Consider the following 55,849-nt stretch of genomic DNA (forward strand, 5'->3'; position numbering starts at 1 on the left):
TCTGCGGCTGCACATTGAGGTAACAGGATGAGTATCATGAACTTAAGCAGCTCCCGCATGATCCAGCATTCGCTGCCGCGCCGCCTGCTGCATAACCACTCCGGCGTGGTCAGCATCGCGCTCTTTTTCGTCTTCTGCTGCGTGGTGTTTTCGCTGATCACCAGCAACTTTCTCACCGGTACCAACTGGCTCAACATCATCCGTCAGAGCGCCCCGCTGCTGATTGTCGCGACGGCGATGACCCTGGTCATTACCACCGGCGGTATCGATCTGTCGGTGGGCTCCACCCTCGCGCTGGTCGGCGCGCTTTCCGCTATCGCCCTGAATAACTGGGGGCTGCCGTGGCCGGTGGTACTGCTCGGCGGCCTGCTGCTCGGCGGATTGGTGGGCGCCATTAACGGCTTCTTTATCGCCTATGAAGGCATTCCGGCGTTTATCGTCACGCTCGCCACCCTGGCCGTGGTTCGCGGCATCGCGCTGCTGGTCACCCAGGGCTACTCGATTCCGGTTCCGGCTGACAGCCTGTTTACTTTTATAGGACGCGCGTGGGTAGTCGGTATCCCCATGCCCGCGCTGATCGGCATTATGATTCTGGTTATCGGGCATATTGTTCTCAATCATATGCGCTTTGGCCGCTACGTGACCGCTATCGGCGCTAACGCCGAAGGCGCGCGACGCAGCGGCATTAATACCAAAGCGGTCACCATGAAGGTCTATATCATCAGCGGGATGGCCGCCGCGCTGGCGGGGATGATCATTACCGCGCGCCTCGGCAGCGGCTCCTCCAACCAGGGCGAAGGCTTTGAACTGCAGGTTATTGCTGCCGTTGTGCTTGGCAGTACCAGCCTGTTTGGCGGCTTCGGTACCATTATCGGTACGCTGCTGGGCGCGCTGTCGATTGCGGTCATTCAGAACGGCCTGATCCTGTCGCATATTTCGCCGTTTTACACCCAGATAGCCACCGGCACCATTATCCTGCTGGCGATCTGGCTGAACACCCGCATTCTCAACCCCACGCGCTCCGCGGCAAAAGGATAGCTGATGAAAGGATCAATTTTTCGCCACCCCACTCCGCTGCCGCTTGGCGTCAGCAGCGGTTACGTGATGACGGTGCTTGGCCCGCTGCCGATTAGCGAAATGGGGGTTACCCTGATGCATGAGCATATTCTGCTGGATGCCTCCGGCAAATGGGTACCGCCCTGCTGCTGTAGCGATCGCCATCTTGCCGAAATGCCGGTGAAAATGGAAAACCTCGGCGAACTGTCGCTGAATCCGCTGATGAGCCGCGATAACTGCCAGCTGTTTGACGTCGACGTCGCGATTGAAGAGCTGACGAAATATCGCGCCCTTGGCGGAGAAACGGTGGTCGACCCGACCAATATCGGTATCGGCCGCGATCCCAACGCGCTGGCGCGCATCGCCCGTCTGACCGGTCTGAACATTATTATGGGCACCGGCCTCTATCTGGAACCTTCGCACCCCGAGTGGGTAAGAACCAGCAGCGTCGAACAGCTGACCGAACGGCTGATTTACGATCTGGGCGGCGCAGAGGAGAAACCGGAGGTGCTCGCCGGGCTCATCGGCGAAATCGGGATCTCGAGCCGCTTTACGCCGGATGAGGAGAAATCGCTGCGCGCTGCGGGCCGGGCCAGCGCCGCGACCGGCGTGCCGATCGAGGTCCATCTGCCCGGCTGGGAGCGGCTGGGTCATCGGGTGCTGGATATTCTCGAACAGGAAGGCGCCGATTTACGCCATACCGTCCTGTGCCATATGAATCCCAGCTTTGCCGATAAGCGCTACCAGCGGGAGCTGGCGCAGCGCGGGGCGTTTCTCGAATACGACATGATCGGCATGAGCTATTACTACGCCGACGAGTCGGCGCAGTCGCCCTCCGACGAGGAGAACGCCCGCGCGATTCGCGAGCTGATTGACGACGGCTATATCCAGCAAATACTGCTGTCGCAGGACGTCTTCCTGAAAACCATGCTCACCCGCTACGGCGGCCACGGTTACGGCTACATACTCAAGCATTTTGTTCCCCGCCTGCGGCGCCACGGCGTCAGCGGCGAACAGCTTGAAACCTTGATGATTGGAAATCCCCAACGGGTTTTTGGCGGATAAAAGGAAAGTCATAATGCAGAAAAAAATCTTACTGGTCGGTGAATCCTGGACCAGCACCTCAACGCACGTTAAAGGCTTCGACCAGTTTGCCACCGCCACCTGGCACACCGGCGCAACGGATTTTCTGGCCGCGCTCGCGGACAGTGCCTACGCCATTACCTATATGCCCGCCCACGCGGCGGCGACAGACTTTCCGCTGACGCTGGAAGCGCTGCAGCAGTGGGATGCGATTATTCTTTCGGATATTGGCGCCAATACGCTGCTGCTGCATCCGGACACCTGGCTGAAAAGCCGCCGAACCGCCAACCGTCTGACGCTGCTGCATGACTACGTGGCCGGCGGCGGCTCGCTGATGATGATTGGCGGCTATTACAGCTTCCAGGGGATTAACGGCGGCGCGCGCTATCGCCATACCGCGGTGGAGAAAGTTCTGCCGGTCCGCTGTCTGGCGTGGGACGATCGCATTGAAACCCCGGAGGGCTGCTATGCCGAAGTGACGGAATCCCACGCCCTGTTCAACGATATTCCGGGCGAATGGCCGTGGCTGCTGGGCTATAACGAAGTAGAAATGCATCCGGAAGGCAAACTGCTGGCGACCGTGGCCGGTACCGGTCATCCGCTGCTGGCTATTCGCGAATATCAGCAGGGTCGCTCGCTGGTGTGGACCAGCGATATGTCGGCACACTGGCTGCCGGAAGAGTTTGCTCAATGGCCCGGCTATCGCCAGCTGTGGATTAACTGCCTTGACTGGCTGACGGAACGTCGCTGATGGCCGCCACCCTTGAGCTCGCCCGGCAGCTGCTGGGCTTTAACACCATCAACCCGCCGGGCAGCGAAGCAGACTGCATGCGGTTCTTCGCCGACTGGCTCAACGATCGCGGTTTTGCGGTTTCGCTGTCGTCGTTTGGCGAGGGACGCTGCAATCTTATCGCCAGGCTGCCCGGGGCGAAGACCGGTAAACCGCTAGCCTTTACCGGTCATCTGGATACCGTGCCGCTGGGAAATGCCCTGTGGCAGTACGATCCTTTCGGCTCGCAGATAGAAGACGGGCGTCTTTATGGCCGCGGGTCCAGCGATATGAAAGCGGCGATAGCGGCGTTTGCCGTCGCCTGCGTTCATCAGCGGGAAACGATCCTCGCCGGACGCGGCGCGGTATTGCTGATTACCGGCGGAGAAGAGACCGGCTGCGACGGCGCACGGGCGCTGATCGCCTCCGCGACGTTGCCGGACGTGGGCGCGCTGATCGTCGGTGAGCCCACCGCCAACTATCCGGCGATCGGCCATAAAGGCGCGCTCTGGCTACGCTGCGAAACGCGGGGAAAAACCGCCCACGGCGCGATGCCGGAGCTGGGGATAAATGCTATCTATCTTGCGGCGGATGCGCTGGGTAAGATTCAGCATTTTTCCCCTGGCGCGGCGCACCCGCTGATGAAGCAGCCCACCCTCAACGTCGGACGCATCGAAGGCGGACTCAATATTAATTCCGTGCCGGACCGCACGCTTTTTGATGTCGATATCCGCAGCGCGCCCAATTTACAGCACGCCACTATCCGGCAGCGCTTGACCACGCTGCTTGGCGAAAGCGTCACGGTATCCACGCTGGTCGACCTGCCCGCCGTACTGAGCCGGGAGGATCATGCGTGGATTAAGCAGGTTTATCAGCGCTGCCAGCCGCTGCACGCTAAGCCGATTGAACCGCGCGTGGTGCCCTACTTTACCGACGCCTCGCTGCTGCTGCCTGCGTTGGGCGATCCACCCTGTATTATTCTCGGTCCCGGCGAGCCGTCTATGGCCCATCAGACCGACGAGTACTGCCTGCTCAGCCGGCTGGAGGAGGCTGAGCAGCTATACGGAGACATTATCCGCGACTGGATGGCGTAGCCGCCCGCAGCGAAGGCAAAGAATGAGTGACAGTGTCACTTTAAAGCGCATACCAGGCGATCGGCGTTTGAATAATATCGCGGAATAACAGAGGATAACCGTCTCGCGTCAGAAACGCATCATCACCAGCAAGGAGGCATTACCATGTCCGTGAAAATCCGCCCGGTGCTCATTTGCACTCTCTCTTTACTTCTTTCCGCCTGCTCGGGTAGTGCTTCTGCGCCGGATAGCGCCGAAGACGCGAAGGTATCGGCAGAAGTGGATAAGATGTTTCGCGATTATCAAACGGGTTCAGATCAATCACCGCAGGCCAACGTCTCACGCTATCTGACGCAGGTCCAGAGGGCTATCTTCGCGAAAATAGACCAGCCGGCGTCCTGGCAGGGGCAAAAATGCTCGGTGCGCTTAACGCTACAGCGTGACGGGACGGTGCATAATCCAGCGGTCGAGAGCGGCGATCCGGCGTTATGCGCGGCGGTAATGTCCGCGCTGAAAGAAGCCAAAATTCCGCCCGCGCCGGATGAAAAAACCTATCAGACATTCAGTCATGTGGTTCTGGACTTCAGGCCCTGAGAGCTATTTTTGCATGTTATCGCAGGGGCTATTCGGCCCCTGCACGATTTTCAGAACTCCACGCGGCCGCCGAAATTATAGCGTCGCCCTTCCAGCATCGCCTTCTGCCGGTAAGCGGTAGTGTAAACCGGGTTCACATCAAACAGATTGTAGATACCGCTCATCAGCGTGACGTGCTTACTCAGGCGATAACGCACGCCTAGATCTACCAGCGCATAGGCATCCGTTGAGCTGGATTTGCCGATATCCGGCGATCTGCTGCGCCAGCTCGCCTTGGTCCACAGTTCAAGATCGGAAGCGGTGTTCCACGTCAGCGAAACGTTGGCCATACTGCTGGGGAAATCGCTTAGCGCATAACCCTTATACTCACCGCTTTTTTGTTCACTGTGGGTATAGGTATAGTTGGCGTTCGCTTTCAGCGCTGCGGTCACCTGCCAGTCGCCGTTCAGCTCCAGTCCGTAGATCTCCGCATCCCCGACGTTAATGTATTGCGACACGCTATCCGCGGTATAGCCGTTGTATTGGCATTGCCGGGTAGCCGAGGCGGTACAGATGGTATGGTCGCTGATTTTGTCTTTAAATTTGGTATGAAAAAGCGTGGCGTCGAGCGCCAGCGCATCCTGCTGCCAGTACACGCCCAGCTCGGTGTTGATGCTCTGCTCCGGTTTGAGATCGTCGTTGCCGATACCAATCTCAGAATAGGGATAAGCGCCGTAGACGCTGGTAAAGCCGGCGTTGTTCTGGCGCAGGTCCGGTTTTTTATAGCCGGCGGATACGCCACCTTTCAGCGCCCAGCTTTCGTCAATGGTCCAGTTGCCGTAGAGCTTAGGCGTAACGTGATAGCCAAAATAGCTGTCATGATCCAGGCGCGCAGAGGTGGTCAACGTGAAGTCCGGTACAATCATCCACGCGTCTTCAGCAAAAACCGCCCAGCCGTGACGGGTGATTTTACTCACCGGGGTGACCCCGGGCGCCTGCTTGTCCGCAATACCAAAGGTGTCATTCAGCTCATTGCGCGTGAAGTTTACGCCTAGCGTCAGCTTGTGATCGGCCAGTGTAAAGGTGTTTGCGCTATTGGCCTCAAAATTATTCTGCTTGATAAACTGCGAGTCCATGCCGGGCACGCGGTACTCCGTACGGGCCTTTTCGTAGCTGATAAAGTTCTTCACCTCCACCAGGTCATCACCGTACCAGGCATGCTGTGACAGCGAGACCGCATCGCGGTCAAAGCCCCAGTACCACGCTTTATCGTTATGGGTTTTCTCCTGATTGCCTTTGGAGGCGTTCAGATCCCAGAGCTGGGTATCGGTTGGCGAAAGAGAAATTGTGGCGTCCAGATTCCCCGCCTGATGCTTAACAAAACGTTCCTGGGTCGGGCTGTCATCATCGCGACGGTCAAGATAGTCAGCCCCCACGCTGACGCCGAGTTTGCCCGGTACGACGGGCCCCATAAAGAAGGCGTTTGTCTGGTTAGTATTGCCGTATTCGCTTTTCTCCTGCAGGAAGTAATTATCCTCCAGCACCCCCGTCCATTTTTCGAGGTTATACGCCTTTTTGGTGATGACGTTGACCACACCGCCGATAGAGTCAGAGCCGTACAGCGATGACATAGGCCCGCGAATCACCTCCACCCGCTCAATGGCGGCCAGCGGCGGCATAAAAGCGGCTTCAGACCCAATGTGATGCCCATAAGGTCGCGATTCGCGGGTAGACTGCTTGATACCGTTCACCATAAACGAGGTATAGGTCGAATCCATACCGCGCATCTGTACATCGCCGGTCGCCAGGCTGCCGTGGCCGTTGCCCACCAGCACGCCCGGCATCTCGCGCAACGCTTCCGTGACGTTCTGATTGGAACGGGTATTCAGCGCCTTCTCATCGAGCACCGAGATCGTCGCCGGCGCCTCGCGCCTCTCCTGGCTGAATCCCGTGGCGGTCACTACCATCTGTTCTTCATTTATCCCTGCGCCATCAGCGGCGTAGGCTACCGCGGGCAGATTGACGAAGGCGAGCGCCATCGCCACGTCTATGCGTGTCTTCATCGCCACAAAAAGTCCTTAGAATTGAGTGAGATCGATCTTGAGAACGTAGTCAGGCCGATCGCTTTTTTCGTCCTGTTTGACGCTGGCGTAAAGCGTTCCGCCATCCGCAGAAAGGACCAGGCTGTTGGGCATCGCCGCCGTTTTGAGGGTGTGCTTGAGACGATGGGTTCGCGCATCGATGACGCTAATCGAGCGATCGTTGCGATGGGTCACGTAGATTTCTTCACGCTTGGCGTTATAGAGCACAGCGACCGAGTTTGGCGAAGCGATACGATCGACCAGCTTGCCGGAGTCCAGCCGCACCACCAGCACATCGCGGGTGTTGGTATCGGCGATATATCCGACTCCGGCGGCGCTGTTCAGGGCGATATTGAGGAAATAGTGCTCAGCGTCAGCCGGATCGACCTTCACGCGGGAAATTAACGTCGACGTTTTGCCGTCAAGGGTAGCCAACTCCCCGTTGCCGGTGACCGCATAGACTTTTTCGCCCGATGCATCAACGGCAAACCCTACGGGGTCGATGTTCTTCAGCGTGTCAATCAGCTGCTGCTTGCGGGTATCGACCACCCAGAGCAGGCCCTGGCCTTTGCGCCCGATCCCTGACACATACAAACGCTGGTTTAGTTTATCCAGCACCACTTCGCGGACGTGGGCCTGTTTCGCAGGATCTGAATCATCGCTGAGCTGAATAGTGTTAATCACCTTATTGGTCAGCGTATCCAGAAGCGTTAGCGAGCCATCCAGCGCGTTACCCAAATACAGGATGTGATTTTCTTCATCCAGGGAGAGCGCGAAGGCGCGGCGTTCGGTAACGATTTTCTCATCAATCCGCAGAGAATCCGCCGCCAGTCGAAAGACCAGTCCCGCGGTTTTATCTTTATCAAACGAGGGCGCGGAGGCAGCGTAGAGCGTCTTCTGGCCGTTATCATAGGCCAGCTCGTAAACGCCGTGGCCGAGAGCCTGAGCGCGGAAGTCCCGCTCGGTGAAATCCTTAGCCGAGGCGGAGAGAGCATGCAGGGAAAACGAAATGACCAGCGCGAGGCGCGCGGCCTGCTTCAGGGATGCGGTAGACATGTAATTTTTCTTTACAGTAGCTTACGGAATGCAAACACTAATGAAAATAAATATCATTTGCAATTGCATTTATCTCCATCTTCCCTACCAATTTTTGTGTTCTGATATTAACCGCCGTTTTTTGTTCCCGCCGGGAGCTCGCCACGCTTCATTCATCGGAATCATTAAAATCACGCGATAATCGGCTGTAAGATGCTGACTAACTCCGCCAGACTCCCCGCCTGCATCTTTTCCATCACCCTCGCCCGATGGACCTCCACCGTGCGTACGGCAATGTTCATTATCTCCGCAATCTCCCGATTCATGAGCCCTTTCACCACCAGCAGCGCAAGCTCCCGCTCTTTGGGCGTTAGCTGCTGATAGCAGTCCACGTTCTTTTGCCGCGCAAACCGCTCGCCTGAGGCCGCCAGGCCGTGTTCCAGCGCCGTTTGTAGCGGCTTCACCGACACCGGCTTTTGCAGAAAATCCACCGCGCCGCGTTTCATCTGTTCTACCGCCATCGGTACGTCGCCATGTCCGGTCAGAAAAACCACCGCCAGGGTGCTGCCGCGCTGACGCAGCGCCTCATGTACTGCCTGACCGTCCAGCGCCGGCATCCGCATATCCAGCAGGACAACGCCGGTCCGGAAGAGATCGGCCTGCGCGAGGAAGACGTCCCCCTCTGCCCAGCACATCACCTCGTAGCCCAGGCTTTCCAGTAAAAAAGCACATGCCTGGGTCACCGCCAGGTCGTCATCCAGTAGATGAATTATCGCCATTGCCGCTCCGCGCTCCTTGTTGCATGAATGTCAGTACCACGGTGACACCGGGTCGTCCATCGGGCGCCGTTTGATTTGCCAGGCTTATTTCCCCCCGGACATAGCGGACCAGCCGCTGACAGATAACCAGCCCAAGCCCCATCCCCTCTTGTCGACTGGTCACAAACGGCTGGAATGCCTGAGCAAGCTGCGCCCCGGCGATACCACCGCCGTTATCCTGCAGGACGATCTTCACGCCTCCGGCATCGCGAACGGCGTCAATCCACAGCATCTTCGCCCCGGCCTGCGCCGCATTGAGGATCAGATTCGCCAGCACCTGTTCAAGCAGAACCGGCGGTAAGACGAGCGTTAACGGGCGATCGACATCGCTGTTGAGCAATAGCCCGGGAAACTGTTGCGGCATTCGCAGCCACTGCCAGACATGGTCAATAGCCTGACGAACGCTGATATGTTCCCAGGTCTCCGCTCGTCCTGGCTCCCCGTGCGCCTGGCTGACCCAATGGCGCAGATTGCGCAGCGTTTCCGCCCCGCGCTGAGCCTGTTGATCGATGTGGCCCAGCGCGGGCAGTAAGGGATGCTGCGGATCCTGTTTCTGCAAACGGATCGTACAACCCTGCGCATAGTGGCGGATGGCCGACAGCGGCTGATTTAACTCGTGGGCAAAGCCTGAGGTCATCTCACCCAATACGCTCATCTGTCTTGCCGTTTGCAGCGCCAGCTCCTGCTCGCGCAGCCGGATAGCGTTGCGTTCAAGCTGCCTGCCGCGCCGCCGCACCAGCAGCATCACCCAGATATAATTCAGCGTCAGCAACAGCAGCGCCAGCCCGATGCCGCCCATGATTAACCGGTGCTGGATAAGCCAGCTTTTCACCTCCAGCCACAGCCGTCGCTGCTGAGGGTGCTGTTGAACTTCGCTCAGCAACGCTTCCACCTGACGGGTCGAAGCGGGCGCTCCCCAGTGAAAGACGGCGTTATCCGGGGCATTGAGCAAGGCGCGGGTCACGCGATCCGCCAGCGCGTCGCTCACCGCCGGCAGCGCGGCAAACGACCAGTCGGGATACAGCGGGGTACTGGTTAGACAAGGTATCGCCGCCGGCCGCTCGATGACCGCGGTAAAATCGGCTTTATTTACCAGTCCCTCATCAGCCATTTTTTCCAGCAGGCACACCGGAACAATCGCCGCCTGCACTGCCCGTTCACGCAGCAGATAGATCAGCGCATCCGCGGGGAATCCGCTAAAACGCAGATGCAGATCGCGTTCCGGCCGCAGCCCGGCATCACTCAGCGCCTTGTATCCCAATAAATAGCCGCCGAAGGCCTGAGGATCGATGGCCCCTACCGTTTTGCCGATCAGGTCGGCCGGCGACGCAATACCGCTGTCGCGACGAGTCAAAATGACGCTGCCGATAACGTTGCTTGTCCCGAGCGAAGAGCGCAAAGAGGCCAGCCAGCGCAGCGAAGAATGACTATTCAGCTGGACAAACTGCGCCGGATTGGTCACCACAAACTGCACCGAGCCGTTATTGACCGCCTCCTGCATCTGCTGCAGATCGAGGGGCTGAATATGAAACTGCTGATCCGTTAGCTGCTGATTGAGCATCACCTCCAGCGGCTGCCAGTGGCTGCAGGTTAAGACCTCGCCGCGCATGGCCAGAACGCCGATATTCCACGACGCCGCCCACCCGCTGCTGTTCAGCAGGAGCGCCGTCACCAGCAGCGCCAGACGCTGCACCTTTTTCGCTCTCACCCGATTATCCCTGTTCATTATGTTGTTTTAGATCAACAACCCACCGGGTATGTGGTTAACCACAATAGAGCTGACCCCGCCGCGATTTTTACACTGTAAATCATCAATATTGTTTATTCATCACATGCAAAACAATGGCGTGACAAATGTTTCGTTATTGCTGCGCGAGGGAAAAATATGGACAGCAGTAAACGACAGTTTCTGGCGCAGCTGGGCGTTCTCACCGCCGGCGCGTCTCTGGTGCCGCTGGCGGAGGCGAAATTTCCCTTTTCGCCGGCCCGCCGCGAAGGCGCCTCCCGCCACCGCTATGCCATGCTGGTTGACCTGCGACGCTGCATCGGCTGCCAGGCCTGCACCGTCAGTTGCGCAATCGAAAATCAGACGCCGCAGGGGGCGTTTCGTACTCACGTCAATCAGTATCAGGTGCAGTTGGGCGATCGGGTCACCAACGTCCTGCTACCGCGGCTGTGCAACCATTGTGATAACCCGCCCTGCGTGCCGGTCTGCCCGGTGCAGGCCACCTTTCAGCGCCAGGATGGCATTGTGGTGGTGGATAACACCCGCTGCGTCGGCTGCGCCTACTGCGTCCAGGCCTGCCCCTATGACGCGCGTTTTATCAACCATGAGACACAGACCGCCGATAAGTGCACCTTCTGCGTTCATCGCCTGGAAGCCGGGCTGCTCCCCGCCTGCGTCGAGTCCTGCGTCGGCGGCGCGCGGATCGTCGGCGATATCCAGGACCGTCAAAGCCGTATCTCGCAGACGCTCGCCCTGCACCATGACGCCATCAAGGTGCTGAAGCCGGAAAACGGTACCGTCCCCCACGTTTTCTATCTCGGACTGGACGAGGCGTTTGTTACCCCGCTGACGGGACATGCCCAACCCGCGCTCTGGCAGGAGGTTTGAATGAGCCAAACCATGATCATTGAGGAGGTGCTGGCGCGTCCGCAGGAGGTGAGCTGGCTACCGTGGGCGGTGCAGTATTTCTTTTTCATCGGCATTGCCGCCTGCGCGGCGCTGTTTGGCTGCCTGCTTCACTGGCGCAAAAGACACGATGCGAAGCTGGAACGGCTGACGCTGCTGATTGCTCTGACCTGCGCGATTACCGCGCCGCTGGCGCTGACGGCGGACCTGCATCAAACCGCCCGCTTCTGGCACTTTTACGCCTATCCCACACCCTGGTCGTGGATGCCCTGGGGGGCGCTGTTTCTGCCGCTATTCATCCTCTTTCTGGGCCTGTGGTTTGCGGTACGGCAGTCAGGTCTGCTGCGCAACAAAAGTGACAGCGTCACAAAATGGCTGGCGCTGGCCAGCGCGCTTACCGCGACGGGGCTGCTGCTTTACACCGGACGCGAAGTCTCCGTGGTTCAGGCCCGCCCGGTCTGGTTCAGCTACGCCTTTGTGCTGGCGATGTTCTTTAGCGCGCTGCAAACCTTTTTCGCCCTGCTGATTGTCGCGGTACGCAATGATTTTCAATGCCAAAGGCAGTTGGCGATATGGCAGCTCTCAGCGCTTATGCTGCTGGCCGTCGTCGTGGCGATCTGGGTCAGCGGTGATACCCTTTCCGGCTCGGCTATTCGTCAGTGGCTGGTCATTTCGCCTTCAGCCCGTCATTACGCGATCGGCTGGCTGGCATGCTGGCTTATTTCATTGATCTTTTGCGCGCTTGCCCTGCGTTATCCACTGACGCTGCCCGTTCGCGCCCTGCTGGCCGTCAGCGCCATGGCGCTGAGCTGGCTGATGCGCTGGACGCTGCTGATTCAGGGGCAAACCATCCCCAAATTTAATGCCCAGTTTAATCCCTATACCCTGCCGGTCGGTACCGACGGCTGGCTCGCTATCCTTGGCACCTTCGGCCTGTGGATTGCGCTGCTCATTATTGTCCGTGAAACCGTAAACGGACTCGCAAGGAGAAGGCAACATGGCTAATTTAACCCGTCGTCAGTGGCTCAAAGTCGGCCTCGCCGCAGGCGGTCTGGCGTCTTTCGCCCTGAGCTATCGCGAGGTGGCAAAGCGCGCCATTGATGGCCTGCTCAGCGGTACATCCGGTAAAGTGACCCGCGATCGTATTTTCGCTAATGCGCTGATCCCGGAAGCCAATGCAAATACCGGCTGGCTACAAAATCCCCGGCAGGTTATCTCGATGACCCAATGTTTTGGCTGCTGGACGCAGTGCGGCGTTCGGGTGCGGGTGGATAGCGAGAAAGACCGGGTACTGCGCATTGCCGGCAACCCTTATCACCCGCTTTCTCATGAGCACCACCTCGACTCTTCCATTCCTTTTTCAACCGCCATGGCGCAGCTGGCGGGTGAAAGCGGACTTGATGCCCGCGCTACCGCCTGCGCGCGCGGCGCCACGCTGCTCGAGGGACTCTATAGCCCGCTGCGGCTCCTTGAGCCGATGAAGCGCGCGGGTAAACGCGGCGAAGGGAAATGGCAGCGCATCAGCTTTGAACAACTGGTGAAAGAGGTGGTTGAAGGCGGCGATCTGTTTGGCGAGGGGCACGTTGATGGCCTGCGCGCCATTTATGCGCCGACAACGCCCATCGATCCAAAGCATCCGGGATTCGGCCCAAAAACCAACCAGCTACTGGTCACCAACACCAGCGACGACGGGCGTGATACCTTTTTACGCCGTTTTGCGCTGAACAGCTTCGGCAGTAAAAACTTCGGCGCACATGGTTCCTACTGCGGGCTGGCCTATCGCGCGGGCTCCGGCGCCTTAATGGGCGATCTGGATAAAAATCCGCACGTGAAGCCCGACTGGGATAACGTCGAGTTCGCCCTGTTTATGGGAACGTCGCCCGCCCAGTCAGGCAACCCCTTTAAACGCCAGGCCAGGCAGCTCGCCAGCGCCCGCCTGCGCAATGACTTTCAGTATGTGGTGGTCGCGCCGGCGCTGCCGCTCACCACGGTGATGGCAGACGATCGCGGGCACTGGCTGCCGGTGATCCCCGGGAGCGATTCGGCGCTGGCAATGGCGATGATTCGCTGGATTATCGAAAACCGGCGCTACAACGCCGATTACCTGGCGCTACCGGGCGCGCAGGCAATGCGGCAGGCCGCCGAAAAGAGCTGGACCAATGCGACCCACCTGGTCATCACCGATGACCAGGTGGGGCTGGCCGGACAGCATTTAACCCTTGCTCACCTGAATGCGGAGGGCGCCAGCGAACCGGTGGTGGTTAACGAAAGCGGTGACGTTGTCGCCGCCAGCGGCTGCCCGCGCGGCGCGCTCTTTGTAACGCGCCAGCTAACCCTGCCGGACGGGCTCAGCGTGACGGTCAAAAGCGGCTTCCAGCTGCTAAAAGAGTCCGCTGAAAAGCTCACCCTGGCCCAGTACAGCCAGCAGTGCGGCGTCGCGGAAGATAAGATCGCGGCGCTGGCGGATGCCTTTACCCGTCATGGTCGTAAAGCCGCGGTCATTACCCACGGCGGCATGATGGCCGGCAACGGATTTTACAGCGCCTGGGCGGTCATGCTGCTTAATGCGCTAATCGGTAATCTCAGCCTGGAAGGCGGCGTGTTTGTCGGCGGCGGCAAATTCAACGGCGCGACAGACGGCCCGCGTTACAACCTGGGAAGCTTTGCCGGTAAAGTGAAGCCGAAAGGGCTCAGCATCGCGCGCAGCAAAACCGCGTATGAATCCTCCGAAGAGTATCGCAGCAAGGCGGCGGCGGGCGTCTCCCCCTACCCGGCCAGAGCCCCATGGTATCCGTTCGTCGCCGGACAGCTGACCGAGCTGCTGACCTCGGCGCTCGAAGGCTATCCCTATCCGCTGAAAGCGTGGATTTCCAATATGACCAACCCGCTGTACGGCGTGCCCGGGCTACGCGCGGTTGCGGAAGAGAAACTAAAGGATCCGCAGCGGCTGCCGCTGTTTATCGCCATTGACGCCTTTATGAATGAAACCACCGCCCTGGCCGACTATATCGTTCCGGATACGCATAATTTCGAAAGCTGGGGATTCAGCGCGCCGTGGGCCGGCGTCGCCAGTAAGGCCACCACCGCCCGCTGGCCGGTCGTCCCTGCCGCCACCGCAAAAACCGCTGACGGTGAGCCAGCGTCAATGGAAGCATTTTGCATTGCGGTGGCGAAGCGTCTTAATCTGCCAGGATTTGGCGAAAACGCCATTACCGATGCTCAGGGTAACCGCTATCCACTCCACCGGGCTGAGGACTATTACCTGCGCATGGCCGCGAACATTGCATTTATGGGTAACGCGCCGGTTGCCGAAGCCATTAGCGAGGATCTGACGCTGACCGGGGTGCAGCGTATTCTGCCGGTTATCAACCAGACCCTGAAAGCGGACGAAGTGAGCCGGGTAGCCTTTGTCTACTCCCGCGGCGGGCGCTTCGCGCCGGACACAAGCGGTCGAGCGGAGAATCGCGTCGGTCAATTGTGGGAAAAACCGCTGCAGATCTGGAACGCGGAGGTTGCCGCCCACCGCCACGCCATCACCGGCGAGCGCTACAGCGGCTGCCCGGCATGGTATCCGGCCAGATTGTCCGACGGACGCGCTATCGAAGCGCTTTTCCCGCGACAGCAGTGGCCGCTGAAGCTGATCTCGTTTAAATCCAATACCATGGCCAGCGCCTCGACGGTGATCCCGCGCCTGCATCATCTTAAGCCGACCAATCTGGTGGCGCTGAATCCGCTGGACGGCCAGCGCTACGGCCTGGCGCACGGCGACCGCGTACGAATTTCCACGCCCGGCGGCGAGGTTGAAGCCGTCATTAGCCTGTTAAGTGGCGTAATGCCCGGCGTCATCGCGATTGAACACGGCTACGGGCATCGCGAAATGGGCGCGGCGCGGCACACCCTCGACGGTGAGCCCATGCCGTTCGCGGCGCAGATTAAAGCCGGCATTAACCTTAACGATTTGGGATTTGCCGACCCAACCCGCGAGGTCAGCAATACCTGGCTGGACTGGGTCTCCGGCGCGGCGGTGCGTCAGGGGCTGCCGGCAAGGATTGAGCGGGTGTAGACCGCTTCGATACGTGCAGGGTTGTGCTCCTTAGCGTACCGGTATTGAGGCGGCCATGATTAGTTATAAACCACCATCATCATGCCGGTTCCGTTGAAGGCGCCGGTTGAGGTTGGCGTCCCAGATTGCCACGCATGCCGTTGCTGAGCGGGATACAGGTATTGCCTGTCAATAGGTACCCTACTCGCTGCCGTAGTGAACCGTCAGGGTGATATCGCAGGCCAGAGAAAATCGCATACCCCTACAGCAAGAAGTGTTATTTTGCCTGTTCCTTGTTATTCTGCTGAATTGTTGTCCAGGTGATTATCATTCAGCGTGGTGATTCTTCAGACGCTGCCCTGGCGCTTGCCGACTCACACTCCAGACCAAAAACGCGGAGAGCGGCAACCCCATTCACACCTGCCCTGCAGGTGTTTTTTCCACAGGGAGATTAACCGTGAGATTTGCATCAGTACCTTTCAATCAGAACCAGGTGGGCTGGCCGCTCAATGAGATTGATCGACAAATACAGCCGCAGCTATGTGGCGACATTAAAGCCGACTGGGTGATTATCGGCTCCGGCTATGCCGGCGTAAGCTTTGCCCGCAGGCTGGCCAGCCTCAATCCGCAGCTGAACATCGTGCTCATCGACGCCGAATGCGCCGCGACCAGCTCCTCGGCGCGAAATTCCGGCTTTATCATCGGCCTGCCGCACAATATCGGCAGCTCTACCGCCGAGCTGAAAAAAGCGCAGGATTACCGCGCCCTGCTCCAGGAGGGGATCCGCCTGCTCGATGAAACGGTGACCGAGCACCAGATTGCCTGCGAATGGGAAAACGTCGGGAAATACCACTGCCAGATAGATCCGTCCAGCGAAGCCATTATGCAGGAGTATGTGGATAACCTGCAGCTGATGCAGGAGCCTTACAGCCTGCTGGACGGCGAAGCGCTGTACCAGAAGCTGGGAACCCGCCTCTACAGCAAAGGAATTTACACCCCCGGCTGTATTCTGGTGAACCCGGCGAAACTGATTGCGGGCCTCGCGCGTCATCTGCCGGAAAACGTCACGGTTTACCATCAAACCCCGGCGCTGGCTATGCGTCAGGAAAACGGCGGCGTCAGGGTGACGACGCTGCAGGGCACGATCCGCGCCGACCAGGCGATGCTGGCGACCAACGCGCTCTCCCGCGAACTCTCGCCCACCGTGAGCCGCCAGGCGTCAATGGCGACCTACGCCAGCATTACCGCCCCGCTCACGCCTGAACAGCGCCAGCGTCTGCCGGCAATGGAAAGCTGGGGATTAACGCCGGTCAACGCGATCGCCGGCGCCACGCTACGCTATACCCACGATCATCGTTTTCTGGTCCGCCAGCATGTCGATCCGGCATTGCGGGGAGTGATTACCGCCGGACAGACCGCCAGCGCCGCGCGCCAGCATCTGGCGCTGTTCCATACGGCCTATCCGCAGCTGCAGGATGTGCCGCTGGAGCGAACCTGGTCCGGGACCATCAGCGTCACCCGCAACGGCGCGCCGGTCTGGGGGCGTCTTGCGCCGCAGATCTGGACCGCCGGGGGCTGTAACGGCGCTGGCGTATCCAAACAGACTATCGCCGGGACGCTGCTTGCCGATCTGGCGATGGGCCAGGACAACCCGCTGATCGCCGCGATGCAGTCGCTCGGCCAGGCGAACGTTATGCCGCCTTCGCCATTCCTCGATATCGGGGTGGCGGGCGCATTATGGAAAGAGCGTTATGTGGGGCGCAAAGAGATGCCCGCGTAGTCGCTGTCTGACAGGTTTCACTGCCCGGGCGTGAAACCTGTTGTTTGGGCTACTCCGGGATCGCTTCATCTTTACGCAGGGTCAGGACCTCGAATCCATCCGCGGTGACGGCGATGGTGTGCTCCCACTGCGCGGACAGTTTTTTATCGCGGGTGACCACCGTCCAGCCATCTTTTTTGGTTTTAATCCGGCTATCGCCCTGGTTCACCATCGGTTCAATGGTAAACACCATCCCCTCCTTGAGCACGGCGCCGGTGCCGGGTATGCCGTAATGCAGCACCTGGGGATCTTCGTGCATCTCTCTGCCGACGCCGTGGCCGCAGTACTCCCTGACCACGCTGTAGCCGTTACCTTCGACATAAGTCTGGATCGCATGGCCGATATCGCCCAGCGTCGCGCCCGGCCTGACGACCTTGATCCCTTTCCACATCGCTTCGTAGGTTTTCTGCACCAGCCGACGGGCCAGCGGTGAAACCTCGCCAATCAGATACATTTTGCTGGAATCGGCAATCAGCCCCTCTTTTTCCAGCGTAATATCCACATTCACGATCATGCCGGATTTCAGATGCTCGCTCTCCTTTGGCATACCGTGACAAACCACTTCGTTGATCGACGTATTCAGCACGTAGGGGAAATCATACTGCCCTTTGCTGGCCGGGCGCGAATGCAGATCGTTGACGATAAAATCCTCCACCCGGTTGTTGATGGCCATGGTGGAGATACCGGGCTTAATAAAGGTATCCAGCATGTCGAAAACCGAGGCCAACAGCTCACCTGCGCGGCGCTGTCTGGCCAGCTCATCCGCGGTCTTAATGGGAATTGATAGCATTGATCACCTCCAGCAAGCGGTCAGAGCCGGACTTGAGCATCAGCAGCTTAATTTGCTGATGGTTAAGTTCGGGATAGAGCTCGCTCATCATACCCAGACGGATCCAGTATTCCGCCTGCGCGTTGACCGAACGCGACATCGCCTTGCTGGCGTCACGAATATCGTCGTGCAGCAGGTCGGAAATTTTTACAATGCCCATTTATACGTACCGTAACAATTTATATATGTTTCGTATATTACGCCTCCCCGCTCAAGCAGACAACGTTTGTCGTCAGAAAGCAGAAAATGGGGTTGCGGTTTTTGTCGCCCGCGCTACGGCTGGTTAAGGTTCAGAGCCACTATCTGGATGTTACGAGGTTCAACGACGGTGCCTTTCGTCGTCACAAATGCATTGTGGACGACGTCCCCGCTCTCTTTATCCACCAGCGCAATATGCGGTTCATCATGCAGGATATTTTTATGCCCCCACGCCATCAGGGAAAACAGGATCGGCGCCAGGCTGCGGCTTTTTGGCGTAAGGATATACTCATAACGTTCGCGCACGCCTTCTTCCTGATAAGGCGTTTTGCTCAGCAAACCCAGTTCCGTCATTTTCTTTAACCGGTTTGCCAGCGTCTGCTTAGGCATTTTTGTATGCGAGCGGATCGTTTCAAAGCGCGTCACGCCGTAGAAAGCCTCTCTTAAAATCAACAAAACCCACCGATCTCCCAGGATTTCCGCTGCCGCAGAAAGCCCGCAAAGCTCCGGTAATAGGTAGGCAACTGAATTATTTTTTGACATGTCCGCTTTCGCTCTTTAATCTGAGTATGAATTTTAGACCTAGCTTACCAAGGAGAATACAATGCCCTTCGTCAATGTACAAACCATTAAAGGAATAATGAACCCGGAGCAAAAAAAAGAGCTTTTACGCCGCATGACCGATCTGATTGTCGAAATTGAAGGGAAAGGCGATCCCGAGTTCCGCCGTTCAGTCTGGGTTCGCATTGATGAGCATGAGCCGGAACAGTGGAGTCTGGGCGGCATACAGCCCACGGCTGAAGCGATCGCGGCAAAATTTTCGTCTGCTCAATAATCCTGCAAGGTCAGGAGCCTGGCACCGTCGCTGGCGGCAGAACGTTCACGTTTACCCATAAGCTTCCCGTCCGCTCCAGGCCAGAGCGGACGGGAGGCGTGAAGGTTAATCGACTCTGCATACCACGGTGGCATGATCCCACCATGCGTTCTCATTAATATTCACCTCAAGAACCGTAAATTGCTCCGCCCGAATCTCGTCCAGCAGGGCCTGGAGCGGTCGCAACGTACGCCAGGGTTTGCCCTCTTTAAGTAAATGATGGCGGATAGGATCGTACGCGAGAATATCCTCGGGATGACGCGGGGTTCCGCACATGGAGCCGATCACCAGCCGTCCTCCGGGTTTCAGTAATCTTCTGACTTCGGCAAAGCAGAGGTGGCGGGCATCATCAATCAGGCAATGCACACAGCTGCCATCAACAATGAGCTCAAACGTCGCATCCTGACACTGATGAATATGGCAGACATCTCCGACGAAAAAATTTGCCGGGAGACCCGCTTGCTGAAAACGATTTTGTGCCCATCGGATCGCGGTTTCGGACCAATCTATCCCCCACACCGAATAGCCTCGTTCCGCAAAATACTGCGCGGCCATCGCGCCATTCCCGCACCCCAGCTCAAGGACAGGCGCGCCGGGTTGGGGGAAATAGTGCTGTAAATGAAGCCAGCTAAAAACGCGCTCCTGTTGTTCTTTGGCCCGGAAATAACCTTCGCCAGCCCAGGCGATAGCGCCATTTGCCAGCAACTGCCGATACTCTTTTTCATAGCGGTTCATAGTCAAGACGCCTTTGTCAGCAGCAACGCTCGTCACTTTACGCGCGGTAGAGGCAGGTGAAAAACCAACCGTCAGACACGCTCCGTCATCTCAGGCAGCAATAGTTCAATCACGTCGATAATACTTCTTACCCGCGGTGGGATAAAGCGGGCGTCAGGATAGACCGCATAGAGAACGCGATCGGGTAATCGCCAGGCGGGTAATACCGGTACCAGCCTGCCGGACTGCAAAGCGTGGGCCGCAAGGGGTAACTGCATGCCGCCGATACCGATGCCGGACTCTAACGCCTGCAGCAGCGCTTCGCTGGTGTTAGCCCGAAACACGGTATTGACTTTCATATCAACCGTTTTATCACCCGAGACCAGCCGCAGCGGCGCGTCCTGCGCGATGCCGCTGAACCGCACGTGCGGGTGGGTGGCCAGCTCGCTGACGGCATGCACCGTTTTAAAACCGGGGGCGGCAAAGAGCGCGGTTTCAATACGCGCCAGCACGCGCGCCGCACTCCCCGGCGGCGGTTCACTGCTCAACCGCAGCGCGACATCCACTCCTTCAGCAACCAGATCGGCAATGCGGTCATCAAGGGAAAGGGTCAGACGCAGCTCGGGGTGCATTTTCTGCAGCGCCAGCAGATGCGGCAAAAAGAGCTTCCCCAGGCCGCTCGGCAGCTGCACGTGCACCCGGCCTTGCCACTGGCGATCGGTTGGCTGTAAGTGCCTTTCCGCTTCATGCATCGCTTCCAGCAAAAGCTGCATATCGCGCCGGTAAATTTCTCCCTGCTCGGTCAGCGCCATCGCACGCGTGGTTCGGTGCAGCAACACCACCCCAAGCTCCTCCTCAAGCGCCGCGATCTGCTGACTGACGGCGGATTGTTTCATCCCGCACTGGCGGGCTGCCGCGGAAAAGGATCCCGCTTCTACCACGCGCAGGAAAGTGGCAATGGCGTTGAGCTTATTATTCATTTAATGATTCTGCTTATAAGTGCCATCAGTTTTACCGGATATGCGTGAAAAAAATAATATACCACACTGCCTCTGTCACCCACCCTGGAGAAGCAACGTGAATAAGATACCGCAACCCAAAGTCGCCCTGGTCGCCGGCGCCAGCGGCATTATTGGCAGAGAACTGGTGAAAACGCTGTTACGCAATCGCTGGGAGGTTATCGGCCTCAGCCGCCATGCATCGTCCCACCCGGAAAACATTCCCTTCATTCACGTCGATTTACTGGATGCGCAGCACAGCGCGCAAAAACTGCATTCGCTCAACGGCGTCACCCACATTTTTTACAGCGCATGGGCCAACGCCGGGAACTGGGCGGAAATGGTTGAACCGAACGTCACCATGCTGCGCAACCTGGTCAGCAACATCGAGCAAACCGCACCGCTACGGACGGTAAGCCTGATGCAGGGATACAAAGTGTACGGCGCGCATCTTGGTCCGTTCAAAACCCCGGCGCGTGAAAGCGATCCCGGCGTACCCGGGGCCGAATTTAACGCCGCTCAGCTCACCTGGCTCAGCCATTTCCAGCGCGGAAAAACGTGGCGCTGGAACGCGATCAGGCCGGGCGTGGTCGGCAGCACGGTGCCCGGCAACGCCATGAATCTCGCACTCAGCATCGCGATCTATGCTTCGCTATGTAAAGCGCAGGATCTACCGCTGCGTTTCCCCGGTTCGGAAAAAACCTGGCACAGCATCGTCGATCATACGGACGCCGGGTTGCTGGCTGATGCCACGCTGTGGGCTGCAACCTCGCCAACGGCGCAAAACCAGGCGTTCAACGTCAATAACGGCGACATCTGGCGCTGGTGCGAGCTGTGGCCGCGCATCGCGAGCTGGTTTGAACTGGCATCCGCCCCGCCGGTCGGACTGTCATTTCACCAGCTGTTTGTGGATTACCGCGCGTACTGGCGCGAACTGGCCGGGCAGAGTCTGGTGGAAGCGGACATCTTAAGGCTCAGCGACGGTAAATTTGCTGATTTCGTCTTTGGCTGGAACTACGACATGTTTGGCGATGGCAGCAAACTGCGCCGGGCGGGCTACACTGAAATGCAGGCCACCGACGACATGTTTTTCCGCCTGTTCGCACAGCTGAGAGCCGCGCGCATTATCCCCTGAAACAGCATGCTTTAACCGTCAGCCGGCGTCGCGCGAGCAATCCACGATTCAGTTTTTCGCCTCTTCCTCGCGCGCTCTGGTATCTGGGGTAATGATTATTCCAGGACGTAAAAAAGCCGGGTTCTCCCGGCATCATGATTTACCAACCATTTTCTTCGTATAAATACCAAACGTAGTGGATGATACTACTCCAAATTGCAGCATCCTTATGCTTCTGATGATTTCAGAGTACAGAAAGGTATCCGCTTCGATACGCTGGCAAAAATCTGCCAGGCGCTGGAGTGCCAGCCAGGCGATATTCTCGCCTGGGAGGTGGATTAACGCCCTTTCTCGATCGTGCAGGCCCACTGCTGGCTCATGCTGCTCTGGCTGGTGGCGATTTGCAGCGACAGGCTGGCGTCAAGGGTATGCGTGACGCTGTATTCAAGCACCACATCATCCAGATCGCGGGCGACGCGCTCAATGCGAAACAGAGCCTGGCCGGGTTCAATATTGAGCAATCCCGCCGTGCGGCTATCGCAGCACACCGGCGTATAGCGTTCCGTGGCGTTGGCTGGCGAGTAGCCGAACGTTTCCCGCAGCTGCTTATACAGCGATCGGCTGCCGTCCACGTGGCTCAGATCGTTATAGATACGGCCATTAAGCCAGGTCAGCACATGGCCAACCGGCCGGTCGCCCTGCACTAACAGCCGCTCCAGACGCATCAGCTGGCAGCCTAAATCCAGCCCCATTTGCTCCGCCACCTGGCGGTCGGCCATGGTCGAAATCAGCGACAGAACTTCCACGGCTATCTCCCCCGGCGGAGCAAAGGTGGTCAGTACGTCCGGGAGGTCGGTGTAGTATTTCTGCAGCGCATCGCGGTTAATAAACGTCCCTTTACCCTGTTCGCGGTACACCATGCCAATACTGGCCAGCGAATCTATCGCCTGTTTGATGGTACCGCGCGCGACCTTAAACTCCCCGGCGAGCAGCAGTTCGCCCGGGAGTTTATCGTCATAGGTAAAAGAGAGGATCCGCTGCAGGATAACGTCTTTTATCCTTAAATAGAGAGGGAGTCCATCCGACTCAAACATACTTGTGCTCCAACTCAGAGGTAGTGTATCTGGCTCCTGTAAGCGCTAAGTATATCCTGATTTATCTCCTGATTACCGTCTATGTTTGCGCTGGCGAGAATGGGCGGCGTGCGCGCATTTTCCAGCATGATTTCGCAAATACGTAATACCAGGCTGTTGGCGATGGTCGCGCCCATGATGGTGGAGAGCGGCGCGGCTTTCTGCGCCATCCCCGGCAGGCTCACCGCCGCATCGCCATATTCGCAGTGGTTATCAATGGTGATATCGGCCACATCCACCAGCAGCTTGCCGCTGGAGTGGCGCGACGTGACGCGCGCCGCCGTCGCCAGGCTGGTAATCGCGATAACCGTTGCGCCGCACGCTTTCGCCGCCAGCGCGACATCAATGGTAATCGCGTTGCGTCCCGACACCGAATGGATCAGCAGCGTATCTTCAGCCCTTAGCGGCGACTGCTCCACCAGTACCCGACCGAGGTGCTCCACATTTTCCACCGCGCTGGTGAGGGTTAACGGCCTGACGTTAAGCATCAGCGCAGGCGTAAAAAGCGGATTGACGATGGCCAGGCCGCCCGCGCGATAGCTCATCTCCTCCGCCAGAATCCCGGCGTGGCTGGCGCCAAAGACGAAGATGTTGCGCTGCCCCATAATGCTGTGGGACATGATTTCCGCCGCCCGGGTGAGTTCATCGGGGCGCTGCTCAAGAAAAGCCAGCTTCTGGCGGATCTGACTGTAGTACTGTTTCAGGGCCTGACTCATAGACTTCCTCCCGATATCAGAACGCCAGCAGGCGGGTCAAAAGATGAATGACTGGCGCGAGGACAAACATATCGCTGTCGCCTGCCCATAGCGCGGTATCCGGGATCGTATTGTCGATAAAGCCGGTGACGCAGAAATACTGCCCCCAGGCGACCACGGTCGAGGTGATAAACCCCGCCAGCAGAGCGCCTTTATAGCCTCCGGTAATATTGCCGAAGACCCCCGCCGTACCGGCGTGAAAGAAAATCACAATCATGCTGGGAATAAAAACGTAGCCGGTATAGCGGCCGATCAGGGTCAGCCACAGCAGCGAGCCGACAAAAGCGCCGACAAACCCCAGCACCACCGCGTTTGGCGCAAAGTTAAACAGTATCGGGCAGTCCAGCGCCGGTTTTGCGCCGGGCACCAGCCGCGAGCCGATGCCGTTAAACGCCGGCACCATTTCGCCAATAAACATCCGTACGCCGAGCAGCACGACGGCAATGCCGCCGGTAAACATCAGCGATTGTTTGAGGGCATAGATGTAGAAGCTCAGGTCGCCGGATTGCGCCAGGATCTCCGCCGCTTTCGGCGTACCTTTAATCTGCAGAATAAAGGTGCCAATAAAGAACAGCAGCGCCATGGTCAACGCCGTCACCACGTTGGAGTCGCGCAGGAAACCCAGCTTTTTAGGGACTTTGATATCTTCGGAGCTGATTTTGTTGCGGGCGAAAATCTGGCCAAAAATCGCCCCCAGCAGCGCGACGGAGGCGGAAGTATGCCCCAGCGCCACGTTGTCGTTGCCGGTGATTTTACGCACCCAGGGCTGAACCAGCGCGGGCTGTAGGGTCCAGTAGAGCCCCATAATCACCGTTAGCATCAGCGTCAGCTGCACCGCTGAAATAGCGGGCTCGGTGTTCACCATCACCCCGGCAAAGATCATCGTCGTCCAGAACATCATATGTCCTGTCAGGTAGATGTATTTAAAGCGCGTCAGCCGGGCCAGCAGCAAATTGATGGCGAATCCGCCGGCAATGGCGATGGTCACGCTGCTTCCGTAGCGTTCACTGAAGCGCGCCTGGCCGATAATATTGGTCAGGTTCATGGAGCTGAGACCGAAAACTTCGGTCCAGATCGGCTGAAATATCAGCAGCGCGGAGACGATAATCCCGGCCCCCGCGCCGATGATCAGAAAGCCCAGAATGCCTTTCAGGGTGCCGGACACAATGTCCGCCAGCGATTTCTTTTGCAGCACCAGGCCCAGCAGCACGATCAGGCCAATTAAGATCGACGCTTCACCAAATATATTGATGGTGATCCAGCGCAGCACGCCAAGAAACTCGCTCATGACGGCTCTCCTGCGGGCAGAATTTTCGCCTGGGTCAGCGCCGCGGTGATTTCGGCGTTATCGATATAGTTGTTCACCACCACCACCGGACAGGACAGATGCTTAAGGTTGTCCACCAGCTCCGCGTTGGTTATCACCACATCGGCGTTGGCCGAAGCGGCGGAAGAGACATCCATATGTTCCACGGAGGCCTGAATCCCGTGCTGTTTTAACACTGCCTCAACGTTCATTTTTAAAATCAGGCTGGAGCCCATACCTAAACCACAGACTGTCAGAATTTTCATCGCTATTCACTCCGTGTTCATCACGCTACAAACGCTGCGAGCCGCTGGCTAACAGCCGATAAAGTTGTTCTGGATCGTTCGAATGCATCAGGGTATGCAGGTTATTTTCATCGCTGAGTACGGTCACGATATGCTGGATAAGGTGGATATGGGCATCGCTGCTGGTTGCCGAAAGCCCCAGCACCACCTGCACCGGGTCGTTTTCCGCATGACCAAACGCCAGCGGTTCACGCAGCCTGACCGCGCTGATCTGCGCTTTCATCGCCCCCTGCTCCGGGCGGGCATGCGGCAGCGCCAGCCCGGGGGCAATGACAAAATAGGGGCCCAGCTCGCGGTAGCTATCGACCATTGCCTGGACGTATTGCGGGCTACAGGCTCCCGCGCGGCACAGCGCGTTCCCCGCCTCGCGAATGGCCTCCTCAGGTGTAGCGGCCGGGCAGTCAACGCGTATCGCCTGACGCTCAATCATCGGAGGCTCCTTGGGTTAAGTGATGACGGATAGAGGCAAGCGTGGTCGCCAGCGCCCGCTGGACGAACGCGCGCCCTTTCTCTTCGCTGGCGGCAGTTGGATCGCCCAGCACCGCATAGTCAGAAAACTCGGTCCAGGGTATCGGCTGATAGCGAAAATTGTTCGGGAAAGTCGGATAGTGCGCGCGGGCGTTGGTCATGGTGACGAACTCCGGCGCCAGCGCCAGCATCAGCGAGGTTTCGACCTCATCAGCATGCATATAGCCGGGGTAAGCCACCGCGGTGGTTTGCCGTCGTTTTACCTCCTCCTCCATCCCAGCCCAGCTATAGCTAAGCAAGGTAATACCCTGCTCTTTTAGCTGCCGGGAGGCCGCTTTCATCGCATCAAAATTGCCGTAATGCGCGTTAATCACCGCCGTGGTGGTGATACCGTAGCTGGCCATGTTTTCCGCCAGCGACACCAGCAGCGACGTCAGCCGTTCATGACCGATATCAATCGCGCCCGCATGGCCGCGCAGGGACCAGACCTGGCTGTAGGAAACGACCGGCAGGCTCAGGGCGCACTCGCCCAGCTGCTCGTCAAGCAGCGCGCAAAACCGCTCGGCCAGCAGGTTATCGGTATCCAGCGGCAGGTGGTCGCCGTGCGGCTCGACGGCGCCGAGCGGCAATAAGGCGATCCGCGCCTTTTGTAACGCGCGCCGGGCCTCGCTTTCGTTTAAACGATGCAGCTTCATAACATCTCCTCAGGCAAAAGCGAGGTAACGCGCCGGGTTGTCGACGAAGAAATCATGCAGCAGCGCTTCGCCGTCAAACCCGGCTTCCCGGGCCTCGTCAATGAATCTTGGCCGCCAGTCGCTAAGAATAAATTTCAGTCCCAGCCCCCCTTTGCCGTAATGCGCGCTCATGGATTTACGGGCAAAATCGCCGCCGATTAAGATCTGCTTTTGATAACCGCGCTGGCAGAGCGCCAGGATGGCCTGGGTACGGATGTGCTCTGGGTGATATTTTATGCGGCTGATACCGTCGAAAGAGAGAAACGCCCCGGTGTTGGCGATCTGACGGTGCAGCCAGGGATCGGGGTTGCGATCCATATGAGCAAAACATAAGCGGGAGAGATCCAGCCCCCATTTTTTAAAGAGCTGCGCCTGCTCGAGTCCCATCGTCCCCATTTCCGTATGGCTGTGCATCGGCGCCCCGGTGCGCTGCTGGGCGCGAACGATAACCTCCATGGTTTTTTGTTCCAGAGGGGAAATGGCGTTATAGCCGGTACCGCACTTCACCACGCCGGCCCGATGTTCGGTGCCCTCTATCCCCTCAGTGACCTCGCGACAGACATGTTCAACCAGTTCATCAACCTCTGAATGTGCAATCCATTCGGCGAAAGTTTGCGCGGAGCCCGGCCGCTTGCTGCTCCACAGAAAGCCTTTGTTAAAACCCGCAGTGGCGATAATGTGCAGCTGCTGGCGCTGCGCCATGGCGGCGACGGCTGCGGCCTGACGGCCATAATCCGGCGCGGTGGCGTCGTAGATGGCGTTACCACCCGCCCGGCGGAAGTCGCTTAATTCACGCTCTGAAGCCTGCGGATCGTCGAGTAACAGATCGTCATCCTGACGCTCGGCCCAATAGGGCGGAATACAGTAGATATGGTCGTGGCTGTAGGTGACGCCCAGCTGATTAGCGGAAATATCCCCGTTTAACGTTCGAATGATGCCCATTTTTCTTGCTCCCCGGAACGGATAAGAAGGTGCTTTCAACATAGGCGCGCCCCACTTGACCAGTCAAGTGATCAAGTTCGCATCCGTCATATAAAATTTCTATCTGTGAGGTAGGTCGACATTAACATTTATGTGACGTTGTCACATAAATGGATTCGGGATAAAAAAACCGTTACTCATGGAAAAACATACGTATCCCGGGTGAGGTGATTAAATTTATGTTACTTAAATTCAATGGGATACACACTCACTAAGCCAATTCATTCCTGACTAATAATTCATAGCTTTGATTAAAATGTTTAATTGAATGAATCGATAAAGAGAGTATTGTTAAAAACAATGATGAGCGGAGATAAATAAATGTTACGTGATTTTTTGAAGGTAGAAAAAGAGGATCGTCTGGTCGAACAACAGGACGCCAGCAGCGGTAAAGTGAATTCAACGGACGTCACCGAATGGATTATTGTGAATAAAAATGGTGATAAAAAAGGCCGGGTGGCGTTATTCAATCAATTTACCACCCGCCGTTCCTATTGCGTGAATTACCGCATCACCCAGTTTGATAATAGCGGCAAAGTGGTTGTCGACCGGCTGGCGGAATCAATCTGATCCCGGGGAACGTTATCACGCCGGCGTCCCGCGCCTTTAGCCCGGCCCGTCGCTGGCGGCGGCCAGCAGCGGCACAATCACATCGCTTAACGGCGTGGGGATATGGTGAATACGGCCATATCGCTGAACGACCCCGTTGCGAATATCCCACTCCAGCGGCAGCCCGGCCTCGCGATCCGTCAGTATTGAAGTGCTTAAATCCGGAGGCGCTCGGTGGAAACCGGCGAGAATTTCCTGCGGCACGCCGTCGACCAGGCTGGCGCCTGCGGCGCGCGCCACCGTCAGCCCCTCCTGCAAATAGGCTAAAGCAAGCGCCGTGATATCGTCGCGGGCAAACATCCCTGCCCGCCTCCCCGCCAGCACCATCAGACCGGCGACCGCATTCTGCAGCAGTTTACGCCACGCAACGGAGAGAAAATCCGCGCTGATATCCACTTCACAGCGCGTGTCCCGTAGCGCGTGCCGCACCCGCTCGGCCCCCTCAACATCCGGCAGCGTCAGGCGCGGTTTCGCCCGCAGCCAGACTGACGCTTCAGGTTCACGCTGGGCGGGGAACCAGACGACCGATGGCAGCACGGTAGCTTCCGCCACGTACGGCGCGAACAGCGTTTTTTGTTCAACGCCGTTTTGGAGCACGCAGACTACCGTTCGATCGTGACACAGCGCTTGCAGCCACGGTGCAATAGCCGCAATTTGTGTCGCTTTTACCGCCACAAATACCAGGTCGTACGGCGCGGCGACCGATGCTGGTTCCGTCAAGACCGGCCCCGGCACCACAATATTTCCGCCATCAAAACGCAGCGAAAGCTGCGGGTGCGCGCGGCGGCCGCATACCAGAGGCGTACGGCCAACCTCGTGCAGCGCCGCGGCGATGGTGGTACCAATTGCGCCCGGACCGATCAGCGCAACGGTAGGTTCTTCAACTGTCATCTATGCCTCCAGGCCGCTTCCGGCCCCTGAGATTTCATTGGTACGTAACATAAACGCGACTTCGTTCGCATTACCATTTTATTCATATGGGTAATCTGAATGTGTGTGTCAGCGTACACACTTTTCACCATCAACAAGGAAGGTACATGTTTCCAGAATACAGAGAGCTGATTTCTCGATTGAAAACCAGGCACCCGCGCTTTCAGTCGCTATTCGAAAAACATAATGCACTCGATCACGACATTTCGCGCATAGAAGGAGTCGATGGCAAAGGATACAGTCTCGAGCTTGTACAGATGAAGAAAGAAAAACTTATGTTGAAGGACGAAATGCTCAAAATCCTCCAGCATGAAAGCCTGATGTAAACGATAAGGCCGCCGGATGGCGGCCTTCTTATAGCACCAGGCTACGAGCGAATAAACGCCAGCAGATCGGCGTTAATCACATCGGCGTGCGAGGTATGCATACCGTGCGGAAAGCCGGGATAAATTTTTAGCTGGCTGTTCGGCAGCAGCTTATCCTGCAGTATCGCGGCGTTTTGATAAGGCACAACCTGGTCGTCATCGCCCTGCATCACCAGCACCGGCAGCGTAATGGCTTTTAAATCTTCGGTCTGGTCGGTTTCAGAAAACGCCTTAATCCCCTCATAGTGCGCTTTTGCGCTACCGGTCATGCCCTGCCGCCACCAGTTCTGAATCGTGCCCTGGGACACCTCCGCGCCTTCACGGTTAAAGCCGTAGAACGGCCCGGACGCTACGTCGAGATAAAACTGCGAGCGGTTGGCGGCCAGCGCTTTGCGAAAACCATCAAACACCTCGATTGGCGTACCGCCCGGATTACTCTCCGTTTTTACCATCAATGGCGGAACCGCGCTGATCAGCACCGCTTTGGCCACGCGCCCCTGCGGCTGACCATACTGCGCAACGTAGCGCGCAACCTGCCCGCCGCCGGTGGAATGCCCGATATGCACGGCGTTATGCAGATCCAGATGCTCCGCCACCGCAGAGGCATCGGCGGCATAATGATCCATATCGTGACCGTCACTCACCTGATCTGAACGACCATGACCGCGTCGGTCAATCGCAATCACCCGGAACCCTTCTGCCAGGAAAAACAGCATCTGGTTATCCCAATCATCGGCGCTTAAAGGCCAGCCATGATGGAATACGATCGGCTGCGCCTCCTTCGGGCCCCAGTCTTTAAAGAAGATATTGACGCCGTCTTTGGTTGTCACAAATGCCATGTTACAAACTCCTCTCGTGAGAAAACAAGGCTGCGGGCCTGACGCCTGCAGTGGGTCGGGTCTTAGGGCGGGATGCTATGTCCGGACGATAGCGTCTCGTTAGGTGTGAAAATGACCTGGCTGGAAAAGTGTAGATGATTTTTGTCGATACTGAGCGTTCGCTTTGTATCCGATAAATGGGCTGTAAACAGCCCATTTAAGCATGCAGAAAGGAAAATTTAACGCAGCACGAACTTAATAACGCCGGATGGTTACCGTTTCGGCTCCCGCCTGGTCGAGCGCGGCGAGTCCCTCCTCTATCCGCCCGAGGCTTATCAGCCCGGGGGAGTGGCGAAAATCCTCGCGAAAAATGGCCAGATTGCCCCACGGCGCGTAATAGGCGATGTCGCCGCGCCGTGGGGTCATTGAGGCGCCAGAGTCCGCGTGGCGCAGTTTCGTCGGCAGCCAGGCGATTTTTTCCGTGGAACCATAATCCTCGAGCTTCACCGTCATCGGCAGCTGCGCCAGGAACTCATTAGCCGCTGCGCTCTCATCCAGCGAGCCGACAACCGTGGCGCCATTGAACTCAAACTGAATCTTCACCGCGTTCTCCCGCCCGGCGGCAAATGCCGCCCCCGTCGTAGCAATAAAAATCAATAGCGTGGCGCTAAGAGAGTTGAACATCCGCTCACTCTGCCAGGCCACGAGCGCGCAGGACTTCACTCACCACCGCTACCGCTGAAAAGGCATTTGGCCAGCCGGCATAGAAAGCAGCATGCGCAACGATCTCCCCCGCCTCTTGCGCGGTGAGGCCGTTATCCATCGCCCGGTTAAGATGGTAGCCAATTTGCGCGCTTTGCCCGGCGGCAATCAACGCGCTGACCGTGACCAGGCTGCGGTCGCGCGGCTTCAGCCCCGGTCGCTGCCACAGGTCAAGAAACAGCGGTTGAGTCGTAAACTTCACCAGTCCAGGGGAAATCACGCCGAAGTTCTGTTCTACGGTTGTTGAACGCTGGTTCTCCGCCGCCTGATTAAGAGGGAGCAGCTCCGGGGAGGCAGCAGCCAGCTGCTCGCGGCCAATGCCGCGCGCGACAAAAATATCTTTCGTCACCGCAACGGCGGCCATCGCGTTGGGCCAGCCGGAATAAAAAGCCAGATGCGTGACGATCTCTGAGATTTCAGCCGCCGTGACGTCGTTATCCAGAGCAACTTCAACGTTATGTTTTAGCTCCGCCGGCTGATTACGGGCGATAAGAATCGCCACGGTCACGATGCTGCGGTCGCGATGCGAGAGTTCTGTTCTCTGCCAGAGATCCCCTATCAGCACCTCGCTGCCGAAACGGGCAAGCGCCGGCGCGACGGATTGAATATCCTCAGCGGACAATACGGATGGACTACGTGGAGCCATTTTTTCACCTCTTTTTTCTTCTGCCAGGGCTGGCGCGCCCAGCATTAACGACATTGCAGCTACGGCAATAAAAGCTTTCATCCTGAACACCTTTCCGACACGTTAATTCTTCAGCCTTTCCACCAGTTGACGCTGGTATTCAGGCAGTTGATCGCGGCTGGCACGCTGAAAAACCAGCGGAGGCAGCCAGGTCATTCCCGCATGCAGCGCGCTGGCCTTCATTGGCGTAAAGACGTCGGCCAGGCTGACGCCCGTTCGCCCGGTCTCGCCGTATGTCGCGTCACCGCCTGCGGCCGTCGTGACAATCAGCATCTCTTTGCCCTGCCATACTCCCGGCCCTACGCTGCCCCAGGTATCGTTCAGCCAGGCCTTCATCATCGGGGTGATGTTGAACCAGTGGGTCGGGAAGATAAAAACGATGCGCGAGTGTTCCCGCATGAGCCTTCGCTCTTCATCGGCATTGATATTTCGGGTATCAAAACCGTAAAGCGCCTCGAGATTGCGTACGGTCACGCCGGGTACGCTTTGCGCTGCGGCCTCAAGACCTTTGGTCATGACCGATTGCTCAGGATACGGATGAGAGACGATAACCAGCGTATTAGCCTCTGCGGCACGGCTGGTAGAGGTAAAGCTAAACAGAAACGCGGTGACGGCCAAAAGCCAGAACAGACCGGGAATACAGCGGCGCGAATAGTTCATCAAGCTCTCCTTCTCTTTTGCCACAGGGTAAGGCGCGGAATAAGAAGGAGCCAGCCCTCGCTATCGAATGGGGCTGTGAGTTATTTTCATCAATCGGGCTACAGACCGAGCGGCTTCATTTCCCGCACAAGGGAGATTAACAGGCGCAGCCCGGTGGGAACCTGATGACGGCTGGAGTAATAGATATAGAATCCCGGTCCGTATGAGGCCCAGTCGGTCAGCACCAGACGCAGGCGCCCTGTGCTGACGTGCTCTGCTATCAGCGGTTCCGGCAGGTACATCAGGCCAAACCCCTGCAGAATGGCCACCACGCCCGTCTCCGCCAGATCGACCGTTAACAGCGGCGGTACTTTGACGGTGAGCTGCTCTTCGCCACGTTCAAACTCCCATTTATAAATGCGGTTGTTTCCCAGACGATTGCTGACGCAGCGGTGCTGTTGAAGATCGTGAGGATGCCGGGGCTCGCCAAAGCGGGCAAGATATTCCGGGGATGCGGCGACCACCCAGCGCACATCGGCAGACAGCCGCTGCGCCACCATATCTTCAGGCACGGTTCCGCCATAGCGGATCCCTGCGTCAAACCGCGCTTCCGTTACATCAACAATGCGGTTGCTGGCCACGATATCCAGCTCAATATCGGGGTAACGTTCAGCAAAAACAGGCAGGACCGGGGCCAGCAGCAGCGTGGCCGCCTCAACGGCGACGTTGAGCCGAATATGTCCCGCAGGCGAGTCGCGGTACGGATTGAGCTGTTCAATCGCGACATCGATTGAAGCGAGCGGCTCGCTTACCGCGTTGATCAGACTTTAACCGGCCGCCGTCAGGGAAACGCTTTTGGTCGTGCGGTTCAGCAGACGCACACCCAGCCGCGCCTCAAATCCCTTGATCGCGTGGCTCAGCGTCGATGCGCTCACCCCAAGTTCAACGGCAGCTTTACTAAAACTCTGATGGCGGGAGATGGCGAAAAAATAGACAAGATCGGCCATGTCGGCACGGGTTACATTCATACGGTCTCGCTAACTGGATAGAAATTAATCTGAAAAACAACGTTACCTTGATGTGATGGCGTATCGTGACGTTGATCCGACCAGGAAAATCAAAGACCTGGATGCACGAGCAATCTTCCGGGCGGTATGTTTATACTACAGGCGTCAGCCTTGATAAACTGACCTTCCGACCGGAGAAAACCCATTTTATCCGCCAGAGGCGCATTTATGTTACCTGATTGCGATAAAGCCATCGTCCTGCTGCATGAAATCTACGGCATCAACGCGCATATTCAGCGATCCGCCGCGACCTGGCGCAGCCGCGGCTTCGATGCGTACACGCCAGCGTTTTTCCCTCACTCTGCGCCGTTCGCCTATGAGCAGCAGGAGCAGGCCTGGCACCACTTTTCCGATAACGTCGGATTTGATACCGCCGCCATCGTGTCGCTGCTGGCCGAACTAAGAGCGAAATACGGCACGCTAATCCTTATCGGCTACAGCGTAGGCGCCACCTTAGCCTGGCTGGCCGCCAGAAGCGGACTCTGCGACGGTGCGGTTTGCCACTACGGTTCACGGATCCGCCAGTACTGCGATGCGGCGCCTCCGTGCCCAACGCAGGTGGTTCTCGCCCGCCATGAACCGGCGTTCGATCCCCGCGCCCTGCAAAACGAGCTGGAGAAATATCCCTCCGTGGCCTGCCGGATGTTCAATGCGCAGCACGGCTTTTGCGATGCCGACAGTCCGGCGTGGGATGCGCGCCTTGCGCAGCAGGCGGACGAAGACACGCTGCGGTTTTTAACGCTTATTCAGCAAAGACAGGAGGCCTGATGCATCAGATATTTCAATGGATTAACGAACCCGCGACATGGTCAGAAGAGGACGGCGAACTGCGCGTTGTCACCGATGCGCAAACCGACTTCTGGCGCGAAACCTGGTACGGGTTTGAGCGTTTTTCCGGGCATATCTACGCCACGGAAGCCGCGGGGGACTTCACCTTTCAGGTAAGGGTGCGAGCAGATTTCAGTACGCTGTATGACCAGGCAGGGATCATGTTAATGCAGGACGCCAGGCGCTGGATTAAGGCCGGTATCGAGTACAACGACGGCGCGCCCGCTATCGGTAGCGTATTGACGCAGGAAACATCAGACTGGGCAACCGGTATTTTCCCGGGCGACCCCGGTGAGTTCTGGCTGCGTCTGACCCGCCGCGGAGAAGCGCTGCGCCTGCAGTATTCAACGGACGGTCAACTGTGGCCGCTGCTGCGGCTGTGCCCTTTTCCGGGCGGCGCGGCGAAGGTCGGCATCATGTGCTGCACGCCGCAGCGCAGCGGCCTGCGGGTTACTTTCGACCAGATATCACTGCTGCCGCCGAATGATAAAGATTTGCACGATCTGAGCTGAGCAGCCGGCTCGCGCGCGGGCAAAATCGCTGAAGAATCGCGACGGAGGTATGATTTCTGACTCCCCGGGCTGCCCGTGCTCGCGCCTTGCTGCTAGATTGGCAGCAGCTTTCAGGCGAAAAATGAGGAGGAGCCATGTTTTCCTACATCATGCTCGGCACTAACGATCTGCCGCGCGCGATTCGTTTTTACGACCCGTTGATGGAGATGCTGGGGCAGCCCCGGAGCGGCCGCAGCGAGCTAGGCGCATCGTGGGGGACATTCAGCGGAAACCGCACCATCGGGCTGTGCGTTGGCAAACCGTTCAACCAGCAGCAGGCAACAGCGGGCAACGGCGCTATGGTGGCCCTGAACGCACGTTCGGTTGAGCATATTCAGCAGCTGCATCAGCTGGCGCTACGCCTGGGAGGAAGTGATGAAGGCGCCCCAGGACATCGCCCGCAGTACGGTGAAGGTTTCCACAGCGCCTACGTCAGAGATCCGGACGGCAATAAGCTGGCGTTTGTTTATTACGCAAACGCAGACTAAACCCCACGCCGGAAAGTTAAGGCAGGGTTAGCGCATGGCGAAACCCTGCGCAACAACCCTGGCAACTCTCAATATAGCGACGGATGCTCTCAGCCAGATGATTCGATTTCGGCAAATGGCCATGCAAATCGCGGCCTTGTCTGCATCAGCCTTCCGTAAACATTCCCGACCTGAACGTCTCCCTCATGGCTTCGATCTCTTGCTGGCGGGCCGCCTTTAAGGCAGACAGCATATTGCAGGTAAAATCCACAAAGCCAACGCCGTTGGCGGTCACCAGGTTACCGTCGCGTACCGAAGGCTCGTTTCTGTACCGCGCGGCGCCGCTGTAGGCTGACCCCGCCCGGCTCTGCAGGTAGGCCAGCCCGTTCGAGGTGTGGTCGACATCATTGAGAAAGCCATGCGCGCCAAGAAAGGCCGAAGCGTCGCATATCGCGCCTACCACAATCTGCCGGGCCTGCGCTTGTTCTACCAGAGGTACAACCCGCCGGGCCTCCTCTCCCCACCAGTTCATTCCGCCCACCAGCACCAGCGCGGCGTAATCATCGGGTATCGTCTCGAAGGTATAATCCGGCAGGCAGCGCACCCCGCCAATTGACCTCACCGGCCCCTCATCGGCAGCCACGGTTCTGACTTCGTATCGCGGTTCCCATACGCCAAACCCGCGGCGCAGCCCCGGTGCCAGCAGCGCGAACTCCCAGTCGGCGTACTCCTGGATGAGGACAAACAGCACTTCTTTACGCGTATCCATAGACATCGCACTCTCCTTTTATTAACAGAATTTGCCGTCGCAGCATCCGGGATACCGATGGACACTATCGCCGTACCGCCGCCAAAAACTGTATAAATTCACAGTATAAAAGGCAAGGCTATTTTGCTCCTTGCGGCAACCCGAATCGATTTTTGCGAGTCAGCTCCCCGGATAGAAAACTATCCGGGGCAATGGCTATCGTCTCCCGCGCGCTGAGCCCGCGTTTAATGAAATAGGCCTGCGCGCCAGGAGAACCTCCCTCGTGATGTACAGCGTATATCCCTCCGGCCGCAGCCTGGGCGCCCGCAGTTCTTTCAGCGTAATACCGACGATATCTCCCGATTGAAGACGTTGACGGATCGCGCTACCGCTCAGCCGCAGCGCTCGTCTCAGGACCGACAGCAGGCTGGTCTGAAAGGCGCGCGTGACCCTGACATCCACCCTCACCTGAGAAGCGCGAACAAGGTTGATGCGCCAGCGTTCCTGAACCACAAAGTCAGGCGTACCCGATAGCGCCGCGCGATTACGCCGCAGAACGACCGGATCGTGAGAGTAAGCCTCGACGGCAGATTTATCGTTAGCGATAAGTCGCGCGTAGAGCTGCGGATTGATTTTGCTGACGGGCAAACGCGAGAACAGGCTGATGTTCCAGGTATACGCGCAGCGCACGCACTTATAGATACTCCAGACATCGAGCACTTTTTTTTGCGAGTTGACCCGGAAGGCACCGGATGGGGTGAAATCCTGCTGCCCATGACAGGCGGGGCAGCGCTTGCTAATCAGCTGATAGCCGACTGGCCTGACGTTCCATGTAATTTTCATGGTGAACCTTTTTTTAACCCATACAAAAGCGGATCCGTGGAAAACGGACCGTGATTTTTGCGATGTGAAAAATATTTAGAGAATACTTTTCAGTGGGTTAAAAAAAGATTTCCAACGCGACGACCCTGTCTGACCGTGAATGAATGCGTTCAAGAGTAGCAAAGCGGCAAGCGGGCTAAATATGCATTAAATCAATAAATACATAGAAATCATTCACAAACGACGTTATTTACCTTCTGTTCACAAAACGAGAAGCGGCTCACTGATCAAACAAACCTAAACGTTTATGTTTAGCCTCATAAACGTTTAGGTCAAGGAAATAGCCGTCTGTATCGCGGGTAATTTCATAAATACAGAGAGCGAAATATGCGTAAAGCAACGATGCGGGATGTGAGTGAAGCGACGGGATTTTCTATGTTTACCGTTTCACGCGCGCTAAACGGTGGCGATGGCGTTGCTGACGACAGCCGGGAGCTGATTTTAAAAGTGGCGCGAGAACTCGGCTACGTACCTAACCGCGCGGCCCAGGCGCTACGCCGCTCAAGCAGGGACTCGGTGGCGGTGATTACCGCCCATGCCTCGAACTCTTACTACCTTAACCTGATGTCCGGTATTCAGCAGATGCTGCAGCCGTCGCAGTGGACCGTAGTGCTTGGCGATATCGCGGTCAACGGTACCTACGACCGCGCGCAGGAAGATCGCATGATTAACCGCCTGATCGAGTCGCGAATGGCCGGGATCATTTCGACGGTGACGCTTCAGCCGGAAAGCCTGAGCCTGCTGGCGAAATGGGATATTCCGGTCGTCTTCGTTGACTCACCTCCCCGCGGCGAGCACAACTTTCCCAGCGTCACGACCGACAATTATCAGGCCAGCCTGCTGGTGGGAAACCATCTGGCGCAGCACGGCTATAAAAGCTGGCTGCTCCTCATCTACCCGGACCGCTGGACCACGCGTTTTGAACGCGAGCGCGGTATTCGCGAGGCCGCAGAGCGCTGCGGCGCAACGCTTGAAGTTGTCGAAACGGAGAACGACGCGCAGTCGGCTGCGGACACCCTGAGCCGATACCTGGACCGCCAGACATCGCTGCCGGACGCGCTTATTGCCGGTAACAACCCTATTCTGCTGGGTTCACTTAAACAGCTTCAGCAGCGCCAGATAGCCATCCCCGACGATATGGCGCTTATCGCCTACGATGAATTCGACTGGGCGCCGCTATTAAATCCGCCGCTAACGGTGCTCAATGAAAACAGCGAAGAGATTGGCAGGCAGTCGGCTGAAATGCTTATCCAGTTAATTCATCCGGAAGGAAAAGGAGAAATTAATACCCAGCGTAAAGTTCCCGCCGAGCTGGTTATTCGCCAGTCCTGCGGCTGTAGAAAATGAATAACTATTAAAAAGATTGCTGACAACGTATCGCCCGGACGGCATTGCCCGGCGGCGCTTCCCCTGCACGGGCCGACAGAAATGGCGCTTGCGGTTTTCGTCGGCCGGGTAAGGCGCCACCCGACAAAAAAGCGGGCTACGGCGTGCTATACGCGCTCATCATTTTAGCGATGTAAATAACGGCTGAATTTCAGTCGCTACCGAAAAACAACATCAGGGGATTATTTCTGAGGCTTCCCCACACCTGGCCGTACCTTATACCACACGATAATGAAAGGAGCAGAATATGACCAAACTTCGCAAAGCATGGCTGGCTGTCGCGGTTAGCGCGGTAATCACCACCATGACAGGGTTTATTCCCGCAGCCAGCGCCGCGCCGCAGGATGGCAAAAAAATCTCCCGCATCGGCTTAATGGTGCAGGACATGTCCAACCCCTTCTTCTCGGCAATGGAAAGGAACGCTAAGCAGGCCGCGGCGCAAATCGGCGCAACCCTTAACGTACAGGATGCGCAGGTCGATCTGGCAAACCAGAACACGCAGATTGACGCGTTTATTCAGCAGAAAGTGGATCTCATCATTATTTCCGCCGTCGATGAATCCGGGATCGAGCCGGCCATTCAGCGGGCAAAAGCCGCCGGAATTATCGTTATCGCGGTCGATACGCCCGCGAAAGGCGCAGACGCGGCGATCATGACCAACGCCATCCAGGCCGGGGAAACCTCCTGCGAATACCTGTTCAGCCAGATGGGCGGCAAAGGCAAAGTGCTGCTGGTGGATGGCACGCCGATTCAGACCATTATCGACCGCATCAAAGGCTGTAAAAACGTCGCGCAAAAATACCCGGATATCAAAATCGTCGGCCAGCAGGCATCGCGCAACGACCGCGCTTCCGGCCTGATGGTGACCACCGACATGCTCACGGCCAATCCGGACGTCGCCGGTATTTTCGGCATGAACGATCCTTCCGCGCTCGGTGCGGTACTGGCCGTTGAACAGGCAGGCAAAGCGGGCGCGATCAAAGTTACCGGCGTCGACGGTAGCCCGGAAGCGGTTGAAGAACTTAAGCGCAGCGGCTCGCCGTTTATCGGTACCGCAACGCAAAATCCGGGCGAAATGGTGCGCCAGGCCATCACGCTTGCTCAGGATATGGTCGACGGCAAACCGATCGCCTCTCATACCGTCCTGATCCCCAGCGTACTGGTCACCCGCGATAACGTCGACAGCTATCCGGGCTGGTAATCACTTCGTCACTTTAAGAGGCAAAAACGGGATGGCGCTCAGGTTCATCCCGGAGGGCAAAGACAATGGCCGATACAACATCACCTCCCTTGCTCAGGCTGGAAGGGATTTCAAAACGCTACGGCGCGACCCTGGCGCTGAACAACGTACGCTTTGATTTATTCGCCGGAGAGGTCCATGCCCTGATGGGGGAAAACGGCGCGGGCAAATCCACGCTGATGAAGATCCTCTCCGGTAACGAGCAGCGCGATAGCGGCGTTATTTTTATCGACGGGCAGGAGATTGATATTCGCACGCCCAGGGATGCCCGCAAATATGGCATCGCCATTATCCACCAGGAGCTGAATACGGTTCCCGATATGACGGTGGCGGAAAACCTGTTTCTCGGCCAGGAACCGACCGCTTTCGCCGGTATTCTCGATCGCAAACGGATGCACCGGGAGGCCCGGGAGAAGCTGGACCGGATTAACGCGGACATCGACCCGCAGGCGCCGCTCGGCTCGTTGAGCATCGGACGTCAGCAAATGGTCGAGATCGCCCGCGCCGTCAGTGAAAACGCCAAAGTGCTGGTGCTTGATGAGCCGACCGCCGCCCTGTCGCGGGCGGAGACTCTCCAGCTATACCGGCTGATCGAGCAGATGCGTCAGGATGGCGTCGGGATGGTCTATATCTCGCACCGCATGGAAGAGGTATGGCAGCTGGCAAACCGGGTCACGGTCTTCAGGGACGGCACGTGGATCGGCACGGAAATCCTCGGCAACGTCTCAACCACCGATATCGTCCGCATGATGGTCGGCCGGCAAATCGTCGATCTTTATCAGCACGAGCCGCGTACGCCCGGCAAGGTACTGCTGGAAGTCAGGGATCTGGCAGGCAGTGCGACCGGCCCGGTCTCCTTTGAGGTCAACGCGGGCGAAGTGGTGAGCATGTCCGGTCTGGTGGGCTCCGGGCGAACCGAAGTCGCTCGCCTGCTCTTCGGCGCCGACCCGCGCACCCAGGGAAGCGTGCGCATTGACGGCCGGGCGAGCAATCCGGCAGACCCCACCGCCGCTATCGCCGACGGTATCGGGATGGTGACCGAAGACCGCAAAACTCAGGGACTCTTTCTCGGGCATTCGGTTGAGCACAACATTGATATCAGCTCGCTGGATAGCTTTGTCGCCGGCGGCGTGGTGAAACGCAAGTCGATTCGCGCCGCCGTCCTTGAGCAGATGCGCAGGCTGCGGCTGCGGGAAAATGCGGTTGAACTGCCCGTCAGCGCCCTGTCCGGCGGAAACCAGCAGAAAGCGGCGCTGGCGCGCTGGCTGCTGCGCAATTCGAGGCTGCTTATTCTCGATGAACCGACCCGCGGCGTGGATATCGGCGCCAAAAGGGAAATCTACGAACTGATCGACAAGCTCGCCCGCGCCGGGAAAGCCATTCTGGTGATCTCCTCCGATTTACCGGAGGCCATCGGCATTAGCGACCGCGTGCTGGTCATGCGCGGCGGGCGAATCGTTCATCAGTTACCCTCGTTTTCAGCCACGGAAGAAGAAGTGATGCTGCACGCAACAGGAACCTTTACCAGTCAATCCGGAGAATGCCATGGACAACAATAAACCTGTGACGGAATTGCCGGTCAAAGCGCCGTTTGATTTTGCGAAATGGTGGGATCGGGTGGGGATCTTAATCGTTCTGCTGGTGCTGCTGATCCTGATGTCCACCTTCGCGCCAAACTTTAACCGCGTCGATAATCTGCTGAATATCGCCCGCTCGATTTCCGTCAACGCTATTCTGGCGGCGGGCATGACCTTCGTCATTTTAACCAGCGGCATTGATTTATCCGTCGGGTCAATCGTCGCCGTTTCCGGCGTAGTCTCAGTGGTCGCGGCGATGGCCGGGCTCCCTGCGCCGCTGGCGATTCTGGCCGGCGTTGGCGTGGGCGCGCTGTGCGGTCTGCTTAACGGCGTGCTCACCGCCTATCTCGCCCTCGCGCCCTTTATCGTCACTCTCGGCACGATGACCTTCCTGCGCGGTATGGCCTACACCATTACCGAAGGGCAGCCTATTGTGTCGAGCAGCCTGAGCTTCCGCGAGCTGGGAAATGGCTATCTTGCCGGTATCCCCGTGCCGGTCATTATTATGCTGATTGTTTATCTGCTGGCGTGGTTCATTCTTGAGCGCACGCGGTTCGGCCGTCATATCTATGCCGTCGGCGGCAACGCCCAGGCCGCGCGCCTGGCTGGCGTACGGGTCAAACGCGTGCTGGCGGCGGTCTACATGATTGCCGGCGTCTGCGCGGGTCTGGCAGGCATTATCTTCGCCGCCAGGGTGATTTCCGCCCAGCCCACGGCGGGTACGGGATATGAGCTGGACGCCATTGCGGCGGTGGTGCTGGGAGGCACCAGCCTCGCCGGTGGACGCGGGCGGATTATCGGCACCCTGATTGGGTCGATTATTCTTGGCGTACTCAGCACCGGCCTGATTCTGCTGAGCGTGCCCTTTTTCACCCAGCTATTGATTAAAGGCATCGTCATCATTCTTGCCGTGGCGATTGACGGGCTGAAGCAGCATCCGGAGCTGTTTACCTTCTGGCGGAAAAAAGAGATCGCCCGTACCCGCTAGCTTTCCCTGACGCTTTGTTTATCCGCCGCGCTGGCGGCGGGTCTTCGCACGCTTAAATTTTAATGGAGTATACCCTCATGACATATCACATTACGCTGACGGACCCGATGAACGGTACCCGGGATCGCGAACCGATTACGTTTATTCTCCCTGAAAAGCTGCAGGAGCCGCTGTGGTGGGCGATTACCGACGAGGATGCGCGGATCCTTTGCCAGCGCCTTGAGCAGGAGTCGTCGGCAAGCCGTACCGCTTTTATCGCGACGGTCAGCTTCAGCGGTACCCTCAAGATGCGGCTTGACCGCCCGCTCACGGCGGCTGAAGCCGGTGAAATCGCCGGTATCCACCGGCTGCCTGGCCGGGAAAAAGACTGTTTTGTCCGTCTCAATACCGGCTGCTTCGATCTGGAAATGTGTCGGGGAACCGCCCAGGGCGTCGGTGCATCCAAGTGGGGGCTGCGCCATTTTCGCGCGCTGCAGGACAACGTCGAGCTGCTTCCTTCCGGAAATAACGCCATTGGCGGGTTTTACGGCCCGTTTTTTACCCCGGAAAATGGGCTGATAAACCCGCCGGAGCATACCCTCGTTGATATTGAGATCCTCGAGGAAGGCCCGGTCTATCATCACTACCGCATGCGCGGCGCGATCCCCGACGGATTATTACCGGAGCTGCGCGGTAAACGTTTCTCCATCGACTGGAAATTTAGCTGGAACACGCCCTGGTTTCAGCGGCGCTACTGCGTAGATGATTTTTCAACGGTGATTAACGGCCGTTCGGTGACCAACAAGATCACCGTCGGCGACGAATTTGAGAGCGGCCCGGGAAAACTGCTGTTCGATCGCTTCGCGGCGTACGGCGGCACCCGCTATCGCGCGGGCGACCCCTATGCCGAAGAGCTGGTCGCCATGGTGGCCAATACCGTCACCACCTCGGAAAACCAGAGCCCGAAATTTACCGAATTCCGCGAACAGCTCGCCGATATGGCCTCCGCCCACTGGGATCTCTACTGGCGGATGTTCTGCCGCTGGGAGAACGTGCTCGATGAGGCGGAAATTAGCGAACGGCTGAGCCAGGTTCGCGCCCGGGCGCATCGCAGAGCCGATCTCACCGAGCGGGAATGGCTGCTGACCGATTCGCCCGTTGACGTTTCCGCCGTCGCGGATGAAACCATCTTTCCCGGGCCGGCCAGTAAAACCGTCGAGTATGATTCAGCGAGCGGCCGGGCGATGATCTGGTGGACCTCCCGCCCCTCCGGCGCGTTTCAGATAGTCCAGCGCCGCCAGTCAGGATGGGTTAACTGGGGCAGCAACGGCGAAAACGAGTGTCCGGAGCTCCCCGTCGGCGTCGATATCAAGACCGCCTGCGGACGTTTTGCCGAAAACTGGATGCAGGTAGCCGATCGGCTGGAAACCCCGCCGGTGGTCGCGGTAAGCCGGGGAGAAAAGCCATGATCCTCTGCTGCGGAGAAGCCCTCATCGATATGCTGCCCTGTCGGAGCCGCGAGAATGCCCCCGCCTTTACTCCCTGCGTTGGCGGGGCGGCGTTCAATACCGCCGTCGCCCTGGGTCGCCAGGGGATGGCGGTCGCGCTGTTTTCCGGTTTATCGGACGATTTTATGGGTGACATGCTGCGCCACACGCTTGACGCCTCCGGCGTGGATTATTCGCCCTCAACCCGCGCGCCGCTGCCCACCACCCTCGCCTTCGTCAGGCTGGTAGGCGGTCAGGCCCGCTATACCTTTTACGATGAGAATAGCGCCGGTCGAATGCTGACTGAAAACGACCTGCCGACGCTCGGGGATGACGTCTCCGCCGTTCTGTTCGGCTGCATCAGCCTGATCGCCGAACCGTGCGGCAGCGTTTATGAAGCGCTGATGGTAAGGGAAGCGCCGCGTCGGGTGATGTTCCTCGACCCTAATATTCGTGAAATTTTCATCCCGGACCGGCAGAAACACCTGGCGCGCATGAGGCGCATGATTGCATTAGCGGATATCGTCAAGCTTTCCGATGAGGACCTCGCTTGGTTTGCCGAACCCGGGGAAGAGCATGAGGTGATAGGCCGCTGGCTGGCGCGGGGGCCGAAGCTTATCGTGGTCACCCGCGGCGCTGACGGCGCTGATGCCTGGACCGCTGATTTTCATCTGCATGTGCCCGCTATTCGCGTAGCGGTGGCCGATACCGTCGGCGCGGGCGATACGGTGAATGCCGGTATTCTCGCCAGCCTCTCGCAGGCCGGGCTCCTGGAGAAGGAGAAACTAGTGACACTGTCACGCAAGCAGGTTCGCCAGGCGGTGGATCTGGGGATGCGCGCCGCCGCGGTGACGGTTTCCAGGCCGGGCGCTAACCCGCCCTGGGATCATGAACTCTGAAGACAGCGGACGCCCTGTCAGCAAGCGACAGCCAGATGAGGGTCTGAAACAGCGTTTATTGACGGACCCTTATCCTGATTTATGTTGTATATGATTCGAGTCCCAATTATTGAATGAAAGCTAAACCAGCTTCATTTATTCATGGGTTATTGCCGACTAATCCATTAATATCAGCTAATTAGATCGTCATTCAGTTTCTGTCGATCGCGTTAACAGGCATCAGGGACAGGACGTCAATAATGAAAAACAATCCATGGTTCGTGCGTTTGCGTAATACCTCTATTCCGCAGCATAAGCTGCGTCCGACGAAATGGCTGGCGCTGATTGCCCTGCTGCTGCTGCTGGCGCAGTTGACGATAGAGTTTTTACTCTTAGCATAAGCACAATAAAATCGGCTGTTGGTGTTCAAATTCGCAAGCGCTGATAAGATTAAACTCAAGTTTAATTCGTGATAAGCATCTCAGTTTATCAACAACGGCTAGACAGAAAGAACGCAGGCATGCTAGTAATTAATTCAAGCAAGGGAACGGATTTAAATTAAACACGATTTAAACCCTACCCGTCAGGCTGAAAAATTAATTGATAATGGTTTGGATTGCTGAACGATTATCAAAAGGGTAAGTGAATCGAAGGCCCTCAGAGACGAAAGTCTCTGAGGGCCTTTTTTGTTTTTTTTCTATCTCAGGAGTCAAAAAATGTCTAAAGAACGTCGTCTCTCTCGCATTTTCGCAAAAGATGGTAAATCGGTCACGCTGGCGCTGGATGGCTACTATTTTTCAAGCAAAACAAATGGTATTGATAATACGATAAATCAGCTTCCGGCCCTTGTTGAAAGCGGCCTGGACTGCGCGCTGGTCACTTATGGCATGTTGAAAAATTTCCGCGAAGTTTTCAATTGCGTTCCCGTTGTATTACGCGTCGATAGCACAGTGAATATTTTTGATAATACCGTTCCCGATACGACTCCCGTCTTTTCCATTGAGGATGCGCTGAAAGTGGCTGCGGAAGGCGTAGTGTGCATGACCTTCCCCGGGGCGTTCAATGAAGAGAAAACGCACATCATGGCGATGCAGCTGGCGCAGGCCGCCGATCGCTGGAACGTGCCGCTGATCGTGGAATCCCTGCCGTACGGCTATCCCGTGACCAGCGACGACTCCAACAACCCGGCCGTTATCGCCGCCTCGGCCCGCATCGCCGTTGAGCTGGGGGCTGACGTGATCAAAACCCGCTTTACCGGTACCGAAGATGATCGGCTTATCGTCGAAGCGGCCGGCGTGCCGGTACTCGCGCTGGGCGGCCCGAAAACCGGCATCGACGGTTATTTTAAATTTGTGCAGCACTGTATGCAGGTGGGTGCAAAAGGCGTGGCGGTGGGCCGCAATATTACTCAGGACCCACAGCCGGCAAAAGTAGTAGCAGGTCTGAACGCCATCATCCATGAAAATGCCACAGCGGAAGATGCCTACAGCCTCTACATGGCTAAATAACATCGGATATTAATATGTTCTTAAATAACACCATCATTCCTTCCGTCAGAAAATATAAACATTTTGAACAGGCGCTGTCCTGCGCATCAGAATACGTACTGCTATCCGAAGCAAATATCGGCAACCTGCAATCGCTGATTGGCAAATGCCATCAGCGCGGCAAGAAAGTGCTTATTCACCTGGAGCTACTGGGCGGTTTTAAACCCGACCAGGCGGGGATCAGTCTGCTCAAAAATTACTACAAGGTTGATGGTGTTATTTCGTCCAATCTCTCGGCCCTACGCTATGCCAAAAAAGAGGGATTGTTAACTATCTTCCGGGTATTGCTCATCGACTCGCGATCGCTGGATCACTCCATCGATATTGTTAAGCATAACCCGCCAGATGCTATTGAAATCTTACCTGCTGAATATGCCTGCCAGTGTCTGGAATTGATTAGCCGGAATTTAAAAGGCTTTGACGTGATATTCATCGCCGGAGGCTTTGTAAAGCGGAAATACCTTGTAGATAAAATTTTCCATGCCGGATTTAAAGGCATTACCACCAGCGAACCCGGTTTATGGTAACGCATAAGGAGTCCACGCCAATGAAACAACACTACGTCATGGGCATTGATAACGGCGGCACCGTCACAAAAGCGGCGATTTACGATCGCGCCGGCAACGTGGTGGCCAGCGCGTCGAAGTCTACGCAAATGCTGACCCCGAAGGAATTTCACACCGAGCGAGATATCAACGAACTCTGGGCGGCCAACGTTGAAGTCATTAAAACGGCCCTCGCGCAGTCGGGGATCGACGCCAGCCAGATCAAAGGCGTGGCGGTCACCGGCCACGGCAACGGGCTGTATATGGTGGATGAAACGGGCGCCCCGGTGCGCAACGGGATCATTTCCACCGATAGCCGGGCTAAGGGCTGGGTTGAAAAGTGGTACCGCGACCCGACGTTTGTCAGCGACATTTTACCCAAAACCATGCAGTCCATCTGGGCAGGCCAGCCCGTCGCCCTCCTCGCCTGGCTGAAAGAGAACGAGCCTGAAGCGCTGAACAACGCGCGCTACATATTCATGGTCAAAGATCTGATTCGTTTTTATCTGACCGGCGAAGCCTTTCTCGAACTTACCGATATCTCAGGGACTAACCTGATCAACGTTCGCGACCGTGACTATGACGCCTCGCTGCTGGCCTGGTGGGGGCTCGGCGATCTGCGCGACAAGCTTCCGCCCATTAAACGCTCCACCGATTGCTGCGGCTACATTACCGACGACGTCGCGCAGCTAACCGGTTTGTGTGCCGGCACGCCGGTCTCGGGCGGCGTGTTTGATATCTCGGCGTCATCCGTCGCTTCCGGCATCAATACGCTGGATAAGCTGGCGATTATTACCGGCACCTGGAGCATCAATGAATACGTGACCGACCATCCGGTTATCGACCGGGATCTCTTTATGACCTCGATTTATCCGATTGAGGGCAAATGGTTAATTACCGAGGCCAGCCCCACATCCGCCAGTAATCTGGAGTGGTTTATCAATAACTTTATGGAAGGCGATCGCACCGCCGCGGCGGCGCAGGGATCGTCAGTCTACGATCTGTGCAATGATCTGGTCTCCACGACAACGCCCGCCGAGAGCCACCTGCTGTTCTTCCCGTTTGTCTTCGGCTCCAACACCATCCCGGACGCCTCCGCGGGGTTTATCGGCCTGAATAGCTTCCATAAAAAAGCGCATTTTCTGCGCGCTATCTACGAGGGGGTCGCCTTCAGCCACCTTTATCACACCGAACGTCTGCGCAACATCAACCCTGATCTAAGCCGCACCATTCGGATTGCGGGCGGCGTCACTAACTCTGCGGTCTGGCTGCAGATATTCGCCGATATTTTCCAGTCCACTCTGGAGATTGTCGACGTGAAAGAGCACGGCACCCTGGGCACCGCGATGACCGCCGCGGTCATGGCTGGCTGGTTTGATGACGTCTTTGTTGCCTCAAATGAGATGGTTCACGTTTCGCGAACGGTCACGCCGAACCCGGACAATAACAAGGTCTATCAGGATAAGTATCAGCTCTACAAAAATCTGCTATCGGAAATGCAGTCTCCGTGGAAAAGCTGCAGTAACTACATCACGCATTAAGCGAGGAAAGTATGGATCTGAATTTACACCACCGCACGGCTATCGTCACCGGCGGCGCAACGGGACTGGGCAAAGAGTTTGTCCTTTCCCTCGCCAGAGAAGGAGTCAACATCTGCTTCACCTATATGCGTGATGAGGAGCGCCCGGAGCAGCTGATCGATACGGTAAAAAATAGCGCCAGCGTCGAGATTATTGCGGTGAAAACCGATCTTTCCGATGAGCAAAGCCGGGAGAATCTGTTCGCGACCTGCATTGAGCGGCTGGGGAACGCCGATATTCTGGTCAACAACGCCGGGATCTGGCTAAGCGGCTACGTCACTGAAATCACCCAGCAGGAGTGGGACAGCGTGATGAACGTCAACCTGAAGGCGGTTTTCCACCTGAGCCAGCTGTTTGTCAACCACTGCCTGGCGAAAGATCGGGCCGGCAGCATCCTGAATATCACTTCTCAGGCGGCCTTCCACGGTTCGACCACCGGTCATGCGCATTACGCGGCCAGTAAAGCGGGCCTGGTGGCATTTTCTATCTCGCTGGCGCGCGAGGTGGCGAAACAGAAAATCAATGTCAACAACATCGCCGTCGGCATTATGGATACCGCGATGATCCGTAAAAACATTGAGCAGAATCCTGACTATTACGTCAGCCGTATTCCGGTGGGCCGGGTAGCCCAGCCGCAAGAAATTGCCGACATCGGCGTCTTCATGGTCTCTCCGAAAACCAGCTATATGACGGGAGCGACTCTGGATGTCACCGGCGGTATGTTGATGCGTTAATTTATGGAGAATCATTATGAAATGTCTGGCAATTGCCGATCTGTTTATCAATGCAGCGATGATGGACGCGGGTCTGAAAGCGCTGAAAGATAAAGGCATTACAGTGGAAGTGCGCGAATGGTCGCACGAATCGATTGAAAAACTGCAGGAGGATAATTTACTGGTTGAACAGCAAGGCTCCGAAGCGGTGGCGCTGCCTGCCGCCCTGCTTCAGGGCGCTGAGGAGGTTGAGATCCTGATCGTCCAGTTCGCCCCGGTTAACGCGGCGGTATTCGACAAGCTACCAAAGCTTAAATACGTTGGCGTGCTGCGCGGCGGCATTGAAAACGTTAATCAGGCGGAGGCCAAAGCGCGCGGAGTTGAGGTAATGAACACGCCGGGGCGTAATGCCCGCAGCGTGGCGGAGTTTACCGTCGGCATGATTCTGGCGGAAATGCGCAACATCGCCCGCTCACACGATGCGCTGCGCGATAAGTTCTGGCGCAAAGAGAGTCCAAACCACCGGGCCATTCCTGAACTGGGCGGCAAAGTGGTGGGTCTGGTCGGGCTGGGGCATATCGCTCAGCTGGTGGCCGGCTTCCTGCGCGGTTTCGGCAGCGAGATTATCTTTTACGATAAGTACGTCCCCGGCCATGACAGCTATGAAAAGGTGGATTCTCTCGATGAGCTGGTTCGCCGTGCGGATGTGATTTCGCTGCATGCCCGCATGACCCCGGAAACGGAAAACCTGATTAACGCACATCATTTTGAATTAATGAAGGAGAGCGCCATTATCGTCAATACCGCACGCTCCGGCTTAATTAATGAAGGCGATCTGATCGCCGCGCTGCGGGACGGTAAAATCATGGGCGCTGCCCTCGACACCTTTGATGATGAACCGCTGCCGGAGGATAGCGCGTTTTATTCGCTGAATAACGTCACGATAACGCCGCATATTGCCGGCAGTACTATTGATGCCTTCAGCAATTCGCCGAAGATTTTTTCTGAGATCTTGCTGAAGCAACTCGGTTAAATATTAAAAGAGCCGCTTAAGGTTTTTGCTACGGCCCATTGGGCACGGGTTCGCTCGCGCCCAATTCGGCCGCCTTTTAAGGAAATATTATGGATATTATCAACAGCATTATTAGTCTGGGGGCATCAGTGATGATGCCAGTAATATTCTTTATTATCGCCCTGTGCTTCGGCGTTAAAATTGGCACCGCATTTAAAGCCGGGATGCTGGTCGGTATCGGTTTTGAAGGGGTGGGTCTGGTGATCGGCCTGCTGTTGACCAACCTCGGCCCGGCGTCGCAGGCCATGGTTGAACGCATCGGTCTGCACCTGACGGTGGTCGATACCGGCTGGCCGACCGCCTCCACTATCGGCTGGGGCTCGCCGCTGATGCTGCCGGTGGTCGTGGGATTTATTGTTATCAATATCGCCATGCTGCTGCTTAAATTAACCAAGACGGTAAATATCGATATATTCAACTACTGGATTTTCCTGATTATGGGGTCGGTCGTGTATGCCGGCACCGGTAACTACTGGCTCTCCGTTGGCATTACCTTCGGCATATTTATCTTAACCCTGCTGGCGGCGGATTTAACCGCACCGTATTTGCAAAAAAACTATAATCTTAAAGGGATATCATTCCCCCATCTTACCTGTATAACCTACGTGCCGTTTGGTATTGCCTGTAACTATATTATTGATAAGATCCCGCTGATCAATAAAATTAATTTCGACCCGGAAAGTATTAATAAAAAATTCGGCGTCTTCGGTGAACCGCTGACCCTGGGCTTCGTGCTGGGGCTGCTGCTGGCCTTCCTTGCCGGATACGATGTTGCAGCCGCGGTGTCGCTGGCGATTAAAGTTTCCGCCGCCATGCTGCTGCTGCCGAAAATGATCGAAATTTTAGTGCAGGGTCTGCTTATCGTGCGCGATGCCGCGGAAGCGAAGCTGAAAGCGAAATTTCCCAACCGCGACTTCTATATCGGCATGGATACCGCGCTGCTTATTGGCGAACCCTCGGTGCTGGCGACCGGGCTGCTGCTGATCCCTATGGCGGTGGTGCTGGCGATTATTTTGCCGGGCAACCGCGTGCTGCCGTTTGTCGATCTGGCCTCGCTGATGTTCCTGCTGGCGATGGTGACGCCGTTCTGCAAACGCAATATGTTCCGCATGTTTATCACCGGCACGCTGGTGGTCACCTGTATTTTGTACGTCGGGACGGATATTTCGCGGGAATACACCCAGGCGGCGGTCAACTCTAACATTCCGGTGCCGGAAGGGATGGCGGAAATCACCAATATCGTGGGCGGAGCCACCACCCCGGTGGGCTGGCTGGCGGTGAAATTCGGCGAGTTTTTCAGTACCGCGCCGTAAACTCCCCCTTTTCTCACTCAGCCCGGCGCGGGAAACGGCGTCGGGCTTTTTCGTCTCGCCCTGCGTTCAAGCACAAAAAATGCCTGCCAGGAGGGTAAGCTGGCAGGCATGGTTCAATAAAAGGCGTTGTTTTAGAACTGGTAGGTTATGCCCACGGCAACGATGTTATCGGTGCTGATGCTGGCATCTTTGGTGAACCTGGTGTCATCCAGCAGGTTGATTTTATAGTCCACATAGGTAGACATGTTTTTATTGAAGTAGTAAGTCGCGCCGACATCAACGTATTCAACCAGATCCTGGTCGCCGTAGCGGCCCAGATCTTTGCCTTTTGATTTCAGGTAGGCGATGGACGGACGCAGGCCAAAATCGAACTGATACTGGGCCACAACTTCAAAGTTCTGCGCGGTATTGGCGATATAGCCTTTACCAAACTTCGTCATGTTGCGGGTTTCCGCATAGGTGGTTGCCAGGTAGATGTTATTAGCATCGTACTTCAGACCGGCCGCCCACACTTCCGCTTTTTCGCCACGGGCGTAGAAGTCAGGATTCACGCGCCCTTCCCTGACCTGCGCATCGGTGCGATCGGATGCCGCGTAGGCCGCGCCTACGCCAAATCCTTCGTACTCATAGGTCGAGGCCAGACCCCAGCCGTCGCCATGCTGTTTCGCCAGATCGCGACCGTTGCCCTCTTCTTTGCCCTGGTACTGTACGGCGACGTTCAGGCCGTCAACCAGGCCGAAGAAACCGCTGTTACGGTAGGTGGCAACGCCGGTGGTACGCGCGGTGGCGAAGACATCGGTCTGGGTCCAGGTATCGCCGCCAAACTCCGGCAGCATATCGGTCCAGGCGCCGATATCATAGGCGACGCCGTAGTTACGGCCGTAGTCCAGAGAGCCAAATTCGCCAAACTTGAGGCCGGCAAACGCGAGACGCGTTTTGTCGCCGGAGTTGTCGCCTTCAACGTTATTGGCGCTGAAGTTATATTCCCACTGGCCGTAGCCGATCAGCTGGTCGTTGATCTGGGTTTCACCCTTGAAGCCCAGACGGGCATAGGTCTGATCGCCATCTTCTGACTTATCGCTGGAGAAATAATGCAGGCCGGTCACTTTCCCGTAGAGGTCGAGTTTGTTTCCGTCCTTGTTATACACCTCAGCCGCCTGCACGGTTCCTGCAGCAAGAAGTGTAGAGACGGCCACTGTTAGTAATTTTAATTTCATATTATTTCGTCCCTAACTATTAATAAAATATAAAATCTCAGATGCCTTCTGAGCGAGGCTATTATGCGATAATTCGCAAAGAGACTTGAAATTAAAAGTTCCAGTTTTTTAGACTAAATACCATAACTGTGACGACAACAGCGGTTGTTAATTGATGTCCATCAATCATTCACTGCTTCCGTTGGCAAATATTCTGAATCACGCCTTACGCAACCCAGAGATGCAGAAGGTTTGACTAAAATAGATAAATTATCATAAGGAAATTCTAATGATTAGATAAATTAAAGATTGTAATTTGTTAAAAACAATATAAATCAATAGTTTATAATTTACACAACCAATCATTAATGTTTATTCATAAAGGCACTGATTCCCCTAATCGGCTATTAATGAGTATATTCCGATCCTTCCCCGCAGATAAATTATAGTGCCGAAATGACCACATTTCTTTATTGAAGTTTCTTTACAAAAACCGTAAAAATTATAGCATAGTGGTTTAAGATGTGTTTAACACTTTCGTGAAAGGGATATCGCCAGCCCTATTTCATGGGATAAGTTTAACTATGAATAAATACTATGAATAAATAGAGCCAGGAGCTTGTCACCAGTTTGATAAGCCGCTGACGCGCCGGGAACGGCTTATCCGTATCGGGGGTAAAAGGAAGCTGGCGCGGGACTGCTCCCCGCGCAATGCCTGGATTACAGGGTAAAACCGCCATCACCCACTTGCGCCCGGGCGTACCACTTCATTAGCTCGGCGGTTCCCGGCGCGTTTTCAGCTGGCGCCCACGGGGCCGCGTCTTGCTCAGAAACCGGCTGGTAACCACCGTATTTAACCTCAAAAATTACGCCGCCTTTATCCATCGACAGCACGGCATGCCAGGTACCCGCCGCCATCTCCAGCACCTTACACTCTTCGCCTAACACCACGCGCTCGGTCACGTTGCCAGCATCATCAAAGGTCAACACCACAAAACGTCCGCTAAGGGATGTCAGCAGTTCAAAAGTGTGCGGGTGGCGGTGAGGCCGAACATAGGTACCCGGCTCCATAGCGACGGCCAGGCGTTGCACCGGATCGCTTAAGTCAGGGTGGAAGTTACGATGGGCACGTAGGCGAGGCGAAGCTGCAGCCTGTTCGCTTTGTTGCCGAAGGTCACTCAACGTCATTTGTTTCATATAAGCCTTTATTGTAGTTGGGCAGCTTACGACAATCAGGTTGTCGTAAGGCTTAATGCTATTTTCAACAGACGATTAGCCTCGCCGCTCGCGGAACACATCGCTGTGCGGATTATAGACGCTGATGCCGCGGTCCCAAAGCGCCAGAAATGACGAGAACAGATCGTGGTGGGGTTCCGTTGTCCCCCGCTCGCCCTTTGAGGCAAGACATGGGATAGATGACATGAAAAAGAGACACTTTGTGAGTGCGCTCCTTAACAGTCGTGGCAGGTGGAAAATAAGATGAGAGTGCGAAGATAAAGGTATAGTCACGCATACAGGTGCAGCAATTAATCCGGCGTAAATTTATCGAGCAGCGAAAAAGCGTGTAAATAATTAGACAGCGCCAGTAGCGCATGAAATGAGTTAAAGCCGAACTTCTCAATTAATCTTCTTTTATAGCTGCTGTAGGCCTTGGGCGAAATGCCGAGCAGCTCCGGGTAATCTTTTGCCAGTACGGTAAATTTCATAATAAAAATATACTGAAATTCTCTCTCTGTTAACGTGATGTCCTCTCCCACGGGGATACCATCAGTCACTCTGGCGATAATACTGGCGATATGTGCGGTGCGCCTTTTGTTTATCAAACAAATAATATTACCTTCAACCCGGAAACAAACAAAATTCTTTTTCATTTCAAAGCTGTTTATCAAAAAATGGAACTGCGCGCAGCTGCTGGATGCGTACTTTGTTAAGCACAAATCGACCAGATTCGCCTTTCTGACCGCTTTTATGTCGTTTATTTTCAGACGTATGGCTTTCTTAAAAAAATGATTATGGCTGAAAATAGTTAACATTCCTTTCCCTCATGAAAGTGCAATCATCCTTTATAGAAATACGTATAATAGGCGCCATGGGGATATACCCATGAATGAAGTGGGTGAATTATAAGTTTGTTTAATATTTATTGTCCAGACGAGTGAATTTCAGAAAAATCCCTGCGAAATGTAAACCATGGGATTTTCACTGGCCCGGAGACAGCGCTCATCCCCACGCTTACTTTAGGATTTTTCTTACGATGCATCGGTTAAAGAGAGATTAGCAGCATATCACTCTGCGATAAAGATGATACTTAACAAATAACATTGAAAAATTTAATTTATCAAAACATAAAACTACCAATGAGGGAATTGCGCATGAACCGAAGCGCATGCGCGCGCTGACTTCCGGGCATTTGTTTGCCCTTCGTTTAAGTCTGCGCCAGGCAGCGACCCGGCGCGACTCAGTTTATGAACGGTTTCTGGCCAGCAGAATAATAATGAAGAGTCCGCCGATGCCGGCCGTAATGATCCCGATAGGCAGCTCCTGCGGAGCCAGCAGCGTCCTGCTGACGATATCACCGCCGCACAGTAGCACCGCGCCCCACAGGCCGCATAAAGGAAGCAGCAGCAGATGTTTTACGCCAGAAAAATAGCGGCACATATGCGGCACCATCAGGCCGATAAAGCCAATCACCCCGGTCAGGGCCACCAGCAGCGACGTTGCTAACGCGCAGCAGAAAAACACCTCCATGCGCAGGCGTGTAACGTTAATGCCCAGCGACTGCGCGGTCTGCTCACCGGCCAGTAAGCCATCCAGGGAGCGCCAGCGCAGGAGTATGAATGCGCCGAGAAGCAGCAGACTGAACAGGGCGTAGGGCAAATTATCCCAGCGCGCCAGACCGAGCCCACCCAGCGACCAGAACAGCACCGAGCTGGCGGCCCGCTGGTCGCCCGAGAAAATCAGATAGCTGGTCAGCGCGCCGAATAAAAAGGAGATCGCCAACCCGCAGATCACCAGGTGCTCTGCGCCACGCTGCTTTTTAAAATGAAACAGCAGCATCACCGCCACCGCCGAGCAGATGCCGCCAACGAATGCCGACACCGGCAGCGTCAGCGCGCCAAGCCGCTCACCGAATCGGGTGATCACCAGTACCGCTCCCGCCGATGCGCCGGAGGAAAGCCCGAATAAAAAAGGATCGGCCAGATCGTTGCGCGTGGTGGTCTGTAGTAGACCGCCCACGATGGCCAGCACCGCGCCCGCCAGCACCGCCAGCAGCGTTCTTGGCACGCGCAAATCAATGACAATACGTCCGATCATCTCCGAAACCGGCACATCCAGCAGCCGCAAGGCGCCGAGAACCTGGGTAAGCGACAGCGGCACGCTGCCTTTAGCCACGCTGAACAGCATCAAGCCGGCTAATAACGGCAGCGCCCCCCACGCGGCCCAGTAGTAGCGACAGTGAGCCCCGCTCATTGGTGGGCCGCAGGATACATCGCATGAGCCAGCTTTTCGGCCGCGTTGATATTCGCCGGCCCGGGCGTCAACTCAGCATATTGCAGCTTCAGATAACGCTGCTGCTTCACCGCCGGCGTCTGTTTCATTAACGGAT

59 protein-coding genes and 1 pseudogene (2 of these 60 only partly in view) are annotated in these 55,849 nt (G+C 56.7%); 31 read left to right on the forward strand and 29 right to left on the reverse strand.

The window, feature by feature from the left end:
- The 6 genes from F8562_RS15990 to tolA all read left to right on the forward strand — a co-directional run.
- Positions 1-18 carry the 3' portion of an ATP-binding cassette domain-containing protein gene (locus F8562_RS15990; protein WP_162097199.1) on the forward strand. The gene continues 729 nt to the left of window position 1, outside the view, so the window shows 18 of its 747 coding nt (coding positions 730-747); the start codon falls outside the window, past its left edge; its stop codon occupies positions 16-18.
- 18 nt (positions 19-36) lie between these two features.
- Positions 37-1,038, forward strand: coding sequence for an ABC transporter permease (locus F8562_RS15995; protein WP_014229399.1), 1,002 nt, complete (start codon positions 37-39; stop codon positions 1,036-1,038).
- A 3-nt stretch (positions 1,039-1,041) separates the two neighbouring features.
- Complete coding sequence (locus F8562_RS16000; protein WP_014838511.1) at positions 1,042-2,121, forward strand: phosphotriesterase; 1,080 nt, start codon at positions 1,042-1,044, stop codon at positions 2,119-2,121.
- 13 nt (positions 2,122-2,134) lie between these two features.
- On the forward strand, positions 2,135-2,890 hold the full coding sequence (locus F8562_RS16005; RefSeq protein WP_014838512.1) for a glutamine amidotransferase: 756 nt from the start codon (positions 2,135-2,137) through the stop codon (positions 2,888-2,890).
- Positions 2,890-4,002 carry a M20 family metallopeptidase gene (locus F8562_RS16010; protein ID WP_014838513.1) on the forward strand — a complete coding sequence of 371 codons (1,113 nt, stop codon included), beginning with the start codon at positions 2,890-2,892 and terminating at the stop codon, positions 4,000-4,002. Before F8562_RS16005 ends, F8562_RS16010 begins: the two co-directional genes overlap by 1 nt.
- Positions 4,003-4,146: 144 nt before the next feature.
- Positions 4,147-4,575, forward strand: coding sequence for a cell envelope integrity protein TolA (gene tolA, locus F8562_RS16015; RefSeq protein ID WP_014838514.1), 429 nt, complete (start codon positions 4,147-4,149; stop codon positions 4,573-4,575).
- A gap of 50 nt (positions 4,576-4,625) precedes the next feature.
- Here the strand turns inward: tolA and F8562_RS16020 are convergent, their stop codons facing one another.
- The 4 genes from F8562_RS16020 to ttrS form a co-directional block, all read right to left on the reverse strand.
- Positions 4,626-6,617 (reverse strand): TonB-dependent receptor domain-containing protein, encoded by a 1,992-nt coding sequence (locus tag F8562_RS16020; RefSeq protein WP_042934098.1) that lies wholly within the window; start codon positions 6,615-6,617, stop codon positions 4,626-4,628.
- A 15-nt stretch (positions 6,618-6,632) separates the two neighbouring features.
- Positions 6,633-7,691 carry a YncE family protein gene (locus tag F8562_RS16025; RefSeq protein ID WP_014838516.1) on the reverse strand — a complete coding sequence of 353 codons (1,059 nt, stop codon included), beginning with the start codon at positions 7,689-7,691 and terminating at the stop codon, positions 6,633-6,635.
- A 170-nt stretch (positions 7,692-7,861) separates the two neighbouring features.
- Positions 7,862-8,449, reverse strand: coding sequence for a tetrathionate respiration response regulator TtrR (ttrR, locus tag F8562_RS16030; protein WP_014838517.1), 588 nt, complete (start codon positions 8,447-8,449; stop codon positions 7,862-7,864).
- A complete protein-coding gene (gene ttrS, locus F8562_RS16035; RefSeq protein ID WP_014838518.1) occupies positions 8,424-10,196 on the reverse strand; it encodes a tetrathionate respiration histidine kinase TtrS in 1,773 nt (590 codons plus the stop codon). Before ttrS ends, ttrR begins: the two co-directional genes overlap by 26 nt.
- Positions 10,197-10,373: 177 nt before the next feature.
- Here ttrS and ttrB point away from each other — a divergent pair, with 177 nt between their 5' ends.
- The 4 genes from ttrB to F8562_RS16055 all read left to right on the forward strand — a co-directional run bounded on the left by ttrB (position 10,374) and on the right by F8562_RS16055 (position 16,942).
- Positions 10,374-11,102: a tetrathionate reductase subunit TtrB gene (gene ttrB / locus F8562_RS16040; protein WP_014229408.1), complete on the forward strand. Its 729-nt coding sequence runs from the start codon at positions 10,374-10,376 to the stop codon at positions 11,100-11,102.
- Positions 11,103-12,125 carry a tetrathionate reductase subunit TtrC gene (gene ttrC / locus F8562_RS16045; RefSeq protein WP_014838519.1) on the forward strand — a complete coding sequence of 341 codons (1,023 nt, stop codon included), beginning with the start codon at positions 11,103-11,105 and terminating at the stop codon, positions 12,123-12,125.
- Positions 12,118-15,183, forward strand: a complete 3,066-nt coding sequence (ttrA, locus tag F8562_RS16050) for a tetrathionate reductase subunit TtrA (RefSeq protein WP_014838520.1) — start codon at positions 12,118-12,120, stop codon at positions 15,181-15,183. The genes ttrC and ttrA overlap by 8 nt, the downstream gene beginning before the upstream one ends.
- A gap of 436 nt (positions 15,184-15,619) precedes the next feature.
- Positions 15,620-16,942 (forward strand): NAD(P)/FAD-dependent oxidoreductase, encoded by a 1,323-nt coding sequence (locus F8562_RS16055; protein ID WP_014229411.1) that lies wholly within the window; start codon positions 15,620-15,622, stop codon positions 16,940-16,942.
- 49 nt (positions 16,943-16,991) lie between these two features.
- On the opposite strand, the gene map is transcribed toward F8562_RS16055, so the two are convergent.
- From map to F8562_RS16070, 3 genes are all read right to left on the reverse strand, one after another.
- Positions 16,992-17,771: a type I methionyl aminopeptidase gene (gene map, locus F8562_RS16060; protein WP_089046366.1), complete on the reverse strand. Its 780-nt coding sequence runs from the start codon at positions 17,769-17,771 to the stop codon at positions 16,992-16,994.
- Positions 17,752-17,970 carry a ParD-like family protein gene (locus F8562_RS16065; RefSeq protein ID WP_014838522.1) on the reverse strand — a complete coding sequence of 73 codons (219 nt, stop codon included), beginning with the start codon at positions 17,968-17,970 and terminating at the stop codon, positions 17,752-17,754. The genes map and F8562_RS16065 overlap by 20 nt, the downstream gene beginning before the upstream one ends.
- A 113-nt stretch (positions 17,971-18,083) precedes the next feature.
- Positions 18,084-18,551: a winged helix-turn-helix transcriptional regulator gene (locus F8562_RS16070; protein WP_014229412.1), complete on the reverse strand. Its 468-nt coding sequence runs from the start codon at positions 18,549-18,551 to the stop codon at positions 18,084-18,086.
- Positions 18,552-18,612: 61 nt separating this feature from the next.
- Between F8562_RS16070 and F8562_RS16075 the strand changes: the two genes are divergently transcribed.
- Positions 18,613-18,843 (forward strand): tautomerase family protein, encoded by a 231-nt coding sequence (locus F8562_RS16075; protein WP_014229413.1) that lies wholly within the window; start codon positions 18,613-18,615, stop codon positions 18,841-18,843.
- 105 nt (positions 18,844-18,948) lie between these two features.
- On the opposite strand, the gene F8562_RS16080 is transcribed toward F8562_RS16075, so the two are convergent.
- Complete coding sequence (locus F8562_RS16080) at positions 18,949-19,617, reverse strand: class I SAM-dependent methyltransferase (protein WP_014229414.1); 669 nt, start codon at positions 19,615-19,617, stop codon at positions 18,949-18,951.
- 71 nt (positions 19,618-19,688) lie between these two features.
- Positions 19,689-20,576, reverse strand: a complete 888-nt coding sequence (locus tag F8562_RS16085) for a LysR family transcriptional regulator (protein WP_014838524.1) — start codon at positions 20,574-20,576, stop codon at positions 19,689-19,691.
- A 97-nt stretch (positions 20,577-20,673) separates the two neighbouring features.
- Between F8562_RS16085 and F8562_RS16090 the strand changes: the two genes are divergently transcribed.
- Both F8562_RS16090 and F8562_RS16095 read left to right on the forward strand, forming a co-directional pair.
- Positions 20,674-21,729: an SDR family oxidoreductase gene (locus tag F8562_RS16090; RefSeq protein ID WP_014229416.1), complete on the forward strand. Its 1,056-nt coding sequence runs from the start codon at positions 20,674-20,676 to the stop codon at positions 21,727-21,729.
- Between the two features lie 195 nt (positions 21,730-21,924).
- Positions 21,925-22,050: a helix-turn-helix domain-containing protein gene (locus F8562_RS16095; protein ID WP_014838525.1), complete on the forward strand. Its 126-nt coding sequence runs from the start codon at positions 21,925-21,927 to the stop codon at positions 22,048-22,050.
- Here F8562_RS16095 and F8562_RS16100 read toward each other — a convergent pair.
- The 7 genes from F8562_RS16100 to F8562_RS16130 are packed head-to-tail and all read right to left on the reverse strand — an operon-like array spanning position 22,047 to position 27,351.
- The gene (locus F8562_RS16100; protein WP_004851009.1) at positions 22,047-22,802 is read right to left on the reverse strand and encodes a GntR family transcriptional regulator; all 756 of its coding nucleotides are present in this window, start codon (positions 22,800-22,802) and stop codon (positions 22,047-22,049) included. The genes F8562_RS16095 and F8562_RS16100 overlap by 4 nt on opposite strands.
- Positions 22,803-22,816: 14 nt before the next feature.
- Positions 22,817-23,557, reverse strand: coding sequence for a sugar isomerase domain-containing protein (locus tag F8562_RS16105; protein WP_014838526.1), 741 nt, complete (start codon positions 23,555-23,557; stop codon positions 22,817-22,819).
- Between the two features lie 16 nt (positions 23,558-23,573).
- On the reverse strand, positions 23,574-24,884 hold the full coding sequence (locus F8562_RS16110; RefSeq protein ID WP_004851013.1) for a PTS ascorbate transporter subunit IIC: 1,311 nt from the start codon (positions 24,882-24,884) through the stop codon (positions 23,574-23,576).
- The gene (locus F8562_RS16115; protein WP_004851015.1) at positions 24,881-25,168 is read right to left on the reverse strand and encodes a PTS sugar transporter subunit IIB; all 288 of its coding nucleotides are present in this window, start codon (positions 25,166-25,168) and stop codon (positions 24,881-24,883) included. Before F8562_RS16115 ends, F8562_RS16110 begins: the two co-directional genes overlap by 4 nt.
- Positions 25,169-25,193: 25 nt before the next feature.
- Positions 25,194-25,637, reverse strand: coding sequence for a PTS sugar transporter subunit IIA (locus tag F8562_RS16120; protein WP_014229418.1), 444 nt, complete (start codon positions 25,635-25,637; stop codon positions 25,194-25,196).
- Entirely contained in the window at positions 25,630-26,370 is a 741-nt protein-coding gene (locus F8562_RS16125; RefSeq protein ID WP_014229419.1) for a creatininase family protein, read from the reverse strand. The genes F8562_RS16120 and F8562_RS16125 overlap by 8 nt, the downstream gene beginning before the upstream one ends.
- A 9-nt stretch (positions 26,371-26,379) precedes the next feature.
- Complete coding sequence (locus F8562_RS16130; RefSeq protein ID WP_014229420.1) at positions 26,380-27,351, reverse strand: phosphotriesterase; 972 nt, start codon at positions 27,349-27,351, stop codon at positions 26,380-26,382.
- Between the two features lie 360 nt (positions 27,352-27,711).
- Here F8562_RS16130 and F8562_RS16135 point away from each other — a divergent pair, with 360 nt between their 5' ends.
- On the forward strand, positions 27,712-27,960 hold the full coding sequence (locus tag F8562_RS16135) for a hypothetical protein (RefSeq protein WP_014838528.1): 249 nt from the start codon (positions 27,712-27,714) through the stop codon (positions 27,958-27,960).
- Positions 27,961-27,996: 36 nt separating this feature from the next.
- Here F8562_RS16135 and F8562_RS16140 read toward each other — a convergent pair whose 3' ends face one another.
- On the reverse strand, positions 27,997-28,890 hold the full coding sequence (locus F8562_RS16140; RefSeq protein WP_014838529.1) for an oxidoreductase: 894 nt from the start codon (positions 28,888-28,890) through the stop codon (positions 27,997-27,999).
- Positions 28,891-29,036: 146 nt separating this feature from the next.
- On the opposite strand from F8562_RS16140, the gene F8562_RS16145 reads away from it, so the two are divergent.
- Positions 29,037-29,255: a YdcH family protein gene (locus F8562_RS16145; protein WP_094909316.1), complete on the forward strand. Its 219-nt coding sequence runs from the start codon at positions 29,037-29,039 to the stop codon at positions 29,253-29,255.
- A 41-nt stretch (positions 29,256-29,296) separates the two neighbouring features.
- Here F8562_RS16145 and F8562_RS16150 read toward each other — a convergent pair whose 3' ends face one another.
- From F8562_RS16150 to F8562_RS16170, 5 genes and pseudogenes are all read right to left on the reverse strand, one after another.
- Entirely contained in the window at positions 29,297-30,133 is an 837-nt protein-coding gene (locus tag F8562_RS16150) for an alpha/beta fold hydrolase (RefSeq protein WP_014838530.1), read from the reverse strand.
- 234 nt (positions 30,134-30,367) lie between these two features.
- Positions 30,368-30,796, reverse strand: coding sequence for a cyclophilin-like fold protein (locus F8562_RS16155; RefSeq protein ID WP_014229427.1), 429 nt, complete (start codon positions 30,794-30,796; stop codon positions 30,368-30,370).
- 4 nt (positions 30,797-30,800) lie between these two features.
- Positions 30,801-31,601, reverse strand: coding sequence for a carboxymuconolactone decarboxylase family protein (locus F8562_RS16160; RefSeq protein ID WP_014838531.1), 801 nt, complete (start codon positions 31,599-31,601; stop codon positions 30,801-30,803).
- Positions 31,602-31,622: 21 nt separating this feature from the next.
- Positions 31,623-32,219 carry an NAD(P)H-dependent oxidoreductase gene (locus F8562_RS16165; RefSeq protein ID WP_014838532.1) on the reverse strand — a complete coding sequence of 199 codons (597 nt, stop codon included), beginning with the start codon at positions 32,217-32,219 and terminating at the stop codon, positions 31,623-31,625.
- Positions 32,220-32,317: 98 nt separating this feature from the next.
- Positions 32,318-33,226 (reverse strand): annotated as a pseudogene (locus tag F8562_RS16170) (LysR substrate-binding domain-containing protein).
- Positions 33,227-33,433: 207 nt separating this feature from the next.
- Between F8562_RS16170 and F8562_RS16175 the strand changes: the two are divergent.
- From F8562_RS16175 to F8562_RS16185, 3 genes are all read left to right on the forward strand, one after another.
- Entirely contained in the window at positions 33,434-34,033 is a 600-nt protein-coding gene (locus F8562_RS16175) for a dienelactone hydrolase family protein (RefSeq protein WP_094909314.1), read from the forward strand.
- Positions 34,033-34,605: a DUF1349 domain-containing protein gene (locus F8562_RS16180; protein WP_014838535.1), complete on the forward strand. Its 573-nt coding sequence runs from the start codon at positions 34,033-34,035 to the stop codon at positions 34,603-34,605. The genes F8562_RS16175 and F8562_RS16180 overlap by 1 nt, the downstream gene beginning before the upstream one ends.
- Before the next feature lie 134 nt (positions 34,606-34,739).
- Positions 34,740-35,132: a VOC family protein gene (locus F8562_RS16185; RefSeq protein ID WP_014838536.1), complete on the forward strand. Its 393-nt coding sequence runs from the start codon at positions 34,740-34,742 to the stop codon at positions 35,130-35,132.
- 145 nt (positions 35,133-35,277) lie between these two features.
- Here the strand turns inward: F8562_RS16185 and F8562_RS16190 are convergent, their stop codons facing one another.
- Positions 35,278-35,886, reverse strand: a complete 609-nt coding sequence (locus F8562_RS16190) for a DJ-1/PfpI family protein (RefSeq protein ID WP_014838537.1) — start codon at positions 35,884-35,886, stop codon at positions 35,278-35,280.
- Positions 35,887-36,075: 189 nt separating this feature from the next.
- Complete coding sequence (locus tag F8562_RS16195; RefSeq protein WP_014229435.1) at positions 36,076-36,702, reverse strand: DUF1062 domain-containing protein; 627 nt, start codon at positions 36,700-36,702, stop codon at positions 36,076-36,078.
- A gap of 366 nt (positions 36,703-37,068) precedes the next feature.
- On the opposite strand from F8562_RS16195, the gene F8562_RS16200 reads away from it, so the two are divergent.
- The 13 genes from F8562_RS16200 to F8562_RS16255 all read left to right on the forward strand — a co-directional run bounded on the left by F8562_RS16200 (position 37,069) and on the right by F8562_RS16255 (position 51,046).
- Complete coding sequence (locus F8562_RS16200) at positions 37,069-38,088, forward strand: LacI family DNA-binding transcriptional regulator (RefSeq protein ID WP_032719146.1); 1,020 nt, start codon at positions 37,069-37,071, stop codon at positions 38,086-38,088.
- Between the two features lie 286 nt (positions 38,089-38,374).
- Complete coding sequence (locus F8562_RS16205) at positions 38,375-39,328, forward strand: ABC transporter substrate-binding protein (RefSeq protein WP_014229437.1); 954 nt, start codon at positions 38,375-38,377, stop codon at positions 39,326-39,328.
- A gap of 65 nt (positions 39,329-39,393) precedes the next feature.
- The gene (locus tag F8562_RS16210; protein ID WP_014838539.1) at positions 39,394-40,926 is read left to right on the forward strand and encodes a sugar ABC transporter ATP-binding protein; all 1,533 of its coding nucleotides are present in this window, start codon (positions 39,394-39,396) and stop codon (positions 40,924-40,926) included.
- The gene (locus F8562_RS16215) at positions 40,913-41,932 is read left to right on the forward strand and encodes an ABC transporter permease subunit (RefSeq protein ID WP_004851056.1); all 1,020 of its coding nucleotides are present in this window, start codon (positions 40,913-40,915) and stop codon (positions 41,930-41,932) included. The genes F8562_RS16210 and F8562_RS16215 overlap by 14 nt, the downstream gene beginning before the upstream one ends.
- Positions 41,933-42,009: 77 nt before the next feature.
- Positions 42,010-43,380: a hypothetical protein gene (locus F8562_RS16220; RefSeq protein ID WP_014838540.1), complete on the forward strand. Its 1,371-nt coding sequence runs from the start codon at positions 42,010-42,012 to the stop codon at positions 43,378-43,380.
- Positions 43,377-44,297, forward strand: a complete 921-nt coding sequence (locus F8562_RS16225) for a carbohydrate kinase family protein (RefSeq protein WP_032719147.1) — start codon at positions 43,377-43,379, stop codon at positions 44,295-44,297. The genes F8562_RS16220 and F8562_RS16225 overlap by 4 nt, the downstream gene beginning before the upstream one ends.
- A gap of 239 nt (positions 44,298-44,536) precedes the next feature.
- Entirely contained in the window at positions 44,537-44,677 is a 141-nt protein-coding gene (locus F8562_RS29300; RefSeq protein ID WP_014838542.1) for a hypothetical protein, read from the forward strand.
- A 315-nt stretch (positions 44,678-44,992) separates the two neighbouring features.
- Positions 44,993-45,784 (forward strand): class I fructose-bisphosphate aldolase, encoded by a 792-nt coding sequence (locus tag F8562_RS16230; protein ID WP_004851066.1) that lies wholly within the window; start codon positions 44,993-44,995, stop codon positions 45,782-45,784.
- 14 nt (positions 45,785-45,798) lie between these two features.
- Positions 45,799-46,350, forward strand: coding sequence for a glycerol-3-phosphate responsive antiterminator (locus F8562_RS16235; RefSeq protein ID WP_014838543.1), 552 nt, complete (start codon positions 45,799-45,801; stop codon positions 46,348-46,350).
- A gap of 20 nt (positions 46,351-46,370) precedes the next feature.
- Entirely contained in the window at positions 46,371-47,909 is a 1,539-nt protein-coding gene (locus F8562_RS16240; RefSeq protein ID WP_014229443.1) for an FGGY-family carbohydrate kinase, read from the forward strand.
- Between the two features lie 11 nt (positions 47,910-47,920).
- Positions 47,921-48,682, forward strand: coding sequence for an SDR family NAD(P)-dependent oxidoreductase (locus tag F8562_RS16245; protein ID WP_014838544.1), 762 nt, complete (start codon positions 47,921-47,923; stop codon positions 48,680-48,682).
- A gap of 16 nt (positions 48,683-48,698) precedes the next feature.
- Positions 48,699-49,694, forward strand: a complete 996-nt coding sequence (locus F8562_RS16250) for a 2-hydroxyacid dehydrogenase (protein ID WP_014838545.1) — start codon at positions 48,699-48,701, stop codon at positions 49,692-49,694.
- Between the two features lie 89 nt (positions 49,695-49,783).
- Positions 49,784-51,046, forward strand: coding sequence for a PTS galactitol transporter subunit IIC (locus F8562_RS16255; RefSeq protein WP_004851075.1), 1,263 nt, complete (start codon positions 49,784-49,786; stop codon positions 51,044-51,046).
- A gap of 131 nt (positions 51,047-51,177) precedes the next feature.
- On the opposite strand, the gene ompC is transcribed toward F8562_RS16255, so the two are convergent.
- The 5 genes from ompC to F8562_RS16280 form a co-directional block, all read right to left on the reverse strand.
- Entirely contained in the window at positions 51,178-52,263 is a 1,086-nt protein-coding gene (gene ompC / locus F8562_RS16260; RefSeq protein WP_025106268.1) for a porin OmpC, read from the reverse strand.
- A gap of 699 nt (positions 52,264-52,962) precedes the next feature.
- Complete coding sequence (locus F8562_RS16265) at positions 52,963-53,439, reverse strand: WbuC family cupin fold metalloprotein (RefSeq protein WP_004851079.1); 477 nt, start codon at positions 53,437-53,439, stop codon at positions 52,963-52,965.
- 329 nt (positions 53,440-53,768) lie between these two features.
- On the reverse strand, positions 53,769-54,275 hold the full coding sequence (locus tag F8562_RS16270; protein ID WP_014229447.1) for a hypothetical protein: 507 nt from the start codon (positions 54,273-54,275) through the stop codon (positions 53,769-53,771).
- A 430-nt stretch (positions 54,276-54,705) separates the two neighbouring features.
- Positions 54,706-55,713 (reverse strand): FecCD family ABC transporter permease, encoded by a 1,008-nt coding sequence (locus F8562_RS16275; RefSeq protein WP_014229448.1) that lies wholly within the window; start codon positions 55,711-55,713, stop codon positions 54,706-54,708.
- On the reverse strand, positions 55,710-55,849 hold the 3' end of the coding sequence (locus F8562_RS16280) for an ABC transporter substrate-binding protein (RefSeq protein ID WP_014229449.1). Its footprint extends 817 nt past the window's final position; 140 of the gene's 957 nt are visible here — the last part of the coding sequence; its start codon lies beyond the right edge, outside the window; the stop codon is at positions 55,710-55,712. Before F8562_RS16280 ends, F8562_RS16275 begins: the two co-directional genes overlap by 4 nt.

It is taken from the genome of Klebsiella sp. RCJ4 (assembly GCF_009025755.1).
GTDB classification, from domain to species: Bacteria; Pseudomonadota; Gammaproteobacteria; order Enterobacterales; family Enterobacteriaceae; genus Klebsiella; species Klebsiella michiganensis.

Bases quoted from the DNA above. Each gene is read 5' to 3' on its own strand.
- F8562_RS15995 (WP_014229399.1), top strand. From the start codon at position 37: ATGAACTTAAGCAGCTCCCGCATGATCCAGCATTCGCTGCCGCGCCGC.
- F8562_RS16000 (WP_014838511.1), top strand. From the start codon at position 1,042: ATGAAAGGATCAATTTTTCGCCACCCCACTCCGCTGCCGCTTGGCGTC.
- F8562_RS16005 (WP_014838512.1), top strand. From the start codon at position 2,135: ATGCAGAAAAAAATCTTACTGGTCGGTGAATCCTGGACCAGCACCTCA.
- F8562_RS16010 (WP_014838513.1), top strand. From the start codon at position 2,890: ATGGCCGCCACCCTTGAGCTCGCCCGGCAGCTGCTGGGCTTTAACACC.
- tolA (WP_014838514.1), top strand. From the start codon at position 4,147: ATGTCCGTGAAAATCCGCCCGGTGCTCATTTGCACTCTCTCTTTACTT.
- F8562_RS16020 (WP_042934098.1), bottom strand. From the start codon at position 6,617: ATGAAGACACGCATAGACGTGGCGATGGCGCTCGCCTTCGTCAATCTG.
- F8562_RS16025 (WP_014838516.1), bottom strand. From the start codon at position 7,691: ATGTCTACCGCATCCCTGAAGCAGGCCGCGCGCCTCGCGCTGGTCATT.
- ttrR (WP_014838517.1), bottom strand. From the start codon at position 8,449: ATGGCGATAATTCATCTACTGGATGACGACCTGGCGGTGACCCAGGCA.
- ttrB (WP_014229408.1), top strand. From the start codon at position 10,374: ATGGACAGCAGTAAACGACAGTTTCTGGCGCAGCTGGGCGTTCTCACC.
- ttrC (WP_014838519.1), top strand. From the start codon at position 11,103: ATGAGCCAAACCATGATCATTGAGGAGGTGCTGGCGCGTCCGCAGGAG.
- ttrA (WP_014838520.1), top strand. From the start codon at position 12,118: ATGGCTAATTTAACCCGTCGTCAGTGGCTCAAAGTCGGCCTCGCCGCA.
- map (WP_089046366.1), bottom strand. From the start codon at position 17,771: ATGCTATCAATTCCCATTAAGACCGCGGATGAGCTGGCCAGACAGCGC.
- F8562_RS16065 (WP_014838522.1), bottom strand. From the start codon at position 17,970: ATGGGCATTGTAAAAATTTCCGACCTGCTGCACGACGATATTCGTGAC.
- F8562_RS16070 (WP_014229412.1), bottom strand. From the start codon at position 18,551: ATGTCAAAAAATAATTCAGTTGCCTACCTATTACCGGAGCTTTGCGGG.
- F8562_RS16075 (WP_014229413.1), top strand. From the start codon at position 18,613: ATGCCCTTCGTCAATGTACAAACCATTAAAGGAATAATGAACCCGGAG.
- F8562_RS16080 (WP_014229414.1), bottom strand. From the start codon at position 19,617: ATGAACCGCTATGAAAAAGAGTATCGGCAGTTGCTGGCAAATGGCGCT.
- F8562_RS16085 (WP_014838524.1), bottom strand. From the start codon at position 20,576: ATGAATAATAAGCTCAACGCCATTGCCACTTTCCTGCGCGTGGTAGAA.
- F8562_RS16100 (WP_004851009.1), bottom strand. From the start codon at position 22,802: ATGTTTGAGTCGGATGGACTCCCTCTCTATTTAAGGATAAAAGACGTT.
- F8562_RS16105 (WP_014838526.1), bottom strand. From the start codon at position 23,557: ATGAGTCAGGCCCTGAAACAGTACTACAGTCAGATCCGCCAGAAGCTG.
- F8562_RS16110 (WP_004851013.1), bottom strand. From the start codon at position 24,884: ATGAGCGAGTTTCTTGGCGTGCTGCGCTGGATCACCATCAATATATTT.
- F8562_RS16115 (WP_004851015.1), bottom strand. From the start codon at position 25,168: ATGAAAATTCTGACAGTCTGTGGTTTAGGTATGGGCTCCAGCCTGATT.
- F8562_RS16120 (WP_014229418.1), bottom strand. From the start codon at position 25,637: ATGATTGAGCGTCAGGCGATACGCGTTGACTGCCCGGCCGCTACACCT.
- F8562_RS16125 (WP_014229419.1), bottom strand. From the start codon at position 26,370: ATGAAGCTGCATCGTTTAAACGAAAGCGAGGCCCGGCGCGCGTTACAA.
- F8562_RS16130 (WP_014229420.1), bottom strand. From the start codon at position 27,351: ATGGGCATCATTCGAACGTTAAACGGGGATATTTCCGCTAATCAGCTG.
- F8562_RS16135 (WP_014838528.1), top strand. From the start codon at position 27,712: ATGTTACGTGATTTTTTGAAGGTAGAAAAAGAGGATCGTCTGGTCGAA.
- F8562_RS16140 (WP_014838529.1), bottom strand. From the start codon at position 28,890: ATGACAGTTGAAGAACCTACCGTTGCGCTGATCGGTCCGGGCGCAATT.
- F8562_RS16145 (WP_094909316.1), top strand. From the start codon at position 29,037: ATGTTTCCAGAATACAGAGAGCTGATTTCTCGATTGAAAACCAGGCAC.
- F8562_RS16150 (WP_014838530.1), bottom strand. From the start codon at position 30,133: ATGGCATTTGTGACAACCAAAGACGGCGTCAATATCTTCTTTAAAGAC.
- F8562_RS16155 (WP_014229427.1), bottom strand. From the start codon at position 30,796: ATGTTCAACTCTCTTAGCGCCACGCTATTGATTTTTATTGCTACGACG.
- F8562_RS16160 (WP_014838531.1), bottom strand. From the start codon at position 31,601: ATGAAAGCTTTTATTGCCGTAGCTGCAATGTCGTTAATGCTGGGCGCG.
- F8562_RS16165 (WP_014838532.1), bottom strand. From the start codon at position 32,219: ATGAACTATTCGCGCCGCTGTATTCCCGGTCTGTTCTGGCTTTTGGCC.
- F8562_RS16175 (WP_094909314.1), top strand. From the start codon at position 33,434: ATGTTACCTGATTGCGATAAAGCCATCGTCCTGCTGCATGAAATCTAC.
- F8562_RS16180 (WP_014838535.1), top strand. From the start codon at position 34,033: ATGCATCAGATATTTCAATGGATTAACGAACCCGCGACATGGTCAGAA.
- F8562_RS16185 (WP_014838536.1), top strand. From the start codon at position 34,740: ATGTTTTCCTACATCATGCTCGGCACTAACGATCTGCCGCGCGCGATT.
- F8562_RS16190 (WP_014838537.1), bottom strand. From the start codon at position 35,886: ATGTCTATGGATACGCGTAAAGAAGTGCTGTTTGTCCTCATCCAGGAG.
- F8562_RS16195 (WP_014229435.1), bottom strand. From the start codon at position 36,702: ATGAAAATTACATGGAACGTCAGGCCAGTCGGCTATCAGCTGATTAGC.
- F8562_RS16200 (WP_032719146.1), top strand. From the start codon at position 37,069: ATGCGTAAAGCAACGATGCGGGATGTGAGTGAAGCGACGGGATTTTCT.
- F8562_RS16205 (WP_014229437.1), top strand. From the start codon at position 38,375: ATGACCAAACTTCGCAAAGCATGGCTGGCTGTCGCGGTTAGCGCGGTA.
- F8562_RS16210 (WP_014838539.1), top strand. From the start codon at position 39,394: ATGGCCGATACAACATCACCTCCCTTGCTCAGGCTGGAAGGGATTTCA.
- F8562_RS16215 (WP_004851056.1), top strand. From the start codon at position 40,913: ATGGACAACAATAAACCTGTGACGGAATTGCCGGTCAAAGCGCCGTTT.
- F8562_RS16220 (WP_014838540.1), top strand. From the start codon at position 42,010: ATGACATATCACATTACGCTGACGGACCCGATGAACGGTACCCGGGAT.
- F8562_RS16225 (WP_032719147.1), top strand. From the start codon at position 43,377: ATGATCCTCTGCTGCGGAGAAGCCCTCATCGATATGCTGCCCTGTCGG.
- F8562_RS29300 (WP_014838542.1), top strand. From the start codon at position 44,537: ATGAAAAACAATCCATGGTTCGTGCGTTTGCGTAATACCTCTATTCCG.
- F8562_RS16230 (WP_004851066.1), top strand. From the start codon at position 44,993: ATGTCTAAAGAACGTCGTCTCTCTCGCATTTTCGCAAAAGATGGTAAA.
- F8562_RS16235 (WP_014838543.1), top strand. From the start codon at position 45,799: ATGTTCTTAAATAACACCATCATTCCTTCCGTCAGAAAATATAAACAT.
- F8562_RS16240 (WP_014229443.1), top strand. From the start codon at position 46,371: ATGAAACAACACTACGTCATGGGCATTGATAACGGCGGCACCGTCACA.
- F8562_RS16245 (WP_014838544.1), top strand. From the start codon at position 47,921: ATGGATCTGAATTTACACCACCGCACGGCTATCGTCACCGGCGGCGCA.
- F8562_RS16250 (WP_014838545.1), top strand. From the start codon at position 48,699: ATGAAATGTCTGGCAATTGCCGATCTGTTTATCAATGCAGCGATGATG.
- F8562_RS16255 (WP_004851075.1), top strand. From the start codon at position 49,784: ATGGATATTATCAACAGCATTATTAGTCTGGGGGCATCAGTGATGATG.
- ompC (WP_025106268.1), bottom strand. From the start codon at position 52,263: ATGAAATTAAAATTACTAACAGTGGCCGTCTCTACACTTCTTGCTGCA.
- F8562_RS16265 (WP_004851079.1), bottom strand. From the start codon at position 53,439: ATGAAACAAATGACGTTGAGTGACCTTCGGCAACAAAGCGAACAGGCT.
- F8562_RS16270 (WP_014229447.1), bottom strand. From the start codon at position 54,275: ATGTTAACTATTTTCAGCCATAATCATTTTTTTAAGAAAGCCATACGT.
- F8562_RS16275 (WP_014229448.1), bottom strand. From the start codon at position 55,713: ATGAGCGGGGCTCACTGTCGCTACTACTGGGCCGCGTGGGGGGCGCTG.